This window comes from Fimbriimonadia bacterium (genome assembly GCA_039961735.1).
Classification (GTDB): Bacteria; Armatimonadota; Fimbriimonadia; order Fimbriimonadales; family JABRVX01; genus JABRVX01.
The window spans coordinates 1-57671 of sequence record JABRVX010000010.1 but is presented as its reverse complement, the minus strand read 5'-3'; the positions used below and the strand labels follow the sequence as shown (position 1 = coordinate 57671).

The window sequence follows — 57671 nt, the reverse complement described above, 5'->3', positions numbered from 1 at the left end:
CCGAATCGAACTTGCCGTTTATGATTCGCTCCGGCATGCGTACGGTGATGCCGATCGGCTGTGCGGCCTTCACCATCGTGGGCCGCTTCGCGAGGCCGCTGAGGAACCACGCGCCTGCCACTGCGTGGATGCCGCAATCCAGCAGCGCGCCCCCGCCGCCGATACCGCTCTGCCAGAAGTTGGGGTTGCCTTCCGGCCCGCCGTGCGCGGTAGCCAGGTACATCGCAACCGGTTCGCCGATCCAGCCCGCATCAATCAGCTTCTTGGCGGTGTAGTAGAAGGGCTCCCACAGCCAGTTCTCGTTGTGCTGGTACAGCTTGCCCGAGCGCTGCACGGCCTCCATGATGCGCAGGCAGTCGTAGTACGACCGTGCCATCGGCTTCTCGCACATCACGTGGACGCCAGCATTGAGAGCCTCGATGGCCAAGGGGGCGTGATCCTTGGGTTGAGTACAGATGTCCACTGCGTCGAGCTTCTCGTCGGCAAGCAAGGCAGATAGGCTGCTGTAGGTCTTGACCGAGGCCACGTCATTTCGAAGGAGGTCGGCTGTGCGCGCATCACCGGCAGCCTCGGCCTGCTGGGCCTTTTCCTCGTAGAGCTGCCACATGCTGAGCTGCGTGCGACCGATGTTGTCCTCGTTGGGGTCCACGAGGGCGCAAAGCTGGAACTGAGGGATTTCGGGGTAGGCGCGCAGGTGCGCTCCGAAGATGCCGCCCGTGCCAACGCCTGCAATGCGAATGCGATTCATGTCCAATCCTCCGGGGGTACTCTAGGGCCAGAGCTACTCCCAGTGCGCTCTCACTTCCTGCCCCCGGGCGCCTCGGATGCGGCCTTTCGACGTATAGGTAAGTGATGCGCACTAGGATTGTCCTCTGGCTCCTGCTCGCGACCAACTTCTTGGCGACGACCGTAGTCGGCCAAGAGGGTCAGGCGGCGACGCCACCTTCCGACCCGGCACTCTCCGATCAGGACAAGCAGGAAGTGGAGATGGGCAAGAAGGGCCTAGCCGAAGTGCAAGCCTCGGGAAAGCTGGGGAAAGACGAGGCGATCCTCGCCCGCATCCGCACCATTGGCAATGCTCTGGCCGAGATCGCGAAGCGCAAGGAGCTGCAGCCCACTTACGGCTATGGCCGCCGAGCACCCTTCGACTACCAGTTCTTCTACATTGAAGACAAAGACGTGAATGCGTTCGCAATGCCTGGCGGCTTTATCTTCGTGCACTCGGGACTGCTGGACTTCGTGGAGTCGGACGACGAGCTGGCAGCGGTCCTGGCGCACGAGATCATCCACGCTGCCCATCATCACCTGCGCAAAGTCGGCGAGGACCAAGCGAAGGTGAACCGCGACTCGATGCTTGCGGCCCTGGCGGCTGCGCTGGCGACAGGCGGTGGCAGCGAGAACACCTACAACATCATTACGGGCACCATGCTGTATCAGGTGGCACGCACCAACCGCTACATCCTGAAGGCCGAGCTCGACGCCGACATCGGGGCGTACGCGCTGCTCCGCGAGTCACCCTATAACCCCGTGGGCATGCTCACGATGATGGAGCGGCTTTACTGGAAGAACGCTATGCAGCCTGCGCTGGACTGGGGCATCTTCCAAACTCACCCGCCGACTGCCGAACGGGCATCGAATGTCCTCCACATGCTCGCGCAGGACCGCGTGCCCGTCCGTCGCAGCGCCGTATCCAGCAGCAACCGAGCCGTGGCCAAGCTGGTTACCGAGGGGGATACGAAGTTCCAAGAGGTCACACTGGGTGACCTTCGCATTGTTCGCCTCGTGGCCGATCCCGAACCCGCCGACCCCCTCTCACGGGCCAACGGCATGCTGCCGGCTCTCAACTTGCTGCTCGATTCGGAGCTGGAGCTGTACGAGGTGTCCGCGCCTGCTCCAGGTCGTATCGCGGCTCGCGGCGTGACACTCGTGGAGTTCGGGGAGGACGACGCCCGGGCAAACGGCCAAACCATGGCAGAGATGACGAAGCAGGTGCGCGAACAGGTGCGCCGAGTTGTGAATCTACTTACGAGGATACGCTCACTTTCGTCCCAGCCCTTCCGCCTAGACTGAGGCGCTTCGCCTGATCCGATCCCTGGGACGTGCCGACAATCACCATGAGGCAATGAGCACGAACACCTCCGCCCTCGACAAACTCAAACCGGGGCTGCCGGTGGACCTGGTAGCAGGCGCCGGCGGCACGGAACGCCGCATCTCGCGCTTCATTCTTGTCGAGCCCGGTGAAGCTCAGCTTCGGATCAAGCCCGCCAACGACGAGCGGATTCGCAGTCTTCCGAAAGTCGGAAGTCACGTCGGCCTTCTGGTTCACTGTGGCCGCAGCGCGCTCAAGGCGCAGGCCATCATCACCGGCACCGAAGGCAGCCGAATCGATCCGCTGGTGACCGTGACGATCGGGACTGACTGGACCGAACTCGTCCACCGTTCGAGCGAGCGACTCCCCGCTGACTTCCCTGCGGACGTTCACATACCAGACCCGCATCGCACGGGGCAGGTAAGTATCATGCGAGGCCGAGTCATCGATCTGAGCATCAGCGGATGCCGTGTGCGACTGGCGAAGTGTCTCGCGAAAGGGACGATGCTAGCCCTTTCGTTCACGCTCCCCGGCTCGACGCGGAAGGTAGCCCTGATGGGACAGGTGGTTCGTTCGACTTCCTGCCCCGACCAGGCCACCTTCTCGGATGTCGGCATGCGCTTCGTACATATCGGGCAGGACGAGCGGGACGTTCTGAACGAGTGGATTTCGGAGTCGCTGATGGCTCAAGTGGCATAGAGCGGTCAAGCGGCGCACGAGAGTAGAACTGCAGGAACAAGCGGTTGCCTACAGCGATGGGAGAGCTTCTTCGGAGCGGCCTAATCTTTGGCCCGATGCAGGGATAGCGCGACCCGCGTCAAACCCATCCACCGAATCCGCAACGAATCGCGGAGACGGAGGCGACTGCTGTGAGCAAGGCAGACGGCATTTCTCGAAGGAACTTTCTGAAGGCGATGGCGGTTGGCGCCGGAGCCGTTGCGGCGGGCCGACCGGTTTGGTCCAAGAACGTCTCGCCCAATGACCGAATTCGCATGGGTGTAATCGGCTGTGGCGGCATGGGAACCGGGCACCTTCGTCGCTTGGTGGACATGTCTAAGAACCCCGAGGAAGGCGTCGAGGTCGTCGGGGTATGCGACATCTACGAACCCCGTAAGCAAAGGGCGAAGGAGATCAGTCAGGCCCGTCTCCACCACGAGTACGAGGAGATGCTTGCGAGGTCCGACGTGGATGCCGTGGTGATCGCAACTCCCGATCACTGGCATGCCAAGATGGCGATGGACGCCATGCACGCCGGAAAGGACGTGTACCTAGAGAAGCCCATGACTCGTACCTGGCAAGAGGGCTTCCAGGTGTACGACACGGTGAAAGCCACCGGAAGGGTACTGCAGGTCGGCGCGCAGAGCACGTCCGAGGATAGGTGGTGGCGTGCAAGGGATTGGATCCGCACGGGCGAGATCGGCAAGGTTCTGTGGACGAAGAGTAGCTTCTGTCGCAACTCGCGCGAGGGTGAGTGGAATTGGCACATCGACCCCGACGCCGGCCCTCACAACGTGGACTGGAAACGGTGGCTCGGCTCTGCACCGAAGCGTCCCTGGGACCCGGACCGCTACTTCCGCTTCCGGAAGTACTGGGACTACTCTGGTGGCATCGCCACGGACCTCTTCTACCACATTCTCTCTCACCTGCTGGTAGCGCTCGGTCCCGAGATGCCGAAGTACGTCAGTGCGCACGGCGGCATCTACGTGCAACACGACCGTGAGGTACCTGATACGTTCCACATGCTCATCGACTACCCCTCCGAACATACGGTCGTCCTCTGCTCCTCCATGGCCAATCGCCAATCGCTGGACGAGACCATCTACGGCCACGAAGCCACCCTGCACTTCGTGGGAGAAGGCTTCCTCAGGGCGCCAGAGGAGGAGTTCAAGGATCAACGGCCGGAGATTCGCGTTCGTGAGCGTTCGCGGCCGGACCACATGCACAACTTCCTGGAGTGTGTGCGCACGCGGCAGCGACCACATTGTGACGCCGATCTCGGGCTCGCTACCATGGTAGCAATCGGCCTGGGTGTGGATGCGTATCGCAAGCGGCAGACCATCGAGTTCGATGCGGAGAAGCGCCGCGTGCAGGGTCGTTCTGCACAGCCATCCCTCCCGCGCCACGACACATTGCCTCGCTGAGAACTCACTGCTCGGCCACGGCAGACAAGATGCAGCGGGGTCGCCCGCTTCGGGCGACCCCGCTTCGGCTGAGTCAGGATGCGGGACCTTGCATCCGGTAGCAAGAAGTGCTAGTTGTCTCCGGGCTGCCCGAAGTTCACGAGACACGCGCCGAGGTCGCTCAGACCCACTTCCCCGTCCTTGTCCAGGTCTACGAACCCGACCCCAGGCGAGGATGCGAACTGGCTCAGAATGGCGTTCAAGTCCAGCAGGTCAACGAAGTTGTCCAGAGTGGGATCGCCGTTGAGCAGCGTGGGGTTCACAGTGCTCGGGCGTCCGGGGCTAAGTAGCGGCATGGTTCGTCGCAGCCAGTTCTGGTAGCGAATCGACAGGTCCCAGTCTCCGGGCGGCACTTGCATCGTGATTGCGCCGGTCGCGTTGACAGACATGTTCACGACGAGTATCACATTCTGCGTGCCGGCCTCGCGGATGTCTACAGGGATGACAGTGGGATACGGCCCGGCCAACGCCTGCATCGTGAGCTGTCCGGTGAAGTCGGTGGTATGAGTGTACATCAACACCACCACGTCTTCGTTGGACGTACTGATATACCACGTCCCTGCTACGAACACGCGTCCCATCGAGGCCACACCACAGGCGGCACCCCGATCGAGAACGCTGTGCGAGGGGCGCATTACGCCAACCACCGTGCCGGTCGGGCTGTACTTGATACAGGTAAGCGCCAGCGAGCTGCCGGTGCTATACACGTTGTCGAACTGGTCTACTGTGACGTGCCGAGTCTCCTCGAGCTCGGTACCACCTGACGAGGAGTAGGTCTTCAGCCAGAGCTGATTGCCCAACGAGTCGTATTTGATGGTGGCCATATCGCTGCGGCTCCCTGTATAGAGCCTACCACCGACGATGACGTTGTCCTGGGAGTCGACTACCACGGAGTTGCCGGAGTCACCGCCACCCACTCCGCCGTCCAGTCGAACGTCCCAAAGCGCACTACCATTCACCTGACGCTTGATAGTCCAGATGTCGGAGTCGGTACCCACGCCCGAGCTACTACCGGTGATGATGGGGCGGCCAGCCGAGTCTACTGCAACGGCATTCGCGATATCGCTGCCTCCCGCGGGCCCGTCGAAGAACTGCACCCAGTTCGTGATACCCGAGGTGGTGTAGGAGATGAGTACCATGTCCTCCTGCGAACCGAGGCGTCGGCTATAGCCGCACGTGAACACGTCGCCCTGAGGCGATACTACGATGTCTCGAGCCTCGTCGCGAATTCCCGCGGCACTGTGCAACCGGGTCCAGTCAACGTTGCCGTTCGGGAGGTATTTCAGCATCACTATCGCGCCCGGGGAGCCCTCGTAGTCCCCTGCAACATAGATGTTATTGTTCGTGTCGAGCGCGATGGCGCGCGCGGTGTCCTGACCACCATTGTAATGCTTGGCCCATAACTGCGTGCCGGCCGAGTTGTACTTTACGATGGTGATGTCGCGATTGAACGTGGCGTCTTTGGTGGTACCCGTGACGATTACGTTCCCCTCGCTATCTACCACGATGCCGATCCCCACGTCGTCCGACCCAGCTCGGTCATAACGCTTCGTCCACACGCGGGTACCCTGGTCGTTGTACTTGGCGACCCAGATGTCCGTGTTGAAGTTCAGTTCGCTGGTGCCGACGACATACGCGAAACCATCGGCGGTTACGACCATGTCGGCGGTGCTGTCCAGACCGCTTCCGGCGTCATAGAACTTTCGCCAGGTCTCGGTGATCGCCCCGAACACGGAAGCCGCAAGGCCCACCGTAGCCAGGGCAACACCCACCAGGCGTGCGAGTCTGCTCATAGCAAAGTCCACTTCCTTTCTCAACGTCAACGCAGAGTGCCCGAATCGGGCGCAATCTGGTCCCTGCGCCGGGCGGACACCTGACGGCATTCTACCAAAGGACCTGCAGACCAGCAAGAGCAACCGACCACTTAGCCGGTACAAGCAAGTGCTTATGGCGACAAACCCAGTAGCCGTAAGGACCGCTCGGCTGCGGGGATACTGCCGAGAATACCGGAGCCGGTTCGCCAGTGTCACACGGGCAGGGCGATCCTGGCGGCCTTTGCTGCCGACGCGAACATCCCCTCGACCTCTTTGGCCTTACGGTCGTAGTCGCGCTGATCCGGCCACGCGTCTCCGGGCATGAGCATCTTGGGCGGAACGTCCGGAATGTGCTTGGGCACCATCAGCCCGAACACGGGGTCCTTGTGGAACTCGCCTTCGTCCAGTTCGCCCGAGATCGCCGCGTTGACCATCTGGCGGGTGTATTGAATGCTGATGCGGTTGCCGATGCCGTAGGGGCCACCGGTCCAGCCGGTGTTGACCAGCCAGACCTGCGATTTGTGCTTGGCGATCCGCTCGCCGAGCATCTGCGCGTACTCGTTGGGGGGCAGCGGCAAGAAGGGCGCACCGAAGCAGGCGCTGAACACCGGCTGCGGCTCCTTGACCCCAGCCTCGGTACCCGCCACGCGTGCGGTGTAACCCAATAGGAAGTGGAACATCGCCTGCTCCTTCGTCAGCTTCGAGATGGGCGGCAACACCCCGAATGCATCGCAAGTGAGAAAGAGTATCGTGCTCGGGTGCGGCCCATGGCTCGGTATCACTGCACCCTCGATGAACTCGATGGGATATGCGGCGCGTGTGTTCTCGGTCAGCGTATCGTCTGCGTATTCAGGGGCCCGCGTAGCAAGGTTCAGCACGACGTTTTCCAGCACCGAGCCGTATCGGATCGCATCCCAGATCTGCGGCTCGTTGTCGCGCGAGAGGTTGATGCACTTCGCGTAGCACCCGCCCTCGAAGTTGAACACGCCATCGTCCGCCCAGCCGTGCTCGTCGTCGCCAATTAGTTTGCGTGACGGGTCGGCCGAGAGCGAGGTCTTGCCGGTGCCCGACAGGCCGAAGAACAGCGCGACATCCCCCTTGGGTCCGATGTTGGCGCTACAGTGCATCGGCAAGATGCCGCGTTTTGGTAGTAGGTAGTTCAGCACGGTGAACACACTCTTCTTCATCTCGCCGGCGTAGCGCGTCCCGCCGATGAGGATGAGCCTGCGAGCGAAGTTGATGATCACGAAGGCCTCGGATCGCGTACCATCCACCTCGGGGAAAGCACGGAAGTTGCAGGCGTTGATAATCGTGAACTCCGGCACGTGCTGCTCTAGGTCCCGAGCAGACGGGCGCAGTAGGAGCTGCTTCACGAATAGCGCGTGCCAGGCCAGCTCGGTCACGAACCGGACCGGCATTCGGTAGCGAGGGTTCGCACCCGCGTAGCAGTCGGTCACGTACACCTCGCGGTTCTGAAGATACGCAATGACGCGCTTGTACGCCTCGTCGAACAGGTTCGGCGGGAAGGGCACGTTGACAGCGCCCCAATCTATGTCCTCCTGAGTCGTCGGCTCCTCGACGACGTAACGGTCCTTCGGCGAACGCCCGGTGTACGGAACAGTCTCGCACACGAGCGCTCCGGTCGAGGCCAGCCTCCCCTCACCCTTGCGAATGGCGTGCTCGATCAGTTCCGCTGGGCTAAGGTTGTAGTGAACATCCCCCGTGTAGGCGATCTCAAGCTTCTGCATAGCTTGGCAAGATACCCGTTCTCGCGGGCTAAGGGTGCTGGCTCTGCGCCTCGAATCGGCCAATCATGCCGAGCAAAGCCCGGCGCCCCCTGCCATGCCTCCCACTTTCGGCGGAGGCATGGAAGCCGGGGATGTCGGCTGCGGCCGCATGCGCCGACATCAGAGCTTCCGCCGATCGCCTCCAAGCGAAATCAGCAGGATTTCCCGCACTGCCTCGGCGATGCCGGGTGCCTGGCTCTCCCGAGAGCCGGCGACGTTCAGCACACGCACATCGTTCTGCGCTACCCACACTGCTAGCTGTGCGGCTGCAGAACTGATGCCATGTTCCTCCAGATCCAAGTGGAGAAGCGGTTTGTCGTGGACCGAGGCCAGCTCGGCGGTCAAAGCGCTCCCGCCGACAGGCTCGCCGTAGGTGAACAACACCGTGCCGTCCGAGTCGATCACGTTGCGTTCGGTGCGCACAGCGAAGTCCGCCGACTCTGTCTCCGTCAACTTATAACGCTCCGGAATCGTCCCATCTTCGGCGAGGCGACCCGCGGGGCACCACCCACCGTGTGGGATGCCCAGATCGATCGCCGCATCCAGCCCTCCCCTGTCGGCTCCCGTTTGTCCGCCCGAAACGATGCGCTCCACGACCATACCTTCGAGTTCCTCGCTGGGTCCCTACGGCCTGCCGGGGGTATCATTCTGACTTCCCCGAGGAGTGCCGACCGATGCCCGATCCAATTATTCGGATTGCCCTTCCGAAAGGCCGCATGGAGGCTGGCGTGCTCGCTCTGCTTCAAGATGCGGGCATGCCCGTGCGCTCGGGTGCACGTGAGTATCGGCCCAGTATCGGGATGCCCGGCTTCGAGGCAAAGATCCTTAAGCCGCAGAACATCATCGAGATGGTGCATCTCGGGTCGCGCGACATCGGCTTCGCGGGGGCAGATTGGGTGGCTGAGATGAACGCCGACGTTGTGGAGATCCTGGACACCGGGCTCGACCCCGTCCGACTGGTGGCAGCCGCTCCAGAGGATGTGCTGGAGAACGGCAAGCTGCCGGCGCGTCCACTCGTGGTTGCATCGGAATACGAGAAGCTCGCGACCGATTGGATTCTGCGCGAGGGTCTGGACGCCAAGGTAGTCCGGTCCTACGGAGCGACAGAGGTGTTCCCACCCGAAGACGCCGACTGCATCGTGGACAACACGGCATCGGGAGCGACGCTGGAGGCGAACAATCTGCGAGTGGTCAGTGAGATCATGCATTCGTCCACTCGGCTCTATGGCAATCCCGCCGCGATGCGAGAGCCGACCAAGCGTGCAGCGGTGGATCGCTTCGTGTTGCTGCTTCGCTCAGTGCTGGATGCTCGGCGCAGGGTGATGCTGGAAGTGAACGTGCCAGCCGACAAGTTGGAGCGAGTGATCGAGGTGCTTCCCTGCATGAGAGAACCTACCATCGCCCAATTGCACGGTGAGGCGGGCTATGCTGTGAAGGCCGCGGTCCCGCGCGAAGACCTCTCTCGCGTGATACTGGACGTAAAGGCCCGCGGCGGCACCGACGTGGTTGTCACCCAGATCGCGCAGATCGTACCATGAGCGTTCTGAAACCCGCCCCCGCACTCGCCCACGTAACGGCCTATGCGGTCCCCATGCACCCCGCTCCGATCGACCTTCGGCTGGACGGCAACGAGGGCATGCGCCCGCCTGCAGAGCTGCTATCGGCACTAACAGAAGCGGGTCCCGAGGTGATGAAGCGTTACCCGGATGCGAGCGAACTGCAAGGTCTGCTTGCCGAGCGGTTGGGTGTGGAGCCCACTCGTGTGCTAGTGACCGCAGGAGCCGACGATGCCTTGGACCGCGCGTGCCGGGCGATGCTGGCTCCCGGCCGCCAGATGCTACTGCCTTCTCCCACCTTCGAGATGCTGCCGAGGTACGCGAGCTTGGCCGGGGCGAAGGTGGTAACCGTTGCCTGGCCTCCCGGCAAGTCCTTTCCTATCGAGGCGGCTCTCCTGGCACTTACGCAAGCCACCTCGCTGGTGTGCTTCGTGTCACCTAACAACCCGACGGGAGCCGCTGCGCGCGCCGAGGACCTTCGGAGGCTGTCGGAGGCCGCGCCCCATGCACTGATCCTAGCCGACTTCGCTTATGCGGAGTTCGCCGACCGCGACGACACGCAGTTCGCTCTATCTCTACCCAACGTGGTAGTGGCACGAACGCTCTCGAAGGCATGGGGACTGGCAGGGCTGAGGGTGGGATACGCAGTTGGACCACCCGAGGTGATCGCATGGATGCGAGCCGCCGGTAGCCCCTACTCCGTGTCGCGTGCGTCGCTCCTGCTTGCGTCCGAGGCACTGCGACGAGGCGACGAGGGTATGCGTGCCTTCGTCGAACGTGTTAGGTTCGAACGAGGCGAGTTGCAACGTTTGTTGGTATCTCACGGCGTGGAGAGCTTCCCGTCGCAAGCCAACTTCGTGCTCGCTCGGCACACCGATGCGCTGTGGTTGCGCGATGCAATGGCTGGTATGGGAATCGCTATCCGCGCCTTTCCGGGAAGGGAATCTCTCGCCGATTGCGTGCGCATCACCTGCCCCGGCGACGAGGAGCAGTTCGACCGCGTCTGCAAGTCGCTCTCGGTAGTGTTCGCCCCACAAGCGCTCCTGTTGGACCTGGACGGCGTGTTAGCCGACATCTCCGGCTCCTACCGTCGCGCCGTGTTCGAGACGGCAAAATCCTTTGGCGTAACGCTCGACCCGCAAGAGGTAGTGCGTGCCAAGGCGGCGGGTCAAGCTAACAACGACTACGAACTCACCCATCGCCTGCTATCGGATCGGGATGTTAGCGTCAGTCTGACGGAAGTAATCGAGAGGTACGAGGCTCTGTACGCAGGCGAGCAAGGACTGTGGCGGAACGAGCGCCTACTGGTGGACGCGGACTGGCTCCGTAGCCTCGCAGCCAGAATCCCGTTAGGGATCGTTACCGGGAGGTTGCGCAGACATGCCGAGAGGTTCTTGTCAGGGGTGGGCCTGCTGGGCTGCCTCGGTGCGCTGGTGTGCATGGAGGACGCCCCTGAGAAGCCTAGCCCCGAGCCGCTGCTGCTTGCCATGAACAGACTAGGTGTGCAGCGCGCATGGATGGTGGGAGACCTGGTGGACGATGTTAGCGCTGCGCGTGCCGCAGGTGTGCTGCCACTCGCAGTGGTTTCACCTGCAGATACGCCAGAGGTGATGGCACCTGCGCTCCTGAGAGCGGGTGCCGCGCGCGTGCTTACACGGCTGGAAGAGGTCGAGAGGTTGCTGCCATGAAAGAACGTAGATCGGAGATCGTGCGTGAGACGCGTGAGACACGCGTCGAGCTTACGCTCTGCATTGACGGAGTGGGCGATGCAGATGTCGCCACGGGTATCGGGTTTCTCGATCACCTGCTCACGACTCTGACATGCCATGCTCGATTCGACTTGCATCTCGTGTGCCGCGGTGACACGGACGTAGACGATCATCACACCGCCGAGGATTGCGCGCTGGCCCTGGGAGCGGCGTTGGATCAGTGTCTCGGAGATCGATCGGGAATAGCCCGTTTCGGGCACGCCTATGCGCCGCTGGACGAAGCGCTCGCGCGCGCGGTAGTGGACCTTTCCGGTCGGCCCTTCCCTCGCATAGACCTGAGGCTGCGACGAGAACGGTTAGGTGATCTATCGTGTGAGAACATCAGCCACGTGTTAGCATCGCTGGCCGTCGCCGGGCGCATGGCACTGCACGTGGACGTGATCGACGGCCTGAATGACCACCACAAGGCGGAGGCCGCATTCAAGGCCACCGCTCTGGCCCTGCGTCAGTCAGTCTCGCGGCTCGGCGAGGGAGTGCCCAGCACCAAGGGATTGCTGTGACCGCGAGTCCGTTCATCGTTCGCACGGGGGTGGCGAATCTAGCCTCGGTTGTAGCTGCGTTTCGTCGGCTCGGTGTCGAGCCAGCATTCTCGTCGCGCCCCGAGGAAGTGGCATCCGCGGAGGCCGTCGTGCTGCCAGGAGTGGGTGCTTTCGAGGCTGCGATGCATGCACTACGTGCGGCCGGCTTAGATGCAGCGATTCGCGATCGCGTCCTTGCCGGGCGACCCACTCTCTGCGTGTGCCTAGGGCTGCAACTATTGTGCGAAGGCAGCGAGGAGGCACCCAGAATGTCCGGCCTCGGGGTAATACCACACATGGTAACGAGGTATCCAGACAGCGTCAGAGTGCCTCAACTCGGCTGGAATCGGGTGGAGCCGGAGCAGGGGTGCCGGATGTTGGTGTCTGGTTACGGCTACTTCGCGAACTCCTACCGTCTTGCAGACGCTCCCACGGGCTGGGAGGTGGCATGGTCCGACCATGGGGGACGCTTCGTTGCCGCTATGGAACGTGACGGCGTGCTGGCATGCCAGTTTCATCTCGAGCTTTCCGGCCCGTGGGGCCTATCGCTCCTTGGCCGCTGGCTCGATGCCCGCACACTCCGATGACTGCGCGTTCGCACCGTCATCGTTGCATAGGAGGCCCGAAGTGCCGAGGCCTACCGCAGAACACACCAGGCCTCTGTCATCTCGAAGGAGCGTGTGCCCGTCCCTTCGCATGCCCCTGGGCTACCGCACGCGACTGAGGGACCTCTTTCTAATCCCCGTTCGGCTACCGCAGAGTGTACATCTGACCCGGCGCGACGGACAACACGATTCGCCTACCCTCCTGCTTCCATCCCTTGGATGCCCCCGCAACGGACGTGATACGCACGTCCGACGGCAATTCGATGACGATGTCGCCCTCCGCCCACACGCTCGTGAGCGCCGCTTCGGTCAGCCGACCATCCTTCCACTTCATCGCGACTTCCACACCACCACGTGCGCGCAGGCCCGACACGCTTCCGGTCGGCCAAGCCTTGGGTAGACACGGTAGTAGACGGATGACATCCGTGTGGCTCTGCAACAACATTTCCGCCACTCCCGCCGTGTAGCCGAAGTTGCCATCAATCTGGAACGGTGGGTGGTTGTCGAAAAGGTTGGGCAGAGTGGACTTCGCTAACAGCGCATGCACGTTCTCGTGTGCCCGCTCCGCATCGAGCAACCGGGCCCAGAAGTTGATGATCCAAGCGCGACTCCAGCCAGTGTGCCCACCTCCATGCTTCAGCCGACCCTCGATGGACTTGCGCACCGCCTCCGCCAGATCGGGTGTGCGCTCCGGTGTGATGCGGCATCCTGGATGCAAGCCGAAGATATGGGACATGTGCCTGTGTCCCGGCTCTACCTCCAACAGATCCTCGGGCCATTCCATGAGCCGTCCGTCCGCTCCGATGCGCGGGAGCTGCAATCGCTTGCGTGCGATGGCTGCTCGCCGCGTCGTTTCGTCGCTGATACCTAACACCTCCGCGGCCTCAATGTAGTTGGATAGCGTCTCCCAGGCAATCTCCTGATCCATGGACGGCCCCATGGTGAGCGACGCACGCTTGCCATCCCCGTATTGGAAGGTGTTCTCTGGCGATGTGGTGGGACCTGACACCAGCTTGCCGGACCCAGGGTCCTCACACAGCCAGTCCAACAGGAACTCGACCGCGCCCCGAAGAACCGGCAGTGCGCGCTCGCGTAGGAACGCTTTGTCGCCCGTGTAGCGATAGTGTTCGATGTAGTGCTGTGTACACCACGCCCCACCGAGAGGGAACATCCCCCACAGCGGCGCACCCACAAGCGCCGTGTAGAACCACGCATCGGTCTGATGGTTAGCCACCCAGCCGCGCATGCCGTAGCTGTCTCTCGCGGTGATCGATCCGTGCTTTGCCAACTCATCTATGTAGTCGAAGAACGGCGCGTGCAACTCGGATAGGTTGGTGGGCTCCGACGGCCAGTAGTTCATCTGCAGGTTGATGTTGATATGGTAGTCTCCCTGCCACGGGGTCTCGATGTCCTTGCTCCAGATGCCTTGCAGGTTGGCGGGCAGGTAGCCGGGACGCGAGGAGGCGATGAGTAGGTATCGCCCGTACTGGAACATGAGCGCCTCCAGCCCTGCGTCCACGCCGCCTTGCTGTACAGCCCGCAACCGCTCGTCGGTCGGTGTGCCGCCACGGTCCTCCCCTAGGCTCAGCTCGACGCGACCGAAGTAGGCGGAATGGTCCTTCACCGCCTGATCCAGCAACCGCCGATAGCCTCGCTTCCTCCCGGCATCGAGTCGCTCCTGACAAGCGGCTAACAGGTCATGCGGCTTCGGATGGACAATATCCCGCATGTTGTAATCCGTCTCGGCGGTGAAGAGGATGGTGACAGCTCGCGCGCCGCTCACGCTCAGGCCTTTCTCTCCCGGTCCACACCTACCTCGCTCCACCTGCACCCGTAGAGCTGCCGCATAGTGAACCCCCGGCTTCTTGCCACCCTGAGTCACCTGGCCGGTCATCACCAAGTCATCGTTGCCAAGAGTGTTGGTGAGGAAGTCGGCGGGCCGATCCAGTGCGATGTCGAACGACAGCCCGTCGCGGTGCTCGGTCTCGATACGTATCACTAACACGTTAGCAGGATAATTGGCGAAAACCTCTTCCTTACAGCGAGCTTCGTCAGCTGTGTAGCGAACCGTAACGACTCCGCGTCGAAGATCCAGTTCACGCGTGTAGTCCGACACGTCGTCTCGTCCCACGAACGAGAGATGAAGGTCCCCCAACGTTTGGTAGCTGCGTGGCCAATCCATGTCCACCAAGAAGTGCTTGCGCGCCAACTCCTCGGCTTCCACATACTTCCCCTGGAAAGCCAGCCGACGCATCTCCGGCAGCGCCTCGTGTGCATCCTTCGGCGCCTCCGGACGCGGCGGACCGGCCCACATGGACTTCTCATTGAGCTGGATGCGCTCATTCTGGGGATGTCCGAATACCATCGCGCCCAGCGCACCGTTCCCCACGGGCAACGCCTCGTTCCAGTCGTTCGCGGGCTGCCGGTACCACAAGCGGGGGTTGGCGGAAGACACAGTGTTCAAGGCGACCACCAGCGGTAGGATGATACCGATCATAGTGGCCGCAGTGTACCTCTCTCCTGCCGACGCAGCGATGGACGTCTTGGAGCCCTGCTATCGCGGACTATGCCCTCCTGCGAGCCTGTCGGTCTCCTCCAACCGGAAACGCACGCTGACGATGTAGGGCTGCTCGTCCTTCGTCCAGTGTCCGTAGGTGGTGCAGACGAAGGTTCCGTCGGGTAGTACTTCCACACCGGGGTACGCGCAATCGGCGCCGACCAGATTATCCATCAGCCGGATGCGGTACTGCCCTTGACGGCCCTTCAGAATGTCCTCGAACGTGCCTACCCACGCCACCCAATCACCATAGGTGGCCGACCCTTTCGCCATGTCACGAAAAGATACTACCAGCCTGCCGTCCGGTGCATACTCGGCAGTGTGCCTGTCACCGGTGAGCGAGGCCGGCAGCTCTTTGGGAGTGCTCCAGTTCGCTCCTTCGTCAGTGGAGAACATCACGTGGGAGTTTTTCACACGCCTGTTCTCGCGCAACAGAGCCGCCAATACGCGCCCGTCTGGGGAGCGGACGACTCCCGGCTCGCATAGGTGGATGTCACTGCCCGACCACACAGATTTTGGTTCGATCCACGTGAGGCCGCCGTCTGCGGACAGGGTCTGGTATAGGGTGAACGTGCCGGTCACCTTGCCGCCCTTGCGGAAAAAACGTCCGTCGTCGTGAAACATGGCGAGGTAGCGGCCGTCGCGCAACTGCTCCACCGATCCCATCACCACGATGCCACCCCAGTCACCGACGGGTGTTAGTGGAGACCAGATCTTTCCATCGTCCTCGGATACGGAGAGGCGTGCCGGGTACAGGCCAGACCAAAGTATCAGCCGCTTCTTGCCCGTGATGGGCTCGATCACTCTATGGATGGTTGGCACTTCTTGGCTGGTAGCCCAGTTCTCCGGCACCGGGAGCCTCTCCGACCACGTCAGCCCGCCGTCTTCACTCCACTTCATTACGATGGAACCCTTGCCATGCCCCTTCGGGTACACGCACAGGATGGTTTTGCCGTCTTCCAGCAGCACGGTGGTGACGTGACCGAGGTACTGCCCCTCTTCTCGGTCCACGATCACTTGCCGCGATGTGTCCCCGGCCAGGTCAACGAGTGGAATCCAGCCATCTGCGTTGCGGTCTTGAGCCAGAAGCATCATTATCAGTGGCAACATGCCGGCAGCATACCACGATTCCTGATGCACCTTGCCACCTCGCCAACTCTCGTACCGACGTCCACCCTTGGTGGCGACTGCGCCATACTGTTACTTCGAAGGCATCACACATACCGTCATGCTGAGCCTGTCGAAGCATGGACTCTGCAGCCACTAGGCTATCATCGTGATACCGTTTCAAGCGGCTCTCGGTGTCATGCTTCGACAGGCTCAGCATGACGGAGTCAGGAACCTATGCGTATGACCATCTTATCATTCCATCCGCCATAAAGGGTGGAGCATCGAGAACTCCCTCGCCTTGGGGTGAAGGTGGAAAGAGAGAGTTGGGGTAGCGGTCTGGTTCAGTTCCTGACCCGTGGGTGCGGAATCGATGCATCAAAAGGCGCTGGCCATGTTACCGGTCCAGGCTCTCTCTCGGATGGAGTGTAGACGACGGCCGCGAACGAATGGCCGAAGCGCGAGCGGGCTCGCACACTCGCATATGTGTGCAACCGGAAGTCCTTGAAGACGCCCTACCTACATCCGTCAACAGGATCGGGTGCGAGTTCTTTGCGCGTCGGAAGATACTGGCAGAAGAGTGGGCCGCGGTTATTCCATGTTCCCACTGCCATGAGAGGGTATCGCTTCGCGTGGCCGTCGGTGTGAAGCAGGTTCGACCCATCGGTATGCTGATCGCCGTGGTTGTCGTTGTAGTCCGGCCAGAACCCTCCATCGTTGATGGTCTTCGCGCTTTCGTCATAGAGCAGGAAGGTGTTGGACGGAAAGGTGATGCGCGATTGGTTGATGGTGGGTCCCTGCCAGTTGGACTGTGGGTACTGCAGCATGTACATGTTCATCGAGTAAGTGGTCCACGCCTTCCCTGGATCCCACAACCCACCCATGTAGGGATTGCTCACAGGCTTCGTCTGCGAGGGACAGCGGTAGATACCGGCTCCTTTTGCATAGGGCCACAGTTGCCCGAGCTTGGGGTCGCCGATGTAGCTGCACATCCACGAGATGCCCGGCACCCACCACTCGCTGCTGCAGCTCTCGCAGCCGCGGTGGTTGCACACCCACGCGTGCACCCCGTCGAAACCATAGGGCGACGGGAAGCGGTTGCCGTTATCGTCGCAGTACATGATGAAGGAACGGCCGAGCTGCCCCATGTTGCTCAGGCAGGTGGTTGCGTTCGCCTTCTCCCGCGCCCGGGCGAAGACGGGGAACAGGATTGCCGCGAGGATCGCGATAATCCCGATGACCACGAGCAACTCGATCAGAGTGAAGGCCCGGCCTTCTCCACGGGGTCGCATTCTAACGTCATTGTATCACAAACCTAGAGCGAATGCGTCTTGCCCCTACACCTGGTACTGGGGACAGAAGTAGCACGCACCGCCGAGATAGGAAGTCTTCTCGATGGGTGTACCGCACTTGCCGCAGGGCTTGCCTATGAGGCCCGCGTGCAGCGCTCGCCGAAAGCCGGCCGGAAATTGTTCGAACCGGTCCGCAATCATGACTGCTTCCGGCAGCTCGATCATTCCTTCCCGTCTCCCGAACCATGCCGGTGTTACGTGCCTCCGTGCTAGCGGCTGCTCAGCACAGAGGCTCGAGCAGAGCGATGGCGCGGCGGATGTCGGCCACTTGCTGCTCGCCGCTGATCTCCCTCTCGATGGTAAGTGCCCCACGGTACCCGAGCCGCTTGAGACCGCCTATCAGCCTCGGAAAGTCCACCTTGCCTTCGCCCAGCACCGTCTCGCGCCCTAACCGCATTGGGTCGGTAGGGTACTCACCGTCCTTGGCATGCACACCTCGTACATGCGAGCCGATCACATCCAGTGCGTCCACCGGGTTGCCCTTGCCATACAAGATCAGGTTTGCCGGGTCGAGGTTCACACCCAAGTTGTCAGTGCCTATGTCGGTGATGAGTCGCAAGAGCGTTACCGGAGTCTCCTGGCCCGTTTCAAACCACAACTCCACACCCAGTTCCTTGCACCGCTGCGCGACTTGCCGAAGCGCATCCACGGTTCCGGAATAGAGCGGGTCGGCCGGGTTTTCTGGCACGAAGCCGGCATGCGTGGAAATGCTGGGTACACCGATGCGCGCTGCAAACTCCGCACCCTGGATCAGCGCAGCCACTCGCTGCTCGCGATACTCGGGTGGCACGAGGCCGATGGTGCTAGGGCCCTCGGTGAAGTTCCACTTCGCTGGGCCAGGGTACCCGGCCCACACGGACGTCACTTCCACTCCCAAATCGCGGCTCGCCGCGGTCAGCGAGGTAGCGTTTTCGTCACTATACTGTGACATGTCCCAGCAGTTCAGTTGGCAGTTGTCCAGACCCAAGTCTCGGACTTTCTGCAGCTCCTCGCGCACGTTCGGGCGGAGGGTCATCATGACCCCGATTCGAAGCTTGTCGCTCATGGCGGGGCTCCCTTGCAGGTGAGATATGGGGCACGGCATGCGCCGTGCCCCACCCGATTCCCCGTACCAACCCCCCTACCTGCCGCGGCCCGACAGATTGGGCCATGCGACTTAGGCGCTTACTCCAGCACGTGGATGTTGCGCTTCGCGCACATCTCTTTCAGCACCTTCGGCCAGACGGTCACGCTCACTTCGCCCAGGTGTGCGCGCCGAAGAAGCAACATCAACGTGCGCGACTGCCCGATCCCACCGCCGATGGAGAGCGGGATTTCGTCGTTGAGAATGGCCTGGTGATAGGGCAGCTTCAGGAAGTCGAGTTGCCCCGTCATTTCGAGCTGCTGGCGCAGCGTCTCCTTGTTCACGCGAATGCCCATCGAGGATAGCTCGTGTCGACGGCGGGTAACAGGGTTCCATACCAGAATATCGCCGTTCAGCCCGTGCATCTGCTTGCCGTTCTTCACGATCGTCGGTGTCACCCAGTCGTCGTAGTCGGCGGCGCGCATCTCGTGCGGGTAGCCGTCCTCGAGCGTCCACCCTATGCCATAGATAAAGATGGCAGGGTAGTCCTGCAGGATAGCCGTCTCGCGCTGTTTTCGCGGCATGTCCGGGAAGCGCTCTAGGATCTCCTCCGCATGCAGGAATGTCAGTTCATCCGGCAGGTTGGGATATTTGTCGGTCTTGAGCGCTGGGAACAGTTCTTGTGCATATTGCTCGGCGCCCTTTATCACCTTCCATATGCGCTTTACGGTGTCTGTTAGGTAGTCGAGGTTCCTATCTTCCGCAGTGATCACCTTTTCCCAGTCCCACTGATCCACGTAGGCACTGTGATCGTGATCGAGGAAGTAGTCTTTCCGCACTGCCCGCATGTCTGTCACGAGTCCTTCGCCTACGCTCAAGCCGAACTGTTTGAGCGCAACTCGCTTCCACTTGGTGGCAGCTTGCACTACCTGCGCGTGGATGGGGTTCTTACCGTGATCGTTGTGAATGTAGAACTCGATCGGAGTGCGCGAGCCGTCACGGTCTAGGTAGTCGTTGACGCCACTATCTCGATCCACGATGAGAGGTACCTCCACGCGGATCAGGTTCAGCTCCTTGCACAGCCCGTCCTCGATGTACCGCTTTACAGCGGTGATGGCCATCTGAGTCTCCTTCGGGTCGAGCAGGGGGAAGTAATCGTTCGGCAGGACCTTCTCGATCTCTTCGTAGGTACCAATGCCAGGGCCGGCCAAATCTGCTACTTTGTCAGACATCTTTTTCCTTCGCCTCGTTGCGTAGATGGTGTCGCACGCCGCCGGGGGCCGCCTTCGCGACGATGGCCTGGTGCGCAGAGGGCATCCTCGCCCGGGCACCGCGGCTCCTGCGCTGCAGGGCATCGCTACAAATGGGAGACCAGCGTGCGCAGTTTCTGTTGTACCTGTCTGCGCCTGCCCCCCGCTACGGAAGGTGATACGTCCCGGGCGGCGAAGCACACCACGTGCTCGAAATGGAAGTCCGGTTGGAGCCCCCCATCAAGTGGGCCGGAGGGAAGCGCTGGCTGACGCCGGTCCTGATGGAGCTTTACAGCCGCCACCGGCACCGCAGGCTGGTGGAGCCCTTCGTCGGCGGCATGGCCGTCGCCCTCGCGTTGCGGCCGGAGCGGGCGCTGCTCGCCGACCGCAACGAGCACCTGATCAACTTCTGGCGCGAGGTGCAGAAGGGGCTCGTCGTCGAGATCCCGATGGAGTACGACCACGACCTCTACTATCGGCACCGCGAACGGTTCAACGAGCTGATATCTCGAGACGAGGCGCACGGGCCCGAGGCGGCGTCGCTCTTCTACTACCTCAACCGCACCGGCTACAACGGTCTGTGCCGGTTCAACTCGACGGGCCTGTTCAACGTGCCGTTCGGCAGGTACAAGAATGTCACCTATCGTCGGGACTTCCGCGAATACGTGCCGGTGCTCCGCTCTTGGGAGCTGAGGGTCGGTGACTTCGAGAACCTCGCTGTGGAAGCCGACGACTTCATCTATGCCGATCCGCCCTACGACGTGGAGTTCACACGGTATGCGAAGGACGACTTCGGCTGGGAAGATCAAGAGCGTCTGGCGAAGTGGCTTGCCGCACACGCCGGTCCCGTGGTAGCGTCCAACCAGGCGACGCCGCGGGTCCTCGCCCTCTACCGCGACCTAGGCTTCACCGTGAGCACCAAGTCCGCCCCGCGCCGCATCTCCTGCACCGGCGAGCGCTCACCCGCAGACGAGATGGTGGCACAGCGCAACGGCGACCTTCGCGCAGCGGGCATCGCTGAGGGCGAACACGGGCTACGTGCCCTGTAAGGCGGGTGGGCGACATCTCTTCCGGAACACACCGAGCGGTACCCCAGGCGGATGCCCGGCGCCCGGAGTTGTCGTTGCTCGTGTAGTCGAGCCACTGGTGTGTCACGACAGATGCAGGCTCGGCCTTTGGTTCCATCTCAGCTCAAGATTGGGGCTAAAGCCCCAGAAACCTTCCGAGTGGTGGCAGGCCGGCAGGGATCTCAGTGTTATTCAGTAGCAGCTTAGTCCAAAAGGGGGCTCTCAGTATGGTGCAAAAGACTAGTCTGCCCTGTTTCGCGCCCTTGGTTGTCCTCGCATTCCTCGTGATTGGCGGACACTGCGCAGCCCAGGAGCCACCGCCTTCAGGTGACCCGTTTCCGCTCGAGGGTCCAGCACCGGAGCAGGTATAAGGCGTTCGTGCTGCCTCCGTCTTGCGACAAGCGTGAATACGTGGGGCGGCTCAGAGTCGGTGGCTTGGAGCACGAGGTCTACCGCGAACGCAGCGGTTGGACCCGTCACATGCAATTGTGGGACTGCTACGAGTGTCGGAACGGCCAGTGGGTTTTGTGCGGCAACAAGCTTGCCACGTGGTTCACGTACCACCAGTCGTACGACCCGAGTCTCATCTGCACTCTCCCTGGCTACAACTGCGGGCCCCAGCAATCCCAGAAGCAGGTCTTCCGAACCCCTGGCGGGTGTTGTTCCTTAACCGATCCCACGGGAGGAGGCCGACGGTGAGCAGAAACACACTCTACTACGCTGTAGCTTTGGCCTTCGGAGCGGCGGTGGTAGCAACACTCGTGCTTGTACTCAGAGGCGGCCTGAGCGGTGCAGGCCACGTGGGCGATGTTCAAGGCATCCTCGTTAATCCGGGGACTGAGATCCTGTTCGAGCTGAGCCGGCCCGTAGACCCCAGGCTCGTAGCGGAACGCCATAAGCTCCAGGGGCTGGCGGAAGCGGAGATGATACCCCCCGCGCCTCCTGCCGACGGAAAGTACCCGGGTGGGGGCGGCAGGTGGCAGGGCTTTGGGGTGGTGTGGGCCAGCAAGACCCACCTTCTCTACGTCGCACCAGACGTAGCAGGCCCCATGTTTGATGAGGTCAGACTCGAGCCCTCACTGTTCCCCAAGAACGACGCGGAGCAGATGTCGTTGGTGGTTCAACCTCGCGGGGGGGGGACGACGAACACTGGTTGAGGCGCTTGGGCTTTCGCGAGCTCGCCGAGGTGCGAGGTGCGTGGTTAGGGAAAGGCGATATTCGACTGAAGGTCGTAAGGATCAGAAGTCGCGAAGAGGCCGGACGGGATCGGCCTCTGCCGCCCAAGGCCTTCGATTTGGCGACGCCGGACGAGTACGAGAACGGAAAGCTCGTAAAGAGGGGCGGCCGTCCGCTGTACATCCACCCGGGCAAGCCGGTCGAAGCGCCGAATGAGGGGTGCCGCTCCCTTCCCTCTCCGAGGGGAGCCTCGAAAAGCGGAGATTGAGGCGACGTAATCGGACCGGGGGCAATCCGATCAACACTCGCCCCATGGCGCGATCGCCCGGTACGATTCCTCCGTCCGCCGTCGGGCGGGTGGTGGTGCATCCATGGGTCGAGAGGGAGTGCTTTTCGTCGGCACGAGCGGATGGTCGTACGCCCACTGGGCGAAGGGCGTCTTCTACCCGAAGGGACTGAAGCAGGGCGAGTGGCTCGGCTACTTCGCACAGCACTTCCGCACCGCGGAGGTAAACATGTCCTTCTACCGCCTGCCGCCCGAAGCGATGGTGGACCGCTGGCGCGATGCCGTGCCCGAAGGCTTCGTGTTCGCCATGAAGATGTGGCGGCGGGTGACGCACGAGCGAAGACTGAAGGGCGCCGAGAGGGAGATGGCCGACTTCATGCGTTCCGTGTCGCGGCTGGGCCCGAAGCTGGGGCCGATCTTGGTGCAGCTTCCGCCCGGGCTGCCGGTGGACATGGGGCTGCTGGATGACGCGCTGGGTGCGCTGCGCCAAGTCACGGAAGGCGCAGCCCGCATCGCCGTGGAGTTTCGGAACGAAGCGTGGCTCACCTCTGAGGCGCGTGCCCTGCTCGAGAGGCACGGCGCAGCCCTCTGCGTCCAAGACCACGGGCTTTGCACGAATACGCATCCGAACGATGCGGCATTTGTTTACGTGCGGCGGCACGGGCCTTCCGGGCGATATGCGGGCTGCTACAGCGAGGAGCATCTGCAGGAGGATGCTTCTTGCATCCGAGGCTGGCTCGTCGAGGGCCGGGACGTGTACGCGTATTTCAACAACGACATCGAAGGCCACGCGGTGCGCAACGCCCTCCGCCTTCTGGAACTCGCCGAGCAGCCCTGACCGGGCAGCAGCAGGGGTAGAATCCCGGAGCTTCAGGTGCTCGGAAGTCGTGGTTTCGCCGTCCCGGCGATAGCACTGGAACCGGCGAGGACGCCGGAACCACGAAAAGGAAGGGGATCGGATCGATGAAGGAACTCGCGCAGCTCGCACTCGACACCGCCAAGTCGTACGGCGCGGACTATGTGGACGTCCGCGTCAATCGCTATCGCAGGCAGAACATCTACTGCGAGAACGAACGCGTCGGCCGCCTGGTGGATGCCGAAGACATCGGCCTCGGCGTGCGCGTGCTGGCCAACGGTGCATGGGGCTTCGCAGGCACCAGCCGGCTCACCAGGGACGAAGCGATGCGAGTGGCGAAAGAAGCCGTCCTCATTGCCAAAGCGGGCGCGAGCACCCTTCGCAAGCCGGTGGTCCTCACCCCCGAGCCCGCACACTCGCTGCACTTCAAGACGCCCTACCAGATCGACCCCCTCGCCGTCCCGGTCGCCGACAAGATCGGACTGCTCCTCGAGGTGAACGAACGACTGCTCGCGTACCCCGGCATCGCCAAGGCCGAGGGCTTTATGACACTGCGCAAGGAAGAGCGCGTCTACCTGAACTCCGACGGGTCGGACATGTCGTCCGAAGTGGTCACCACGGGCCATTGGTACACGGCCACCGCGGTGGGCAACGGTGACGCGCGCAGCCGCTCCTACTCCCCGCCACAAATGTCCATCGGCTACGAGCACGTGAACCGCGAGGAGATGCTGGCCGAAACCGAGCGCATCGCAACGGAAGCGGTCGAGCACCTCCATGCTCCCGACTGTCCAGAAGGCGTGATGGACCTCATCCTCGATCCACTCAATCTATCGCTGACGATCCACGAGTCGGTAGGACACGCCACCGAGTTGGATCGCGCCTTAGGGTACGAGGAGTCCCTCGCCGGCCGCAGCTTCGCCACCCCCGACAAGCTGCACAACCTGCAGTACGGTTCCGAACATGTCAACCTGTTAGCGGACAACACGCTGCCGCATGGCCTTGCTACTAACGGATTCGACGATGATGGGGTGCCGAACCAGACGTGGCACATCGTTAAGGATGGCTTGTTCAGCGGGTACTCCACTAGCCGCGAGGTGGCATCGGAGGTGGGGCTGGAACGCAGCGTCGGCGGGTGCCGCGCGGATAGTTGGAGCAGCATACCCATCGTTCGCATACCTAACTTAAGTCTGATGCCAGGTAAGAAGCCTCTAACCCTGGACGAGCTGATCTCAGACACCAAAGACGGCATCTATATCGAAGGACGTGGTAGTTTCAGCATTGATCAGATGCGGTGTAACTTCCAGTTCGGAGGCGATGCGTTCTGGCGGATCAAGGACGGCAAGAAGGTGGGGATGCTGAAGAACGTCACCTACCAAAGCAACACGGTAGAGTTCTGGAACTCCTGCGACGCCGTATGCGACGAGCGGTTTTGGGTGCAGAACGGTGTGTTGAACTGCGGCAAGGGCGACCCGATGCAGATCAGCCAGATGTCGCACGGCGCCTCTCCCGCCCGCTTCCGCAACATCCACGTCCGCCCGGCGAGGTAGGGGCTCGCTGTAGGTCCTCGATCCGTCATGCCGGGACCGCCCAACACCCGTCATGCTTCGACAGGCTCAGCATGACAGAAGGTCAGCATGACGGAGCGTGTGACGGTGAGACACCGGACGGCGACTCAAAGCCTATCCAGCACGCGTCCCAGCAGCCTACTCACCTCTGCCGCCACCTCGACCAGAGCGGGGTTGCCCCCCACCGCACCTAGCATCGCGTTCGCGTCCACGGCGGCAACCACCGACCCCTTACCATCCTCGGACTCGTACACGATTACGTTGCACGGCAGCAGCAATCCCAGCTCCAGCTCGTTCTCCAGCGCCCTGTGTGCCAAAGCGGGATTACATGCGCCTAGTATCACATACCGACGGAAGTCTACGCCTAGCTTCTCCTGCAGCTTCTCTCTCACGTCAATCTCGCATAACACCCCGAAGCCCTCGTTAGCCAGCGCTGCACGCGCACGCTCGACCGCTTCCTCATATGGCACCGTGAGGCTCCTGCTGACGCCGTAGCCCGACCTTCTCACCTGCTCCAAACTCATCACCTTTCCCCCATCTCGTACACGATGGTGCATTGTAGCCTAGGCCCATCATTCGGATGCCGGCATGCAATAGCTCCGAATGTAGGATAGAATGGAGGCCGGAGGCACGCCATGCGGAGACCCGGCTTCACGCTGATAGAACTTCTCGTCGTTATCGCCATCATCGCGATTCTCGCGGCGATCTTGTTTCCCGTCTTCGCCCGGGCGCGCGAAAGTGCCAAGCAGACCGAGTGCATGAGCAACCAGAAGCAACTCGGCCTCGGCGTTACGATGTACCTAGAAGACTTCCGTGCATTCCCGCCTCTCCTCGGATACATTACCTACGACGCGGCGAGGTTTCCCAACCAGCCCGGCTGGTTCTGCTCCTATTGGCGTTACGCAAAGTCTAAGGAGATCGCCCGCTGCCACAAGTCCAAGCCACTCAGCTCTGTGCGCGCGGGGCAGTTCACCATAGACTACATACACAATAGCTGGCTATTAGGTTATGGTACCCGCCGCGTCACGATGGCCACCGTTCGCAGCCCAGCAAAGCTAATCGTACTCTACTGCTTCGGCTACAAGATTGACGACATGGACCCCTCCGAGGAGTGGGGTGACAACTCCATGCCCGATGGTGGCAAAGGTAGCATGTGGTGGCCCGGGCCTTCCTACGCGCAGCCTAACGGTATCCACAGCGGCGGTTACAACGCAGTGTTCACCGACGGACACGCGAAGTTCATCGGGTCTTGGAACCCCAGTTCGATGACGCGGGGCTATTGGGTGGAGTGACTGACCTACCGGCGCAGAGCCCTCACGGCTTCTGTCACCTTCTCTGCCGCCAGCTGCGCCTCCTCTATCGTCGTGGTACGTCCGAAGCTGAACCGCACTCCCGTCGCGGCTTGCTGCGGGGAGAACCCCATGGCAAGTAGCACGTGTGAGGCCTCGATGGCTCCACTGCTACACGCAGCACCACTCGACGCTGCTAACCCTACTTGATCCAACCGAATCAGTAAGCTCTCCGCAGATACTCCTTCGATGGTGAGATGGCAGATGCCAGGGTGACGGGGCACCGCGGCCGAAGACACCTGCACGCCGTCCATTCGCTCCAGCACCTCCGTCTCGAAAGCATCACGAACACGGGTTAGGTGTTCGGCAGCATTCAGTGGAAGCGCCATGGCTGCGGCGGCCATTCCGACGATGCCTAGCAGGTTCTCGGTTCCCGCTCGCCGCTCGCGCTCTTGCCCTCCACCTACCAACATCGGTTGCACACGGGTGCCAGGTCGGATACGAAGCGTCCCCACACCCTTCGGCCCGTACGCTTTGTGTGCGGATACGGCGAGCAAGTCGGCTTCCGGCAGCGGCAGCACCCCCCAGGTCTGCACGGCATCGCAGAAGAAGGCGGTCTCTCTCTCAGCACAGATACGTGCTATGTCGGCTACGGGCTGAAGGGTGCCGGTCTCGTTATTCGCATGCATCACAGAAACCACGGCGGTGGGCTCGGCCAGGGCGTCCCGCACATCGTCCGGGTTGACAAGTCCCTGCGAGTCGACGGCCAGCACGTGCACCGACCCTCCGAGTGATCCGGCGAGATCGGCGGCGCGAAGAACGCAATGGTGCTCGGTGGCACCTACGACCACACGGCCACCACGCATCTGCACGGCACGACCGAGCACGGCGAGGTTGGCAGCCTCGGTGCCGCCGGATGTGAAGCAGACCTCGGCGGCCTGGGCATCCAGTGACTGGGCGATAGTGTCTCGAGCATCATCCAGCAGCCGTACAGCCTCGCGCCCTGCCCAGTGCTGGCTGCTGGGGTTGCCGTACGGGCCGTCCAGCGCCCGCGCCATGGCCTCTCTTACCACCGGGTCCAGGGGTGTGGTCGCCGCGTGGTCCAGATAGATACGCCTCACACCCGGCATTCTACACCACCGAATCCCTCCACTTGGACACACCTACACGCGTTACCCTTCCGCGCTCTCTGGGGCCTCGGTGCGCTCGGCGTGAAAGCCCGAAGCTGGCGCTTGTTGCAGCTTGGACGTGGCAGGGTAGCGGCACGACAGCGCTCGAAGTGTCACGCGGAGTCCGCAAAAGGTTCGCGGAGATCGCTGTCCAAAGCCCCTCACCATAACCCTCTCTCCGGAGTGTACACGCAGGAGCAGCACGGGGAGGGACGAAACCAGAGGTGAGACCCAAAGCCCAAGGTGAGCAGATGAGAGCACGAACCATGTTGACTGCGCTTGCCGTCCTCACGACGCTTGCGGGATGCAGCGACAAGCAAGCCACCAAGAACGGCGACGCCACGGACGGCCCCAAGCTGCGCATCGCCGTCGTACCGAAAGGCACCACGCACGACTTTTGGAAGAGCATCCACGCGGGCGCCGTGAAGGCCGAGAAGGAGTTGGGAGACGTCGAGGTGACCTTTACCGGCCCCGAGCGCGAGGACGACCGCCAGCAGCAGGTCTCGCTGGTGGAGAACCTGATCAGCGGCGGATACGATGCCATCGTGCTCGCACCGCTGGACGACAAGGCCCTGCTCGCGCCCGTTCAACAGGCCGGTCGCGCCGGCATCCCCGTGGTCATCATCGACTCGGGGCTTGCGGGCGAGGTGGGGAAGGACTTCGCTAGCTACGTCGCAACCGACAATTACAAGGGCGGTGTGCTCGCAGCCGAAGCGATGACGAAGGCACTGGGCGGCAATGGCAATGTGCTGCTTCTGCGCTACCAAGAAGGATCCGAAAGCACCATCCAGCGCGAAAAGGGCTTCACCGATACCATTGCCAAGTCTCCAGGCATCAAGCTGATAGACCCCAAACGGTACGCGGGGGCGACGCGCGCGACCGCACAGGATGCCGCCGAGAGCTTGCTCGCCACCTACACCGATCTGCAGGGCATCTTCACGCCGAACGAGAGTTCTACCTTCGGCATGTTGCTCGCGCTGCGCTCTCGCGGTTTGGCAGGCAAGGTCCGTTTCGTGGGCTTCGATTCCAGCCCCGGCCTGGTGGAAGCGCTTTCGAAGGGCGAGATCGAAGGCCTCGTGGTGCAAAACCCCGTGCGCATGGGCTATTTGGGCGTGAAGACCGCCTACGACGTGCTGAAGAAGAAGCCCGTCGAGCCGCGCATAGACACTGGCGTCACTCTGGTCACGCCCGAGAACATGTCTCAGCCCGATGTGAAGGAGCTGCTGAACCCCGACCTTTCCGTTCTCGAGGGGAAGTGAACTCGCCGCCCCGCCTGGAGGTGTCCGGCGTTTGCAAGGCGTTCGGGCCCACGGTAGCGCTAGACAACGTAGCCATCACCGTGCTACCCGGCGAGGTGCACGCGCTGATCGGCGAGAACGGTGCGGGCAAGTCCACTCTGCTCAAAGTGCTCTCCGGCGCCGTGCGTCCGGATGCGGGCGCCATCCGCATTGACGGCGAGCCCTTCGCCCCCGCCGACCCCATGGCATCGCGCAGAGCGGGCGTGGCGATGATCTATCAGGAGCTCAACCTCGCGCCACATCTCACGGTCGAGGAGAACATGGCGCTCGGGATCGAATCGCGCGTCTTGGGCATCATCCGCCGATCGGCGCATCGTCGGTCCATCCGCGAGGCACTGACTCGCCTGCGACAGGGGGACATGGACATCCATCGGCAGGTGCTTCGCCTCTCGCCCGCGGAGCGTCAGCTGGTGGAGATCGCACGCGCACTACTGACAGGTTCTCGCATCCTAATCATGGACGAGCCTACCAGCAGCCTCGGGCTAATGGAGATCGAACAACTATTCGAGGTGATCCGCGGTCTGAAGCAGGAGGGTGTCTCTGTCATCTACGTGTCACACTTTTTGGAGGAAGTTAAGCGTGTGGCCGACCGCTTCACCGTGCTCCGCGATGGCAAGGTGGTGGCGACGGGCGTGGTGGCCGACACGAGCGTGGAGCAGATGGTGGAGCACATGATTGGCGGTCGAGTGGAAGAGATGTTCCCGCGTGTGCCGCACGAGGTGGGTGAGCCGGTATTCACCGTGCGTGCGCTCAGCGGCTCGCGGCTACCACTCCAAGCCGACATAACACTGCATCGGGGCGAAATCCTTGGCCTCGCTGGGCTGGTGGGAGCGGGACGAACAGAACTACTGCGTGCCGTCTTCGGGCTAGACCCGATCCGCGATGGCGCTGTTACCGTTCTGGGCATCACTTTGCAGCGCACGACTCCCTGGCGGATGTTGGCGAAAGGGGTCGGGTTGCTCAGCGAAGATCGAAAGACCGAGGGACTGGCACTCGCCCGCACGCTGACCGAAAACCTAACGCTCAGCCATCTGCATGCGTATGCGCGCTACGGATGGGTGAGAGGTGGGATGGAGAAGCGAAGTGCCCTACGCCTACTCGATAGCCTGTCCATACGTGCACGGGGCCCCGATCAGCTCGCAGGTGACCTTTCGGGTGGCAACCAGCAGAAACTGGCACTAGCCAGACTCTTGGAGACCGACTGTGACATCCTGCTTCTCGACGAGCCGACGAGGGGTGTGGACGTTGCGAGCAAGGCGCAGATCTACCGTCTGATCGGAGACCTGGCAGCCCAAGGCAAAGCGGTGCTGATGGTCAGCAGCTACATGCCCGAGCTGTTAGGTATCTGTGACCGCATCGCCGTCATGCACCGGGGGCGGCTCGGTGAGCCTCGCCCAGCGTCCGAGTGGTCGGAGGCGTCGTTGGTGCTCAAAGCGACCGGGGGAGGCGGCACGGCTTGAACACAGACACGGCGCGTCGTGCGATGCGGGCTCTCGCGCCCCTCGCCGTGCTACTCATCGTAGTCGCTGTGTTCTATGCTATCCCTCCGCATCCCGCCGTCAGGCTGCTCGACCTTCGCACCATCCTCGTGCAGACGGTGATCGTGTCCATCGCAGCGATGGGCATGACGTTCGTAATCGTGAGCGCGGGGATCGACCTATCCGTCGGCTCGGCCATCGCGCTGGCAAGCGTCACCGCGGCGCTAGCGATGGATCGCGGGCTGCCTCTATCAGTTACCATCCTAGTCACGCTCTGCGCTGGAGCGCTGTGTGGGTTGTACAATGGCTTGCTGATCACGGTGTTGCGGTTGCCGCCCTTCATCGCCACGCTCGGCACGCTGGGCTTCTTTCGCGGGGTGGCGAAGTGGATATCGAACAGCCGTCCCATCACGGCACCCACCGAGGGATTGGACCAGTGGGTGCAGCCGATACCTTCGCAGTCGTGGTTGGTGTTCGCGCCCGCAGTCTGGCTGATGTTAGGTCTAGCGGTGATCATGGCTCTCGCACTGCGTCACTCGGTGTTAGGGAGGTATGCGTTCGCTATCGGCTCTAACGAAGCGACCGCGCGGCTATGTGGCGTGCGAGTGGAGCGAACGAAGGTGTACATTTATGTGCTGATGGGCTTGATGACCGGCCTCGCCGGGTTGTTCCAGTTCGCGCGACTCACCCAGGGGGATCCGACGGTTGCAGTGGGTTTGGAACTGGACGTGATCGCCGCGGTCGTGATCGGGGGTGCGTCGCTGGCCGGAGGGCAGGGCTCCATCGTCGGCACGTTGGTCGGTGCGTTCCTGATGTCTTACCTACGGAACCGCTGCATCGCGCTCGGCTGGCCGAACTTCGTGCAGGAAATGATCATCGGGCACGTGATCATCATCGCGGTGGCGGCCGACCAATGGCGCCTCCGCCGCATGTTCCGGTAAGGGCCTACCGCACCAGTGCGAAGTAGAGCCACACGGCGACGAGGATGCGGTAAATCGTAAATGCTAGCACCGAGTGCCTTTGTAGGTAGCGAAGCAAGAACGCAATACTCGCCATGCCGAATGCGAGCGACGCCAGGAATCCGGCAACCAACAGCGGAACAGCGCCCTCCACCATCTGCATCTTGCCCACGCCCTTCAGGGTCCAGAGCGCCGCACCGACGATGGCGGGGGCCGAGAGCAGGAAGCTGAACCGCGCGGCATCCTCGCGCCTCAAGCCCAGTGCCAGACCCGTCGTGATGGTCGCGCCCGAACGAGATACACCCGGCATGAGGGCGGTGGCCTGTGCCACACCCATCAGCAGCGCGTCCCACACTCTCACTTGCCCCATGTCACGACGCTTCTTGCCGAGTCGGTCGGCAATCCACATCAGTACGCCGACACCTGCCAGCAGGCTGATGATCACGTCCACGCGTTGCCTGAAAAACTGCTCGATAGGGTCCTCGAACAGCACTCCCGCAAGCGCGGCAGGAACGGTGCCCAAGAGGATGTACCACCCCAGCCTGCGTTCCACCCGTCGCTCCTCGGAGCGGGTGAGCAGGGCCCCGAAGATGCGCAAGAGGTCCTTTCGGAAGAAGATCACCACCGCCAGCATCGTGCCGACGTGAAGCACTACGTCGAAGAGGAGATTTGCGCGCTCGTCACCGAAGCTCCAGCCGAACACGTCGCGCGCGAGAATCAGATGCGCTGAGCTGGAGATAGGCAAGAACTCCGCGACGCCTTGCATCGCGCCCAAGCCGAGCGCGATCAGCAGGGCAATCCAGCCACCAACGATTTCAGACCCCGGCAAAGCCCACCGCCTGAACCCCCTTCGTTCCGGCCCGTCTGCGTGCCTGCGAGGTGAGCCACACGTTCCTGGCTATCGCCGCAACCGGCGGGCCGAAAAACATACCCACGATTCCGAAGAACTCGAACGACACTAACAACACCACGATCACCAGCACAGGGTGCATCGCCATTCTGCTGCCTACGATGGCGGGGTATAGGAACTTGCTCTCCGCCAGGTGCATGGTGGAGAACAACACCGCCACCCACACAGCATCCGTGATGCTACCTTGCGACAGCCCGGCGAGTAGGATGACCGGAATACCGCCGATGATGGAGCCTACTACGGGTATGACCCGCGTCACACCTGCATAGATGCCGGCAATGGTGGCATACGCGTGCGCCCTCGGCAGGCCTATGGCGAAGATTAGATAGGTCACCACTCCTGCGATCAGACACAAGATGAACTGACTGAGGATGTACTGGCGCATCACCAGGTCTGTCTCGCGCGCCACCCGAAGCACCGGCCGGACCGTGTGAGGTGGCAACAACTGCAGCACCTCCCGCTTGAGTGCGCGTCCATCCACGATCACGAAGAAGGCGATGAATGGTACCAGGATCAGCTCGACCAGATAGGTCAGCCAGAGCCACGGGGAACCACCTTGGCTGCGTCGGCCCTGTCCCGCCGCCGCAGCACCCCATCCCTCGAACACATGCCCCAAGCTGGTAGAGATATACTCGCGCACCTGCTCCGGCACGTTCTTATGGTAGAACCGCTGAACCTCCTCCGTCTGATCGGAGAGGATCTTCATGTAGTTACTCCAGTTATGTGTCAGGGTGGTGATCCCTTCGCGGATCGGAAGAGACATCTGCACCGACGCCCCCCATGCGAATGCACCCAGCACCGCGTAGCATAGCAGACAGGCGGTGGCGCGCTTGAAACGCATCCAGGTCTTCGGCACCCCCCACCACTCATGACGGACCAGGAACTCCACGCCGAACCACACGAAGTAACCCAACGTCGCGGAGAGTAGCAGCGTAATGATGATACTGCGTGTGTGCCACAGGAACCACAGCAGCAGCACGATGAGGGCGATGCGCCAGATCGCCCTCCAGACCGGCGCGAACCAGCCCATCCCGTCTAGACGCTCTACTGCCACTCTTCCACCTCGGGCGCGCTCGCGGAGATGCCATAGTGGCGGAACATCGCAGTACGTATCCTCTCCGCTGCTCTGCCATCGCCGTAGGGGTTCACCGACTGCGCCATCTTTCGGTAGGCATCTGTTGAAGTCAGCAGCCGTGCCGCCTCTTCGACGATCCGCTCGGTGTCCGTGCCGATCAGCCGGGCGACACCCGCCTCGACACCCTCCGGTCGCTCCGTAGTATTTCGCAGCACGAGTACTGGCTTACCCAACCCCGGCGCTTCTTCCTGCATGCCACCCGAATCGGTCAGGATCAGATGACTCGCTTTCATCAGCGCAACGAACTCGGGGTAAGCGGGGGGATCGATCAGGCGGACGCGCGGCTCGCTGCCGAGTTCCGCCTGCCATATCGCCCGAACGTCCGGGTTGCTGTGCATCGAAACGATAGCTTCGGTATCGGCGAAGCGCTCGAGGATGATCTTCAGCGCCTGCGCGATGTGCCGAATGCCGTCTCCCCAGTTCTCCCGTCTGTGCGCGGTCACCAACAGTGTGCGCGTGGGCAGTGCTGGCGCCTGCACCCGCTCGGCACAGATGCGCACGGCATCAATCCCCGTGTTGCCCGTGATCCAGATGCGGTCGGGTTGGACACCTTCAGCGAGAAGGTTGCTTTTCGCCAGCTTCGTCGGAGCGAAGTGCAGATCGGTGATTGCTCCCGTCAGGCGGCGGTTGATCTCCTCGGGAAAGGGCTGGTACTTGTCACCGGTTCGCAGGCCGGCCTCTACGTGAGCGAACTCTGCTTTGCCATAGAAGGCAGCGAGGGCAGCCGCGAAGGTCGTACTGGTATCTCCCTGCGCCATGACCAGGTCCGGCCCCACTTGACGGATTGACTTCTCCAGCCCGGTAAGCGCGCGACATAGTAGTTCGGCAAGTGTCTGTCCATGAACCATGATGTCGAGGTCCACATCGGGCTGAATATCGAAGGTATCCAGCACCGGTCTCAACATCTCGCGATGCTGACCACTCGATACGATGCTAAGGCGTACCTGATCGGGGAAGCGACGCAACTCGCGGATAACCGGAGCCATCTTGATAGCATCGGGCCGAGTACCGAATACTGCCATCACTGATAGCCGAGACGTCCGCGGTTGTCTGCTTGCCATGGTGGGTCCTTCCGAATATCCAGAGTGCGGTCGCGCAGAGAACGAGGGCTAGAGCGTACATCACGAGCACCGTCTGGCGGTGAGTCAGGCCCTGTTCGAGCAAACGGTGGTGCAAGTGCCGCTTGTCCGCCACATATATCGGTTGTTTGTGGCGAATGCGTCGAGTCACCACGAAGATTGCATCGAAGAGCGGAAGCCCGAAGATGAGCACCGGCACGCCGACTGTCACCGCGGCGGCCACCTTGAATGCACCGATCACACTGAGTCCTGCGAGAACGAACCCGAGGAACTGGGCACCACCGGTTCCCATGAAGATGCGCGCCGGGTTGAAGTTGTGTCGCAGGAAACCGAGTGAAGCACCGCACACGGCGGCTCCCACGGCGACGATGGGTAGCTGCTGCGGCTGACCGACCAGAGCCATCGCCGACAGCGTAGCAGCCGAGATCGCCGCTATCCCCGCAGCGAGCCCGTCCAGCCCATCGATCGTATCCATCGTCTTCGTCACCACGAACATCCAGACAGCGGTCACGGGCCAAGCCAGCCAACCGAGGGGCAGCCATGGGCTCTCCCCTGGTGCAATGGACCATGGCTTAGTGATCCCAGCGATCTGGACGCCCAGGAACTGCACTCCAATACCGCATGCCAGCAGAAACGCGGCCTGCTTGGATGCGGAGAACTGCAGCTTGTCATCCAGCGCGCCGACGACCAACACGAGAAGCCCTATGACGTAAAGGCCGACGTACTGCAGCCATTCGTCACGCCCGGGCGCCATGCCGAGCACCCAAAAGCCAACGGCGACGGCGATAACCGAAGACACGAAGATGGCAATCCCGCCCCACCTCGGAGTCGGTTCCGTATGCACCCGCCGCGGGTCGTCCGGCATGTCCACCACGTCGAATCGCAGTGCCAGGCGGCGCACTGCCGGCGTAATCAGCAGCGCCGAGAGCATGGCGATGGCGGCAACGAACAGAGCGTGCGTCATTGGGGCATGAGAACGGGCGTCGGGCGACCTTCGACGACGCGGACCAACTCCACGCCGGCCGCTCCGAAGAGTTCCAGGGCGAACGGGTCTGGATAGTCGCCTTCGAACACGACCTTACGTATGCCCGCGTTGATGATCATCTTTGCACAGTTGTTACACGGCTGGCAGGTCACGTACAGCGAGCTGCCTTGGCACGAGACGCCGAAGAGAGCGGCCTGCACGATCGCATTCTGCTCGGCGTGCAGAGTGCGGATGCAATGGCCGTTCTCCATCTTGCAGCCCACTTCCGTGCAGTGCGGCAACCCTTGCGGCGCCCCGTTGTAGCCGGTGGTGAGAATGCGCTTCTCCGCGACGATGACGGCCCCGACCTTGCGTCGCTCGCAGGTCGCACGCGAAGCCACATCGTGCGCGATCCGCATGAAGTACTCGTCCCAGTCGGGCCTTCCCATCGCCCCGGATTATACACGTCCGCAACTGCCCGCCCGGGCATCACGTACGAACTTCTTTCGGGGAAGCCGGAACATATCGCGCCACTCTGCAGGTACAAACGGAGATAGCCCAACGAGGTGCTGAAACCGAATGTCCGTCCTAGTCCTTGCCGAAGTCGAGGTGTACCCAGAATACGTTGACGCCGAGCTGATGCTGTTCGAGCGGCTGCGAACGCTGTACGTTTCCCAGCCGGGTTGTCGGAGCGTACGGCTGCTGAAACACTTCGACGACCCCACCCGCTTTGCGCTCGTGACGGAGTGGGACGCTCTGGAAGCACCGGTGGCAGCCTCCCGTGCGTGGGCCGAGTCGGACCTGATGGCCGAAGCCCTCCAGGTGGTGGTGGGGACGCCGAACCTGCACACCCACCACATCGTCGATCGGCTTGGGAACACGCTCGGCAGCCTCGAACCGGGGACCGTGGTCGTGATGATCGTTGCGATGGCGCAGCCGGGCATGAAAGTGGAGACGATGCAGAGGCTCGAGGGCATCACGGACTCGATGGTGGTGGCCCCTGGCTTCCTCGGGGCGATGACTCTGGATGACGCCGTCATCGAGGAGCGTGTGGCGGTAGTGCACCTGTGGCAGAACTACCGCAGTTGCCGCCAGTACGCGGCCCACTTCGAGTCCTACAAGCACTGCGTGTACGAACTGATCATGTAACGGGGCTCCCGGCGTGTTACTTACGACGCTGCAGGGACTGGTTTCTTGCCTTCGCGGGAATGACAATGTGTTGTGGAAGTGGGCTAGCGCGTCCTATGCCCGCGAAGGCGCGAGCTCGATGTCATTTCCATGCCCTGGCCGCGATCGCCGCAACCCCTCAAGCGTTGTGAATCTCCGACCAAATTCGCCGCAACTCCTCGCCCATCCGACGCATCGTCATAGCGTCCCCGGAGTGCACCTCGATGACCCAGGGTGCCGAAGCGGGAAACGGCGACAGCTCGGCACGAAAGTCTATGTCGCCTTCACCCATCGGCCGATGGTCGGCACCCTGCTTTACGTCGTGCACGTGCACGGCGATGGCACGGTCCGCCCAACGCGCTGCGAAGGACCTCTCGGGAACGACGCCCAAAAACTCCAGTATCTCCGCATGTCCGATGTCGTGCCAGTAGCCGATGACAGCGGGGTCCAGGGCGAGGAACTCGCCGACCTCCTCCAGCGAAGGTATCTCGTGGAAATAGTTTCGACATTCGACACCCAGGCGAACGCCGTGTTCCCGCGCCGTGGGCAACAGCTGGCTGAACGTGTCTAGCGCCCGCTCCACATACGGCCTGGCCATCGCCTGGCGCCGCTCCACCGCCTCTCGGACCATCTCGGGCACGCCCGGTTCGCCGCGGCGTAGGCGCTCCAGCGCTGCGTGCTGCACCTCTTTGCCGTCCTCCACGGGCACTATCCCCCAGTGACCAACCAAGAAGCGTGCTCCGAGCCGAGCTGCGGTCTCGATCGATCGCAGTGTCCACTTCAGCGCCTGCCCACGCACCTCGGCCTCTTCCGCGGAGAAGTGAAAAAGGTCACCCCCACTGCGCGTCCTTTCGATGCCAGGCGGCACGGGGCAGTAGTTGTGCACGCTAACGATCTCGATCTCCCCCGCCCGCACCATGCGCTCGGTTTCTTCCACCATCTCTTCCGAGAAGTGCACGTTCACCTCGAACTGCTCGTACCCGAGCGCTTTTAGCTCCTCGAAAACCTCTCGGGCCGAGCCCCGATGCCGTGCATTGAGAGCAGTGGATATGGCAACCATGCGCTCTATGATACTCGGCCGCCTCTCGCTGTCCCAGACGGGGTTCCAGGCAAGGCCAGGCTGCTCGGTATAATCCCGTCGAGAGGTGAACCGAGATGGCTGCGGCCGATTCCGATAGGCAAAAGTCAACTTGGCGGACCAAGGTCGGGCTCGCCATGATGCTGCGAGGCGGAGTGATCATGGACGTCACCACCGCCGAACAAGCCCGCATCGCCGAAGACGCGGGCGCGGTCGCCGTAATGGCCCTGGAGCGGGTGCCGGCCGACATTCGAGCTCAGGGCGGGGTCGCGCGCATGTCCGACCCCAAGATCATCCGCGAGATTCAGGAAGCGGTCTCCATCCCCGTGATGGCCAAGTGCCGTATTGGGCACTTCGTGGAAGCCGAGATCCTGCAGGCCCTGAAGGTGGACTTCATTGACGAGAGCGAGGTGCTCACCCCTGCCGACGAAGAGCACCACGTAGACAAGCACGCCTTCGACGTGCCTTTCGTCTGCGGCGCACGAAACCTGGGCGAGTTCCTGCGAAGGGCTGCGGAAGGCGCGGCCATGGTGCGCACGAAGGGTGAAGCGGGAACCGGAGACGTGGTGGAAGCCGTGCGCCACATGAACTCCATCATGCGCGACTTCCGCCGCATCCTGAATGCTCCCGATTTCGAGCTGAGCGCCATCGCGAAGGAGCTCCAGGCACCGTACGAGTTCGTCGTGGACGTGAAGCGCGAGGGCAAGCTGCCAGTGCCGAACTTCTCGGCGGGCGGCATCGCCACTCCCGCGGACGCGGCGCTCATGATGAAACTCGGTGCCGAGTCGGTGTTCGTGGGCAGCGGCATCTTCAAGTCCGAGGACCCGCCGCGCAGGGCGAAAGCCATCGTTCAAGCCGTGACTCACTATAACGATCCCGCCAAGCTGGCGGAGATCTCCGAAGGCCTCGGCACGCCGATGTCTGGCATTCAGGCGAGCTCGCTGCGGGAAGAGGAGCTGTTAGCGCCTCGTGGGTGGTAACCCGCCCGTCGGCGTCCTCGCTCTGCAGGGCGACTTCGCCATGCACGTGCAGGCGCTGGAACGCATCGGCGCTCGGACCGTCGAGGTGCGAACGGTTCGCGACCTCGAACGGGCCGAGCGCCTCATCATGCCGGGAGGGGAAAGTACCACGGTCTCGCGCCTGCTGGCCTTCGAGGGACTGGATGTAGCGATCCTGCGACGCGCGGAGAGAGGCATGCGCATTTGGGGCACCTGCATGGGGCTCATCCTGCTGGCCAAGCGTGTTACGAACCGTCCGGTCTCGCCACTCGGCCTACTGGACGTGACCGTCGAGCGGAACGCGTATGGAAGGCAACTGGACAGCTTCGAGGCGAACTTCGAGTTCCGCCCGACAGGCGAGATCATTCGGGGCGTGTTCATCCGAGCACCGGTCATTCGAGAGGCCGGCCCCGGCGTCGAAGTGCTCGCAGTGCACGAGGATACGCCGGTCGCAGTACGCACGAAGACGTTGCTCGGCACCACTTTCCACCCCGAACTCACCTCCGACCCCACCATCCACGCGTACTTTTTGGGGATGTAGGGTCGAGACATCATGGCAGTGATGCCTCCGCCGCTTCCGGAGAGGCATCTACGGTTCCAAGACTCAGCACCAGGATTGACACGACTCTGGGTTCCCGCCTGCGCGGGAACGATACACACGGCGAGAGTGTGTTATCCCCTGTCGTTCCCGCGCAGATGCCCGTTGCAAAAGGGGTGTTTCGGGGTTGAAGGGGATGGTCGTGGGCGTGGCAGCCGAGCGGGCAGGTGGAAGCTCAGATGAAAGGGACTGCGACTCTATCTATAGCCGTTTTTCCATCTCTCCGAGCCACCCGAGAAGTCAAGATAGGAGCCTCTGAGCGAGTTCCGCGACACAAGAGGCCCCTACGAGCACTCACTGGGGCATGGATTCGGTAACTAACCCCGCTACCCATACCCTATCACATAGAAGCCACGAGATGCGCCTGCGCGCGGTAGTCCGCCGATCATGCCGACCCCTCATAGGTGTGACCCTGCGAGCTCTGGTCCATACAGCAGCATGCACAAAAGAGGAAATCAGGTGGAATACATCGCATGGGGCAGAACCGATGTACTGGTGAGCAAGCTGGCCTGGGGTGCACGAACTTCGGATGGGCACCGAGAACTTGGGCAACTATGCTCGTGAGCGCGGAGTGCCACCCGGTCAACTGGCACTGGCATGGTGCGCGTCGCAGCCTAGCATCACTTCGCCTATCATCGGGCCGCGGACGATGGATCTGCTCGAGGATAACCTGTTATCGCTGAGCATCTAGATCGCGGATCATGTCCGGTCCGCAGACTCCGCCTCGTGTGCTGCAAAATCGAAGTGCTGAAGTCGATCGGAACGTGGCGTAGAGAACCTCCTCGCGCCATCGTGCGTGGTGCCCATCATCTTACCCTGGCGCGACTCGCCGGGGCTCGGCAGCCGCAACCTGGGTCTTACGGCTTGTGACACCCACTCCACCGTTGACTGCTAGCGAGGTTCGTTTACCAGACTAACTCTCGAAGATTTCCCCGATGTGACGTGCAGCAAGTTTGAAAAGGTCAGCGGGCATCTCGATCGTTATGACCTTCAGGGGGACGCTGTTGTCACCATGCATCGCTCGAACGAAGACTGCCTTCTTCTCATAGTCGGACCTCACCAAACCCTTCTTTGGTGACGTTGGCACGTTCTCGTGCGGATACTCGTATCGTTCCACGAAGTCGCAATCGTCTAGACTTAGCAACTTGGTGCTATGAGGTTGCCAGTGGTGCATCTCACTCTTGGAAAGTCGATTCTTGTTGCTGGACCCAGCCTGACCCGAGACCTCACCCGCTGCGCCGCGATAGAGTTCCCAGAGGAGCATGCCGGCAGCGTTGAGTTGCATGAGACCATCGGCCTCGTCAACCAAAAAGCGGAGTTGCGGAGTACCCTGCAGCCAGCCTCCGTGATTGATTTCGTCGGCTCTGGTTACATCATCCTGTAACTTGGCAAAGAAGTCCTCGTTGTCACGTACCAGAGACATGTCCAGCTTCACCGGTAGCGCCGGAAGCCACACCAACTCCTTATACAACTCGTGTACGTAGCACACGCGGCAGCCAAGGAGCGTAGCAGCAAGATACATGTATGCTGTCTCCGCCTTGAACCCACCTGTCGCGCAGAAGATGGTTCCTGAGCCGACCTTCTGTGCTTTGCGATGTAGGTCGAACATGAGATGCACCAGAGCGCGCAGTCCTCGATCCGTTACGTCACCAGTCTTGTAGTTAAGGCCGCTGATCTCGTGAGCTTGCGTGCGGAAACCCCGTCCTTCGTAATACTTGGTTAGCACCTCGGCGCACCAGCGCCCCTCGTCAGTGGCCGTGTGCAGAAATGCGATCGCGTCACCTGTCTCGAGTCCTACCTTGTTTAGGGTGTTGGTCTCGGCAGAAGCGGTGACAGGATCGGCACCTCGGAGCCAATGAGTGGCTTCGGCCGAGTTTGGGAGCGAATTATCTCTGTCGCGACCCTCCCACGGTCGGCCTTTGTTGGTGAGCAGCGATGTGCCCACAGTGACGATAAAGGTCTTCATTCTCGAATCCTCACATTAACTCTTGGATAGCGATAGACGAGTCGGGATCTGGGGAGCGCCGATCGGCGGGTCTTGCTTCGTCGCGCCCGCTATCACGCGCTCCATCAGCGATACGAGATCCGCATAGACATGTTGATACTGCTCCTCGGCTATGGGTCGTAAGCCATGGGCCATCGAGCTGTTGTTACGCACATCCAGTGCGTCCAGAATCCGTTCCTTTTTCTCACGCCAGACATCGGCAACGACTTCGTCTCCAAGGTCGGTAAGCAGCTCATACGCCTGCACGAGGCTCACCTGGATCTTCCCATTCGCAGAGCGCCTACCTTCATACTTCGGCTGAAGCTCGGCCGGCAAGCGCTCTATTGGGACGTCGGCGCTGTCAATGCCAAACGCCGTGCGCAAGCGTACCTGCGCTGTTAGCTCGACCGCTCGGTAGAGCCGGGCCACCGCGTCGTCATATCGCTCTGTAGCCGCACGGCGCTCCGCATTGCGTACTAGGTCCTCGGCAAGCTCATATCCGGTGCTCTTCCCGAAGCTCGCATCGTCGGCAGCAGCATCCATACCACGGCGCGCGGAGATAAGCTTCTGCAAGAAGACCCCCAGAGGGCGGATCTGATCGCTCTCCATGTGCGGCTCCAACAGGTACATCGCGCCCTCGTAGTCCAATCGGTCCCACGCCTCGAAGGCCCGACAGAGCGATGCGAGGTCGCGGATCCGGGACTGCAATCCCGGCGAGAGTTGCGTCGAACGTAGCAATCCGTCGAGCTGTGTAACTGCCCCAGTGTAGTCGTACTTCTCCAGCTGGCTAGGAACCCACTGGTTCACGACCCGCGCCACACGAAGGCTAGACGTTCCGACCAAAATCGGCGCCTCGCCGCCGTGCACGCGCTCGATATCCCTGCGCGGGCCAGCTTCGATGTACAGCATGACACCGAGGTCAAACGCGGCCATCGCCAGCGCAACGGACATGGTCTTCGTACCCCCGGTATAGTCCGCAAGCACTTCGCCCCCGGGGTCCTGCGACTGTACCGCTCGGATCGCGTCAGCGATAGCATCGTAACTGTCCTCTAGCGCATCCTCGTGCTCCAGGACCAGTACATCCTTCTCTGCGTCAAAGCGCTCCTCGATGCCTGCCTGCTTGACGATATTGGGTAACCGACGGACCTCGCAGCCCTCACGAACCTCGCAAGGAGTGCCTTCGCCAACCACCTGGTTCCGGCTCTTCTGTGAACAGACGAAGAGAACTCGCGTAGGCCGAAGTTTCTTAATGGCCGTTACGACGGGCTGGAACGATCCACCGACTGTGACGATGAGAGTTTTTGACATGGGTACCTCCTATCTCCGAACCTTGAATGCCGAGTAGGTGCTACGTACAGTAGGAGCACTGCCCCAGAGCGAGATGACGGTTTGAGTCCCCTTGTTAGCGGGGCGGTTGCTGCGACTGCAGCCCTCCGGGCCCACTCCAGAGGACCTCATCACCATTTCGCTTTTCCCCAATCTATGTTTCAGTCCCCTTGTTAGCGGGGCGGTTGCTGCGACCAATAAATGCGAACCGGGTTCACGTCGAGCCAGCGTAGTTGCATCGCTGCGGAAGTTCCAGGAGCAAGCGCAACTCCGGCCGACCCCCTCGCTTCGCAGCCCGAGGGAGGCCTCGGCACCGTGTCGAATCGAGAGGGGACACCGAGTCGGGTTTCGGAGAACCCCATGACGCCCAGCACTTTACCTATCGTGACAGACGACGGGCCGGTTGCCGGCATCGTACTTTCTGCCAACGCCTCGCGCCTGGAGCGACGCGCAGCCGAGGAGCTAAGCGAGTACGTTCATGCTATCACCGGCCATTGCCTGCCGATTTGCGACCGGTTCGACCAGGATATAACGAACATCCTGTTAGGAATGCCATACACTCATCCGATCATCGCCGAGCTGCATGGCGCCGGATCGATTACTTTGCCCGATGGGCTCGACAGGACAGACGGCTTTACACTGGTCAGCACACGACATCGGGGTGCGCCATGCCTGTTACTGGCGTGCGGACGGGAGCCTGCATGTCTGTACGCGGTCTATCATCTGCTAGCCCAATACTGCCATGTCGGCTTCTTCGGGGATCACGAACGGGTGCCAGTTCGAAACACTCTCACGCTGCCCCAGATCGACCAAGTTAGGCTACCTCGGTTCGATGGTCGTCAGAACTTGCAGGGTTGTTCGGCATTCTATACCTCATGCTTCTGGGGCTGGGCCGATTGGCGACGTGAGATCGAGTGGAGCGTCAAGCGAGGTTTCAATGTTCTGCATATATCGCTTGGAGCCAAGGTTCTCGACCATGAGGCTCTCCGAGCGATGAGTGTTCCGGCGGATTCACCCAATCGAATGGAGCGTGTGCATGCGGATTTGGGCTGGCAGTGTGCGCAGTATGCACGCGACCTAGGACTCCGGGTCGTGACACCAGCGGGTACGACCGGACTCGTACCACCGGCGTTTCGAAAAGTTCACCCACAGGCGACCTACTTCGAGATGCAGTGGTTCGACTATGCGCCGCAGCTCTTCTTGCATCCATCCGATCCCCTATTCGAGCAACTACTATCCACGAGGCTGAGTCTTGCGGATCAGTTATACGGCCCATCCGACCTGTACTCGTTGGACGTATATGCGGAGATGGAGCCGCCCGGCACGCCGAAGGAGCGCGAAGAGGCCAAGAGGGCATTCTCGCGGGCCGCAGTCTCCGCCCTGCGGGGGCACAACCCCGATGCGAAGTGGATCGTGAGCGGGTGGGGGTTCGTGGAGCGCAAGTACTGGCCGCTGGAGCACATCGAGGCTGTGCTGGAACCGTTTCCGGACGATATGCTGGTGCTGAACGACCTCACTGCTAACTACACTACCAGCGACGGGCTCACGAAGCTATATCGCGAGACCGATGGGTTTTTCGGCAAGACTTGGGGTTGGACGGTCTTTCACTGCTTCGGTGGGAACACGCACTTGCACGGCGACGTGCGGGGCCTGATAGAAGGCGCGCGGGAAGCCACCGGGTACCCATCCGCAAAGTGGTCGTATCATGCGCCCGAGGCGATACGTCACAATGCGCTCTACTACGATCTCGCATGTCAGTTGGCCTGGAACCCCGAGGGTGTTTCGTTGGCGGATTTCCTGAGGGACTATACCGTTCGACGATATGGCGAGGAGGGAGCGGATGCGATGCTTCTCGCTCTCGAGCGACTTATCGAGACCGTCTACTCCTGGTACGACACGAACGATTGGCATGGACCTGTGTATCAGTTCACGCCCGTCGAACCGGACAAGCCTTGGTGGCGTAAGCGAGCCGGCTTCGTGCCTGCCTTGCGTGAGGCCACGGAGGCTGCTCTGGCCGCAGCGTACCTACTAGAGTCGGAGGCCTGCTATCGACGAGACTTGGTCGACATTTCAAAGGAGTATGCCGGCAATTTCGTGACGGCTACTATCGTTCGGCTATGGTCCGTGCAGCATGAGGAGGAGTTCGAGACGACAGCAAGGCAGGTTTTGCAAGGTCTGGACGCCGTTCAGCAGATTGCTGCACTGCTGCCCGAGTATCGGATTCAGGAGGAGATCGAACGAGCGGTCGCACCGCCTTTCGAGATAGCGCGCGACGAGGCGAAGCGCGAGATACGCACACGTTATACGGTATTGATAGACTTCGAGCACTACGATACGCTACTAGACTACGCCAGGCGTGATATGTACGAGCTCGTGAAGCACTACTATCGGCCACGAATACAGATCCTGATCGAGCACCTGAGAGAGTGCCGCAGGGCAGGCATGCAACCTTCGGCAAAGTGGCTGCACGATGCGTGCCGTGACATCGCTAGGCGCTTCATCGAGGAGTCTCCCGAAGAGCCCACGACCTCCTATCCGGAAGTCGTCGCCTCCGTTCGCAAGGCAATCAGTCCCTTACTCCAGCAGGATACACGGAGCCCTCGACGAACACGAGCCCAGCGCTTTGGGAGGCGATGATGCATATCTTTGCGGCATTCGTTAGCTATGCTTTGTTTCTCGCCGCTAGTTCGGCCCCAGCAGCACCCCAGGACGCGGGCTGGACGACCATTTTCTCGGACGACTTCTCGGCCGGTGACGAGGCTTTCGCTAGGAACTGGTCTGCTTTCGCAGGCCATTGGTATGTGCAGGACGGAGTATTGAACCAGGATCACAGCGGATACGATCTCGGTGCCGTGGTACGCGACATGTACCTGCGTTGTGACCACCGTATCGAGGCTCGCGTGCGTCTGGTAGGCGGAGGCGCAGGCAGCGGGCTCTACTGGAACGTGGCAGATCAGCGCACCGGCGAAAACGGTAACATGCTTCGTTTCGATGGCAGTGTGCCTATCATGTACGGTTGGATGAAGGGGCGCTACTTCCTCGGATCGGGAGGTGCGTCCGGGTCCTTGTATGCTGACGGTACATGGCACGAGATGCGCATGGACGTGTGGAATTCGCGTGGCACCTTCGACGTGTACTGGGACGGGCGAAAGATCGTAGACGCGGCGCCTATGTACCATCGAGCGGGCTATGTGGGCCTGCAATCCTCGATGGGTCACAGCCAGTTCGATGACGTTCGCGTGTCGGTCCCAGAGGGCGTGGATTGGCGGGCGAAGCCGCGTGGCAAGGTGATGCCCGAGTGGGTGGAGTCGGTAACGGTGTTACCGGATGGCAACATCGCGTATCCGGTGCGCACACTTGGAGTGGTGCAGGTGGTAACTCCCGATGGGGTGTTGGTGAAGGAGTTGGGCGACCGAGTGCTGCACTCCCCCGTCGCTGTGGCTTGTGATGCTCAGGGTACTATCTACGTGGTAGATGCCGGCGACAACCGGCTCAAGCAGTTCCGAGCAGATGGTAGTTCTTCTGGCGAGTGGGATGTGCCCGGGTCGAGTGCCCTTTATGGCATCGCGGTTACCCCCAACGGCGATATTTGGCTCTCCGATCCGCCTGGTCGCGCTCTCTATCGCCTAACTAGCTCAGGGGTGGTGGCGTCCAGAAAGGGAGAGGAAGTCGGGCTCGGCTACCCTAGGCACTTGAGCATCGTCGGCTCCAAGTTGTACGTTGCAGACGGCTCTCGGTGTCACATCGTCGACCTGGCAAGTGGCATGGCGGATGCCATCGATCTGAAAGTGCCCGTCCGGGCAGTCACCGCTGATCGAAGAGGCAATCTCGTCGTCTCGACGGGTGAGCGGGTCGAGACGTTTGGTACCGACGGGAAGCGAATCGCGAGTTACGAGGGCTCGATGGCAGGAGGTGTCTTCGCCGAGCAGATTGCCATTGACTCTTCCGGGCAGTTCGTCGTGGCCGATGGGTGGCAAAAGCGAATCGTAATCCTATCGCCCAAGCTCACGGAGACGAAGCCGGTGGTAAGCAGAATAGGAACTGACTCTGCAACCGTTAGCTGGCGTACCGACCTGCCCACTCCCACGAAGCTGCACCTCTTGGACATCCATGTGGGTGCAACGCTACCTCCCTCTGCGGACTACTCATACGCAAAGGTTTTCGGTGACGGCAAGTCACGAACAGACCACAAGGTAGAGATCAAGGGGCTGAGCCCGGCCACTCGATACACCTATGCCGTGTCTTCCCCGGTGCGTGCCATCCCTGCCGAGGGTCTCTCCACTAACTACCGATTCACTACGTTGCCACCCAAGGGGATGATGGCATACTCCGAGGTCCCGGTCGCGGTGATCGCGTATGCTAACGTCACCTTCGAGAGTCAGCGTGATCCCTCTGGCACGGTCCCGCCGCCCACCGTACGTGACGACGCCTGGTTCGATCAGGTGGTCCGGACCCACGAGGGTATGCGCATGTTCTACTGGACCAACTCGATGTTCCGCCTGGACCCCAAGTGCATGTACTTGAAGGTGGAGCGTCCGGTGGACTTCACCCACCTCGGCTCCAGCAGCGAAGAGGTGTTCCGCGACGTTCTTACGCTGGCAACACGGGAGGGTTTGCAGCCTACGGACTTCGGGGCCGTGATAGTAATCGGCGGGAACTGCTGCTATGCGTATCCGTGGCCTACTCCGTGGTGGGGAGGCAAGCTCACTCATACCACGGGATGTTGCTTTGCCGGTGGCGGTGACATGTGGCTGAGCACCCACGAGTTTCACCACTTGACCGAGGGATGGATGGGTGCTTCCGGCACGCGAGGCTACCAGAGTGCTGACATGCCGTGGGGCTTGGCCGGCCGCTTTGGCGAGAACTACGACTTCCTGGCATACACCCTCCGCGTGATGCCGCGTGATAGCTTTCTCAACCTAGCGTTCGGGAAGTTGGTCGTGACAGCCGACAGAGATGCCGACGGCGTGCCGGACGACGAGCCGCGAGCGATATGGGACGAAAAGCGGGCCGGTACGAACCAGAACGATCCGAACTCGTACCGCAATGGTTTGAACGACCTGCAGAATCTAACGGCGTCTACGATGCACCCAGCGGTTCGCGGCCACGAGCATCCGATGCTGGTGAAGCAATTCGACTTGAAATACCCCTTTGCCGTGTTCGATTATGCCTACGATCGGCCGAAGAGGTCCCCCGAGATCGATGGCAAGTTGGATTCGGGAGAGTGGGACGTTTTCGCCACGACACCTAACGCGGTAACCCCATTTCCTAGGGGGTCGATCTATCGTACTGCCATGCCGCCGCCGCCCGGGGCCGATTACCGGATGCAGACGTATCTCAACTGGGACGATGAGCACCTATACATCGCGGCACGTGCGCCTTTCCGCTTCCTGTTGTCCCCACAGCTCGACTGCAACGCGGATGGATACTTCCACGGAGCGGACAACTTGCGCCTGCATGTTCAGATACCGCGAGACGAAACCTCTGCACCTGCCAACGAAGTGCGCCGGGCCGAAGGCATCATGGTGTGGAACAACGTGGAGCCGGTTCAGCAGAGGGGTGTGCCCGATTGGACGAATGCACTCTATGACAAAGCAGGTGACACCAAATGGGCATGGGGGCGCGATGCCGAAGGGTGGTACTGCATGGAGATTGCGATCCCACGGTGTGACGCAGTTGGGCTGACGCCGAAGCCCGGTAAGGAGATGGGTATTCGGCTGTGGGTGCGTGCAAGCCTACCGGCCACGGAGCGAGACGCCGATCCGGGTTACGCGTTCGAGATGTTCGGAAGCTGCGAGTATGGCTACTTCCGGCTGTCCAGGTAGGTGGGTGAGATGCATTTCGTAACTATTCTTCTGGCGACGGTCGGAGTCGCCTTACAAGGCACCCAAGATGCAAGCGTGTGGAGCGAGACGGTGCAGGCCGGGCAGGAACTTCGTGGATGGCGTCCCGTCGGCAATGGGTTGGTGTTCGGCTATATGGGACCCAACGTTTGGGCCGCCGCTCTCCACCAGATCACGGGGCCGCACATCATGCTCGCCGGCGTGATGAACAACACGTCCGCTTTCGGGCCGAGTACCGTCGCGCTGTCAGTGGGCGGCGAAAACGTAACATTCGAATCTGCTACCATGTCACGCATCCGCGGTACGGGGATCGTGGTGGTAGACCTGACAGCCGAGAACGTCGCCATGCGCGTGTTCACTTATGCGCCCTTCGGCACCAAGGCACTGCTGCGAACGGTGTCGGTGCGAAACCTCGGCGACACGCCGATCGGTCCCATCCGAATTACTGCCTCGGTGCACCGCACGGAGGTGAAGGATGGCAGGCTGTTCGACAGTTTCAAGGGCTCGACGGATGGTCACGCAATGGGGCTTACCAGGCAGCTGTTCTCCGGGTTCTTAGAGCCATTCGAGGCCAGCTCCACGCCGGACCGAGTGGGTGTGATCTCCACCGAAATCGGCACCATTGCGCCGGGTGCCGAGGCCGTTCGCACGCAGTACCTGGTCTTTAGCATGGCGGAGGATGACGACCACGAGCATACACTCGCTGATCTCCGACAGCCGGCCTCCACACTCATGGCCCGATGTGCCGATGGGTGGAGGCAGTGGCTGGCCACGACAGTTCGACTAGACTGCCCCGACAAGCGGCTGACTGACCTGCTGGAGGAGACGGCCGTATCGGTCCGCGTACAGACTGCGGACCCGCAGAAAGCGGCGGGCCCCATGGAGTTCTTTGCCGGGGTATGGGTGCGCGATTCGGTCGGACCTTTCAAGTACTACCTTCGAATAGGTGACTTCGAGACGGCACGCAAGATGCTGGAGTTCTACTATCGAGCCTCGGCATACAACAAGGTCATCCCCAACTGGTTCCCGATGGACATAGACGTCGCTCGACCGGTGGACCCCGAACTCGACTGGTCAGCAGTACGCACAGATCGAGTGGAGACGCCTTCGTGGTTGATCATGCAACATGCGTGGTACTACCGCTTCACGGGTGACCTGGCACCGATACGCGAGCACTGGGAGTACCTGAAGCGCTGCCTGATGGGCCAGTTGATAGACGAGAAGGGCGTACCTTACACTACGATCAACTATGCATACATCGAGCCGATCCCGAACACGCTTTATCGCTTCCCCCACCACGGTGACGAGACCTGGATCTACCCCGGATTCGAGGTGCTCAACTCCCCCGTCTTCCCAGAGCCAAACGACCACGTGCACTGGGATCAGTACAGCGCGGATAGCACGTGGGAGTTCGTAGTTTCTGCCGAAATCCTGACCGAGTTCGCCAAGCTGTTAGGCAAACAATCAGAAGCCGAGCAGTTCCGCAAGATCGCTCGGGACAGTCGGGCCGCATGCGAACGAGACTACTGGATGCCGGAGCGAGGGTTCTACTCCCCTGCAATGGGCATGGTCTCGCTCGATCGACACCAGCCTCCGTTTACCGCAGTCAATCTGAACCCGTTGTGGATAGGGTATCTGAGGCCGGAAGAACCGAAGGCGATCTCCAATCTTACAGAGACCATCAAGTACACATACAACCCCAACGGACTGCTCGACGCCACAGAGACACTCAAGGTGTACGTCGGTATGCTGCCAGGCATGTTCCTGTACAACCTCGCAGCGGTGCATCATCCTCTCGCGGAGAAGACGCTGAGCGCCATGGTAGCCGTAGCTTCTCCGAGCGGGGAGTACACGGAAAAGCACCTAACCGAGCCGACCGGATACCGCACGGACTTCCTCGGTCATCGCATACGCCCTTGGGAGGGTGGTATCAACGCAGACGCCGCACTCTACTACCTAACGGGCCTCGACCCCGACGTCGGTCGTGACAGCATCTCGCTCTGCCCACGATTGCCTGGTGGGTGGAAAGAGATGAGCGTGACCAACCAACGAGTCGGCAAGGGCCGCCTCGGGATCCGAGTCACCGACGATGGCTCGGCTCGTAAGTACGTCCTAACTTGGGCTGGGGGGCAGCCACCAGAGATCGCCTTCACCACCGAGATACCGCATGCCACGATTCTGTCGGTCCGAGTGAGCGGCAAGGAGGTGTGGGTGGCACCGCGCAACCGATGGGATGTCTCGACGGCGACCTTCGCTATCGCTCTCGGTTCTCGTCCCACTCAGATCGAGGTCCGGTACGAGCCTGGCGAAGTGAAACCAGTCGAACCAGTGCGAGAGAGGTACCGTTACGTCGTACCCGACAAGGTGCCGTTCCACGACGTCGTGCTGTGGTTGCAGGAGCCGCGCAAGACGAGCCCGCAAGACGCTAGGACCTACGATCTGCTGAAGGACAAGCTACGTACACGAATCATTACACCCTTCATGCCGGCTAGTCCCGATTGGTTGCGCCCGTTTCTGTTGCGTCCGGACGGCAGTCCGAATGCCAAGGTGTTCCTGATGGGCCCACGTTCCGTAACGGACTCGCTCAAGTATGCGAAGTGGTGGGGCGATCCAGAGCTTTCACGACTACTGAGCGAGTACATGTTCGCTGGTGGCGTGGTGGCGCTCGTGAAACCGGGTGAGACGTCGTCCGAGTGGTTCGGGAACCTGCTATCGGAGGCGCGATATGCTGTGCTACCCTCGCCTCAGACACCGAGCGTGCCGGCTACGGGAGCAGAGGGTGTACTAGCATCTCTGGGACTGCTCGAGACGAAGGCGTCGGGCATGTACGTGTTCAGCGGACTCGGCGCGCTGGCCCACCCCTCGACCGAGCCTGGCGCTGCTACGATAGTAGGCAAGCCGATCGGCAAGGGGTTCTTCCTGGCTACACTCGCAGACCTCGACGCCCAGTCGCTCGCGGACCTCGCATCGCGATTGACCCAGCCCCATGTGACATCCACAGTGCGAGACGCGCTCGTCAGGCGAGCAGCCGGATCTGCAAGCAATGCATTCGAGGACCAGGGCCGAAACGGTACCTACGAGGACGACTTCAGTCGCTATCCCAATGGAAGTATGGGCCTGCCGGCTTGGCTGCCTATCTCCGGCTCCTGGCAGGTACAAGGCGGCGAGTACCACGAGCTGTCGTCCAACGGATACGACTTCTGTAGCACGCTCAACGTCAAGCTGACGGGAGACTACCGCGTGGAGGCCGTATCGCATCTGGTCGAGGGCATCTACGAGACCGGTTTCGTATTTAACTCGGCGTCGCGTTATGCCATCACCCAGAGTCAGATGGTACGGTTCTCCGGTCCAGAGCAAGTGTGGTGTGGACCGCTGCAGGGCGGTTTCAGCTTGAAGCATGTGCTGAACACCGACATCACCGTACGCGACTCCACACCTCACACCCTCGCGATAGACGTGTACAACAGCAGAGGCAGTTACGACGTTTGGGTGAACGGCAAGAAGATCGGCACGGACCTCCCTCTCGCTGTGAGATTGGAGGAAGGGCAGACAGGGTACGTCGGACTGCTGAGTTGCCGAGGTCACGTCGCCTATTCCTCTGTCAGCGTTCGACCGATCCGTCGCTAATTGCACCGTGGTTTGACTCGTATCCCAGTGTTACCTGTATACTGCGAGCATGTTGTTGGAGATAGCTTGCATGATCTGTCTAGCCGCCGATCAGCCTCTGCCGACTATGCAGGACTGGCTCGTTCGAGACACCGGATTCATAGCTCGAGTAACCACTGATGGCAGCAATCTCGTCTTGCAGAATGGGTTGGTTCGTCGCATCTGGCGACTGAAGCCGGGGCTCGGATGCTACAGCATGGTCGAACTGCGAAGTGGTATGGAGTTCCTTCGTTCGATTCGTCCTGAGGCAATCGTCACGCTGGACGGCCAGCCGTACCAGGTCGGCGGGCTCGTAGGTCTTCGTGACCACGGCTACCTCGACGCAGCATGGCTGAGTGATCTGAAACCCGATGTCACTGGTTTCCAATACGTGCGGCACCGGGTCGAGCGACCATCCGCATCCCTTCCGTGGGCGCCAAAGTACGGCGCACCCGACACACCCTGGCCTCCGAAGGGCATCAGACTACTGCTCGACTTCGAGGCTCCCAAATCGATGGAGGCCGACATCCGCATCACCGTCGCTTATGAGCTCTACGATGGCCTGCCCTGTTTCGATAAACGCGTAACGATCGCGAACTACTCCGATCATCCCGTGACAGTGGGTGCTCTGACCTGCGAGCAGCTAGCCGTGACACCCGACCAGGCTCCGAGATTGCTGGTAGAGAGCGACTACAGCTTTCACAACACGGTCACCACGCGCTGGGAGAACGACCCCCAGTATGTGACCGCGGCGTTCGGATCTCAACAGGAGTACTACCATCGTGATGCGCTACGTCACATCGCCACGAAAGGCCTCGACGACCTTTGGCACCACGAGGACAATGGTCATCAGACCGGCATGGGCGATCACCGGACTCTAATGAGCAGTCGCTATCCACTGGGCCCTGCAAAGACGCTAGCCCCGGGCGAGAAGTGGTCGTCTTTTCGCACGCTGGAGTTGCTCCACGACAGCGATGATCGTGAACGCCAAGGACTCGCACGCAGAAGGATGTATCGCAAGTTGGCGCCTTGGGTGCAGGAGAATCCAGTTTTCATGCATCTCCGGGCCTCCGACTCCGACTCCATCCGCCGTGCTGTGGACCAGTGTGCAGCGGTTGGGTTCGAGATGATCATACTGACCTTCTGGAGCGGATTCGACATGCTGACTGAGGATCCGAAAGAGGTGGCTCGATACAAGGCCGACTTCGCGTATGCCCACCAGCGAGGTATCAAGATAGGTGGCTACATACTCTTCTGCTCCACAGCCAGCTATGGCAGCGAGCACGACGCCGTGCAGCAAGTCTATCCACCCAGCCTATGTCTCGGCTCGGCACACAGCGACGCGTACTTCGAGCGGCTCTGGCGGTTCATGACTGAAACGGAAATGGATGTGATCGAGACGGACGGACCGTACCACGGATATCCGTGCCACTCGACCGAGCACAAGTATCACACTGGATACGAGGATTCCATTCGGGTGAACTGGGAGCGTCAGCGTGAGTTCTTTCAAGAGTGCCGTAGGCGTGGGATCTACGTCAATGCACCAGACTGGTACTTCCTTTCCGGCAGTAACAAAACCGGCATGGGGTACAGGGAGGAGAACTGGTCTCTCCCACGAGAGCTTCAGGTCGTGATCGCCAGACAGAACATATACGATGGTACCTGGGAGAAGACCCCGAGCATGGGCTGGATGATGCTACCCCTCGTCGAGTATCATGGAGGTGGGCCGGCTGCGACGTTGGAGCCCCTGGAAGAACACCTCGACGCTTATGAGGCCCACCTCGCGCAGAACTTCGGCTCCGGAGTCGTCGCTTGCTATCGTGGACCACGCCTCTACGACACTGATGTTACGAAGTTGGTCGTGCACCGCTGGGTCGCATTCTATAAACGCTATCGTGACATTCTGAACTCCGACATCATCCACGTTCGAAGACCGGACGGCCGTGACTACGACTGCATGATGCATGTCAACCCAGACCTCGAGACGAAGGCGCTCGCGATGGTCTATAACCCTCTGAGTGAGGTCATTACGCGTTCCGTCCGATTGCCACTCTACTACACGGGCCTATCGGACAAGGCCATCGTGCGAATCGAGGACGGCGATGCTGCGTGCTACGCACTCGATAGGGATAGGTGCATCGAAGTCATCGTGCAGATCCCCGCGCGCGGATGGACGTGGCTGACGGTGGAGTGATCGATTGGGCGAACACCGGGTTTCGATGCAGGGCATCCAGCGATTCCCTGCCCACTATCGCTCCACACCGCAAGACCTAACGGCCGGCCGTAGTAGTGTCGCTCTTCGCCCTTCAGTGATCGCCTCGTTCGGTGGGGTGTAGGGCAGCATCGCAGACCCGAAGCGCACTCCGTCTATCAGGATGCTGTGCGCCGCGCCACCCGACCCACCGCCAACGAACGCCAACTCGATAAAGTCCACTCGCCGCAGTGAACCACCTAACCAGATAACACGTTCCCACTCCGGCGACTCGGCGAGTGGAACACGAACGGTCTGCCAGCCCTTACCCGCAGCATCGACGGGCAGAGATCGCCTGTCCGAAGGGCGAATACGGACGAAGCTACCATCGTTGCTGCGCAGGTACAGCGTGGGATTGGGGCCACGCCACTGCGTCTCGGCCGGCAGCTTGACCTGGAATTCCACGTATTCGGTGGTACGCAGGTCCCAGCCCGCATCCCGCCACTCGGGGAAGACCGCATAGTGCTCGTACCCGTAGTTGTAGTTGAGCGCGAGCGCGTACTTACCGACTTGGGCGTCGTCGGGAACCGGATAGAGCCGGGCTTCGTTGGAGCCCAGTCCTACGCGCCGCAGCTCCACAGGTCGGGGGTCTCGGTGTAATCTTCGGGTGGCTGGGTGGAGAGCGTCGAGGCGATCAGGAATGTGCAGAGAAGCAACATGGGGGCGCCTCCTATCGTTTCAGGAGTCTACCCGCCCCGTGCAGCAGCTGCGTCTAGTCTTCGGCGGGTGGCAGGGAAGCAAGAACGTCTCGTGCGTCAATCGGGGCCTCCACGCGCTCGTCCCCCACGATGCGCCCGTCGCGGAAGCGAATGATGCGCTCGCAGTGCTGCGCGATGTCGTGCTCGTGCGTGACGATGATGACGGTCTTGCCTTGGCGGTGCAGGTCCTGAAAGATAGCCATGATCTCTGCGCCGGTTCGCGTGTCCAAGTTGCCGGTCGGCTCGTCTCCCAGAATGATTTTGGGGTCGTTCACGATGGCACGTGCAATCGCCACACGCTGCTGCTGCCCACCCGAAAGCTCGTTGGGCCGGTGATGCATGCGATCAGCCAGACCGACCCGGTGCAGCGCTTGCGTGGCAATCGCTGCTCGACCACGTGCACCCGAGTACACTAGTGGTAGTTCGACGTTGCGCAGTGCCGTTGTGCGCGCTAGAAGGTTGAAGGTCTGGAACACGAACCCGATCATTCGGTTACGCACTTCGGCCAGGCGGTTGTCGCTTAGGTCCGACACCTTCTCGCCCGCAAGGATGTATTCTCCGGAGGTCGGTCGGTCGAGACAGCCGATGATGTTCATGAACGTGGACTTTCCCGAACCGGACGGGCCCATGATCGCCACGAACTCGCCGTCCCCGATCGTGACATCCACTCCTCGCAGTGCGTGCACCGTGCTGGAGCCCATGCGATAGTCTTTGTAGATGCTACGGGTTTCGATTAGCACACTCACGGCGTCTCCCCTATCATCGCCTGCCCGCTGATTAGTGCCAACCTGCTATCGGCCACATAGTAGTCATACACCGCTTGCACGGAGTTCGTTTCCGCAGTCACCAGTGCAAGTTGGGCGTTGATCACTTCGGACAGGCTCGCCGCACCGAGTCGCCGTGCCTCCTCCGCAGCCTCGTAGTTCACCCGTGCCGCCCGCAGCGCGACCTCTGCGGCACGAAGCGCGCTCGCTCGAAGTGTCAGCTCCAGGTAGCCGGACTCGACCTCTGCCCGCACGGTCCGCTGCTGCTGCACGTAGCGAAGACGTGCGGACTCCTCGGATGCCACCGATGCGCGTACGTTCTCGCGCCGCAGCCCGGCGTCGAAGATGGGAATGCTCGCCATCAGCGTAAGCCTACGGTTGTCGCCCGCTTGCGTCTCCCAGCGCCGGGAGTATCCCGCCGAAAGCTCGAAGGTGATGCGTTGATCCAACTGGGCCTGCTGCACTGCGAGGCGTAGAGAGCGGAGGTTCTGCTCTTGGGCAAGCAGGTCCGGCCGCTGCGAGAGGGCCGACTGCTCATAAGTATCCAGAGGCGGTAGCTGCGCCGGCACGCTCGGGGCCGGCGGCGCCTCTAGGGGCGGAAGCGTCCGGTCCTCCGGGATCCCCATTACCGCCTTCAGCGAGGACTCGCTAGTGCCTGCACGGATGCGAGCCTGAATCAGGCTGACCTCGGCGTTGGCCAGGTCGGCCTCCGCTTGCAGGATCTCTTTGGCTGCGGTGTCGCCCTCCTCGACTCGGGCCCTGGTTATCTCCAGAATGGTCTTTGCCCGCTGCACTTGCGCTTCGGCGACACGAACGAGCTCTTGTCCGCGCAGCGCCTCGTAGAAGCCCGAAGTCGTCTCGTAGATGATGTTCCGGCGCTGCTGCCTCTCTTCTAGCCGCGCGGCCGCATACGCTGTGTTGGCTCTGTCGAACGAGGTCTTGCGCTGGCCCGAATCGAGCAGGGTCCACGAGACGTTCAGGCTCAGGTTCGTCTGACGGTAACTTCGGCTCGCGAAGGTGCCCTCCAAGCCGTAGTCGTTCGCCACGTTGTCCGTGTAGTCATAGCTCTGCACGATGGACGGGAAGTAGGAAGCCCGAGCCTGAATCACCCTGGCGCGCGCCGCATCGCTGTCGAACCGACTCGCCCCGACCAGGCCGTTGCGCTCCAGGGCGATGCGCACCGCAGACTGCAGGTCGAGGCTTGGGGGCAGATCCTGAGCAGGCGCGGCTGTGGCGACGAGCAGGGCGACGACACAAACGGTTGGCGGAACGAACGCAGGCATGGGCATTCTCGGTCTCCAGACACGGCCGCGTGTCACTCGCGGCGCTTTGCGGTTCTGACGCAGATTACCGGTCTGGGTTCGGCGGCGTTGCGTCCGCCCCTGCCGAAGCTGGGCCCAGCGTCCTGGCCCGTGGGAGTGCCTCGACCGCTTCCTTCGAGCCCGCTCGCGCCTTGGTAGTGTGCCTCCCCACCCAGGGGTCGACTCCAGAGTGGCAGGACGAAAGTGCGAGCAGGCTCGTGCAATACCACAAGGCTCCCGATTGACCCTCCGACCGTCCAAGAGGTAAGCTCACTATCCCGAAACAAGGTGCCCGGGTCGTCTAGCGGTCAGGACATCGGCCTCTCACGCCGAAGGTCGCGGGTTCGAATCCCGTCCCGGGTACCAGCACGAAAACTCGGAGCCCCCGTGCTATCTGCCACCCCGGCGACCGCCCACCCAATCCGTGTCCACGCCCGCCGCCATTAGCAGCTCCGAGAGCTGGCCGACGTGGCCCTGGAGATGGCGGATGTTCATGATTTGGTGGTCCAGCTTCGGCATGTCGTACCAGTGAAAGCCGGTTGTCGGCGAGTCCAGGTCCAGCTTGTCCACCACCGGGTCCACCATGGCATCTACCTGGCTCCAGTACTGCAGCAACTCTTGCTCGGTGTAGGGCACCGGCCGCTTTTCGTCCGGCCACTCGTCGGGCCATATGTCTTCGTACTCGCCGCGGTGCAGCTCCCACGGCACGAAGTCCGCCTCGCTCGGCTGCAGGTAGAGATGGGTGAAGAACAGAGCATGATAGGCGGTGCGCCAGAACGAGCGCGGACGGTCCCCCGCAGCCCACAGGTCGTCCGGACACCGCTCGATGCACTGCTTGAGCATCGCCAACGCCGCGTGATACTGGCTTTTCAGCGCCTGACAGATGTCCATCGAAGACCTCCAAGGCCGCAGACTTCGCCGATTATGACTCGGCTGCACGCGGGACTCGGAGGTGGCGTCAAGGAAATGCGCCCGACAAGCCCACTCTTTCGTACTCCCTTTCCGTCTTCCGGTGTCACAATGCAGGTTGGAACGCCTCCGAGATGAGGAGTCGGGAGGTGAGACCGATGTCCGAAGGAGAAGAGAAGGAGCGCGGCGACTCGGGGGCTCTGAACCGGCGCGAGTTTTTGAAGTGGGCCG

The 57671-nt window shown here is 61.6% G+C and carries 46 protein-coding genes and 1 tRNA gene (1 of these 47 running past the window's edge); 24 read left to right on the top strand and 23 right to left on the bottom strand.

Features of this window, described 5'->3' with window-relative positions; translation table 11 throughout:
• On the bottom strand, positions 1–748 hold the 5' portion of the coding sequence (locus HRF45_04580) for a Gfo/Idh/MocA family oxidoreductase (GenBank protein ID MEP0765802.1). It extends 500 nt beyond the left edge of the window; the window shows 748 of its 1248 coding nt (coding positions 1–748); its start codon is at positions 746–748; its stop codon lies off the left edge, out of view.
• A 104-nt stretch (positions 749–852) separates the two neighbouring features.
• Here HRF45_04580 and HRF45_04575 point away from each other — a divergent pair, with 104 nt between their 5' ends.
• The 3 genes from HRF45_04575 to HRF45_04565 all read left to right on the top strand — a co-directional run bounded on the left by HRF45_04575 (position 853) and on the right by HRF45_04565 (position 4230).
• Positions 853–2070: a M48 family metalloprotease gene (locus tag HRF45_04575; protein ID MEP0765801.1), complete on the top strand. Its 1218-nt coding sequence runs from the start codon at positions 853–855 to the stop codon at positions 2068–2070.
• A 52-nt stretch (positions 2071–2122) separates the two neighbouring features.
• Entirely contained in the window at positions 2123–2788 is a 666-nt protein-coding gene (locus HRF45_04570; GenBank protein MEP0765800.1) for a PilZ domain-containing protein, read from the top strand.
• A gap of 170 nt (positions 2789–2958) precedes the next feature.
• Entirely contained in the window at positions 2959–4230 is a 1272-nt protein-coding gene (locus tag HRF45_04565) for a Gfo/Idh/MocA family oxidoreductase (GenBank protein ID MEP0765799.1), read from the top strand.
• A 110-nt stretch (positions 4231–4340) separates the two neighbouring features.
• Here the strand turns inward: HRF45_04565 and HRF45_04560 are convergent, their stop codons facing one another.
• The 3 genes from HRF45_04560 to HRF45_04550 all read right to left on the bottom strand — a co-directional run bounded on the left by HRF45_04560 (position 4341) and on the right by HRF45_04550 (position 8470).
• Positions 4341–6062, bottom strand: a complete 1722-nt coding sequence (locus HRF45_04560) for an SBBP repeat-containing protein (GenBank protein ID MEP0765798.1) — start codon at positions 6060–6062, stop codon at positions 4341–4343.
• A gap of 233 nt (positions 6063–6295) precedes the next feature.
• The gene (pckA, locus tag HRF45_04555; protein MEP0765797.1) at positions 6296–7831 is read right to left on the bottom strand and encodes a phosphoenolpyruvate carboxykinase (ATP); all 1536 of its coding nucleotides are present in this window, start codon (positions 7829–7831) and stop codon (positions 6296–6298) included.
• A 159-nt stretch (positions 7832–7990) separates the two neighbouring features.
• Positions 7991–8470 (bottom strand): hypothetical protein, encoded by a 480-nt coding sequence (locus HRF45_04550; GenBank protein MEP0765796.1) that lies wholly within the window; start codon positions 8468–8470, stop codon positions 7991–7993.
• A 74-nt stretch (positions 8471–8544) separates the two neighbouring features.
• Between HRF45_04550 and hisG the strand changes: the two genes are divergently transcribed.
• Genes hisG through hisH form a run of 4 tightly spaced genes read left to right on the top strand, consistent with a single transcriptional unit; the run spans position 8545 to position 12300 of the window.
• A complete protein-coding gene (gene hisG / locus HRF45_04545) occupies positions 8545–9408 on the top strand; it encodes an ATP phosphoribosyltransferase (protein ID MEP0765795.1) in 864 nt (287 codons plus the stop codon).
• On the top strand, positions 9405–11114 hold the full coding sequence (locus tag HRF45_04540; GenBank protein MEP0765794.1) for an aminotransferase class I/II-fold pyridoxal phosphate-dependent enzyme: 1710 nt from the start codon (positions 9405–9407) through the stop codon (positions 11112–11114). Before hisG ends, HRF45_04540 begins: the two co-directional genes overlap by 4 nt.
• Positions 11111–11695, top strand: a complete 585-nt coding sequence (gene hisB / locus HRF45_04535; protein MEP0765793.1) for an imidazoleglycerol-phosphate dehydratase HisB — start codon at positions 11111–11113, stop codon at positions 11693–11695. The genes HRF45_04540 and hisB overlap by 4 nt, the downstream gene beginning before the upstream one ends.
• On the top strand, positions 11692–12300 hold the full coding sequence (gene hisH, locus HRF45_04530) for an imidazole glycerol phosphate synthase subunit HisH (GenBank protein ID MEP0765792.1): 609 nt from the start codon (positions 11692–11694) through the stop codon (positions 12298–12300). The genes hisB and hisH overlap by 4 nt, the downstream gene beginning before the upstream one ends.
• 163 nt (positions 12301–12463) lie before the next feature.
• Here hisH and HRF45_04525 read toward each other — a convergent pair whose 3' ends face one another.
• The 6 genes from HRF45_04525 to HRF45_04500 all read right to left on the bottom strand — a co-directional run bounded on the left by HRF45_04525 (position 12464) and on the right by HRF45_04500 (position 19629).
• Positions 12464–14815 (bottom strand): glycoside hydrolase family 95 protein, encoded by a 2352-nt coding sequence (locus HRF45_04525; protein ID MEP0765791.1) that lies wholly within the window; start codon positions 14813–14815, stop codon positions 12464–12466.
• Positions 14816–14872: 57 nt separating this feature from the next.
• Positions 14873–15985, bottom strand: coding sequence for an exo-alpha-sialidase (locus HRF45_04520; protein ID MEP0765790.1), 1113 nt, complete (start codon positions 15983–15985; stop codon positions 14873–14875).
• Between the two features lie 512 nt (positions 15986–16497).
• Positions 16498–17274 carry a prepilin-type N-terminal cleavage/methylation domain-containing protein gene (locus HRF45_04515; GenBank protein MEP0765789.1) on the bottom strand — a complete coding sequence of 259 codons (777 nt, stop codon included), beginning with the start codon at positions 17272–17274 and terminating at the stop codon, positions 16498–16500.
• 45 nt (positions 17275–17319) lie between these two features.
• Positions 17320–17499 carry a hypothetical protein gene (locus HRF45_04510; protein ID MEP0765788.1) on the bottom strand — a complete coding sequence of 60 codons (180 nt, stop codon included), beginning with the start codon at positions 17497–17499 and terminating at the stop codon, positions 17320–17322.
• Positions 17500–17554: 55 nt separating this feature from the next.
• Entirely contained in the window at positions 17555–18379 is an 825-nt protein-coding gene (locus HRF45_04505) for a sugar phosphate isomerase/epimerase (GenBank protein MEP0765787.1), read from the bottom strand.
• A gap of 119 nt (positions 18380–18498) precedes the next feature.
• Positions 18499–19629 (bottom strand): aspartate--ammonia ligase, encoded by a 1131-nt coding sequence (locus HRF45_04500; GenBank protein ID MEP0765786.1) that lies wholly within the window; start codon positions 19627–19629, stop codon positions 18499–18501.
• A 233-nt stretch (positions 19630–19862) separates the two neighbouring features.
• Here HRF45_04500 and HRF45_04495 point away from each other — a divergent pair, with 233 nt between their 5' ends.
• The 4 genes from HRF45_04495 (at position 19863) to HRF45_04480 (ending at position 24579) form a co-directional block, all read left to right on the top strand.
• On the top strand, positions 19863–20696 hold the full coding sequence (locus HRF45_04495) for a Dam family site-specific DNA-(adenine-N6)-methyltransferase (protein MEP0765785.1): 834 nt from the start codon (positions 19863–19865) through the stop codon (positions 20694–20696).
• Between the two features lie 713 nt (positions 20697–21409).
• Positions 21410–21871: a hypothetical protein gene (locus HRF45_04490; protein MEP0765784.1), complete on the top strand. Its 462-nt coding sequence runs from the start codon at positions 21410–21412 to the stop codon at positions 21869–21871.
• A gap of 390 nt (positions 21872–22261) precedes the next feature.
• Positions 22262–23014 (top strand): DUF72 domain-containing protein, encoded by a 753-nt coding sequence (locus HRF45_04485; GenBank protein MEP0765783.1) that lies wholly within the window; start codon positions 22262–22264, stop codon positions 23012–23014.
• A 125-nt stretch (positions 23015–23139) separates the two neighbouring features.
• The gene (locus tag HRF45_04480; protein MEP0765782.1) at positions 23140–24579 is read left to right on the top strand and encodes a TldD/PmbA family protein; all 1440 of its coding nucleotides are present in this window, start codon (positions 23140–23142) and stop codon (positions 24577–24579) included.
• Between the two features lie 125 nt (positions 24580–24704).
• Here HRF45_04480 and HRF45_04475 read toward each other — a convergent pair whose 3' ends face one another.
• On the bottom strand, positions 24705–25121 hold the full coding sequence (locus HRF45_04475; protein MEP0765781.1) for a DUF302 domain-containing protein: 417 nt from the start codon (positions 25119–25121) through the stop codon (positions 24705–24707).
• A gap of 111 nt (positions 25122–25232) precedes the next feature.
• Here HRF45_04475 and HRF45_04470 point away from each other — a divergent pair, with 111 nt between their 5' ends.
• Positions 25233–25889: a DUF1559 domain-containing protein gene (locus HRF45_04470; GenBank protein ID MEP0765780.1), complete on the top strand. Its 657-nt coding sequence runs from the start codon at positions 25233–25235 to the stop codon at positions 25887–25889.
• Between the two features lie 5 nt (positions 25890–25894).
• On the opposite strand, the gene HRF45_04465 is transcribed toward HRF45_04470, so the two are convergent.
• The gene (locus tag HRF45_04465; protein ID MEP0765779.1) at positions 25895–27016 is read right to left on the bottom strand and encodes a cysteine desulfurase; all 1122 of its coding nucleotides are present in this window, start codon (positions 27014–27016) and stop codon (positions 25895–25897) included.
• Between the two features lie 305 nt (positions 27017–27321).
• On the opposite strand from HRF45_04465, the gene HRF45_04460 reads away from it, so the two are divergent.
• From HRF45_04460 to HRF45_04450, 3 genes are read left to right on the top strand one after another with little or no spacing between them, the layout of a single operon-like run.
• Complete coding sequence (locus HRF45_04460) at positions 27322–28314, top strand: substrate-binding domain-containing protein (protein MEP0765778.1); 993 nt, start codon at positions 27322–27324, stop codon at positions 28312–28314.
• Positions 28311–29813 carry a sugar ABC transporter ATP-binding protein gene (locus HRF45_04455; protein ID MEP0765777.1) on the top strand — a complete coding sequence of 501 codons (1503 nt, stop codon included), beginning with the start codon at positions 28311–28313 and terminating at the stop codon, positions 29811–29813. The genes HRF45_04460 and HRF45_04455 overlap by 4 nt, the downstream gene beginning before the upstream one ends.
• Complete coding sequence (locus tag HRF45_04450) at positions 29810–30772, top strand: ABC transporter permease (protein MEP0765776.1); 963 nt, start codon at positions 29810–29812, stop codon at positions 30770–30772. Before HRF45_04455 ends, HRF45_04450 begins: the two co-directional genes overlap by 4 nt.
• Before the next feature lie 4 nt (positions 30773–30776).
• On the opposite strand, the gene uppP is transcribed toward HRF45_04450, so the two are convergent.
• The 4 genes from uppP to HRF45_04430 form a co-directional block, all read right to left on the bottom strand.
• Complete coding sequence (gene uppP, locus HRF45_04445) at positions 30777–31556, bottom strand: undecaprenyl-diphosphatase UppP (GenBank protein MEP0765775.1); 780 nt, start codon at positions 31554–31556, stop codon at positions 30777–30779.
• Between the two features lie 49 nt (positions 31557–31605).
• Complete coding sequence (locus HRF45_04440; protein ID MEP0765774.1) at positions 31606–32754, bottom strand: AI-2E family transporter; 1149 nt, start codon at positions 32752–32754, stop codon at positions 31606–31608.
• Positions 32745–33896, bottom strand: a complete 1152-nt coding sequence (wecB, locus tag HRF45_04435) for a UDP-N-acetylglucosamine 2-epimerase (non-hydrolyzing) (protein MEP0765773.1) — start codon at positions 33894–33896, stop codon at positions 32745–32747. Before wecB ends, HRF45_04440 begins: the two co-directional genes overlap by 10 nt.
• A 978-nt stretch (positions 33897–34874) precedes the next feature.
• On the bottom strand, positions 34875–35327 hold the full coding sequence (locus tag HRF45_04430; GenBank protein MEP0765772.1) for a hypothetical protein: 453 nt from the start codon (positions 35325–35327) through the stop codon (positions 34875–34877).
• A gap of 130 nt (positions 35328–35457) precedes the next feature.
• Between HRF45_04430 and HRF45_04425 the strand changes: the two genes are divergently transcribed.
• A complete protein-coding gene (locus HRF45_04425; protein ID MEP0765771.1) occupies positions 35458–36027 on the top strand; it encodes an antibiotic biosynthesis monooxygenase in 570 nt (189 codons plus the stop codon).
• Between the two features lie 157 nt (positions 36028–36184).
• Here HRF45_04425 and HRF45_04420 read toward each other — a convergent pair whose 3' ends face one another.
• Positions 36185–37105: a sugar phosphate isomerase/epimerase gene (locus tag HRF45_04420; protein MEP0765770.1), complete on the bottom strand. Its 921-nt coding sequence runs from the start codon at positions 37103–37105 to the stop codon at positions 36185–36187.
• A gap of 95 nt (positions 37106–37200) precedes the next feature.
• On the opposite strand from HRF45_04420, the gene pdxS reads away from it, so the two are divergent.
• From pdxS to HRF45_04405, 3 genes are all read left to right on the top strand, one after another.
• Positions 37201–38103 carry a pyridoxal 5'-phosphate synthase lyase subunit PdxS gene (gene pdxS / locus HRF45_04415; GenBank protein ID MEP0765769.1) on the top strand — a complete coding sequence of 301 codons (903 nt, stop codon included), beginning with the start codon at positions 37201–37203 and terminating at the stop codon, positions 38101–38103.
• Entirely contained in the window at positions 38093–38662 is a 570-nt protein-coding gene (pdxT, locus tag HRF45_04410) for a pyridoxal 5'-phosphate synthase glutaminase subunit PdxT (GenBank protein ID MEP0765768.1), read from the top strand. The genes pdxS and pdxT overlap by 11 nt, the downstream gene beginning before the upstream one ends.
• 586 nt (positions 38663–39248) lie before the next feature.
• Positions 39249–39410 (top strand): aldo/keto reductase, encoded by a 162-nt coding sequence (locus HRF45_04405; GenBank protein ID MEP0765767.1) that lies wholly within the window; start codon positions 39249–39251, stop codon positions 39408–39410.
• Positions 39411–39632: 222 nt separating this feature from the next.
• Here the strand turns inward: HRF45_04405 and HRF45_04400 are convergent, their stop codons facing one another.
• Positions 39633–40685, bottom strand: a complete 1053-nt coding sequence (locus HRF45_04400) for a putative CRISPR-associated protein (protein MEP0765766.1) — start codon at positions 40683–40685, stop codon at positions 39633–39635.
• A gap of 15 nt (positions 40686–40700) precedes the next feature.
• Positions 40701–42011: a TIGR02710 family CRISPR-associated protein gene (locus tag HRF45_04395; protein MEP0765765.1), complete on the bottom strand. Its 1311-nt coding sequence runs from the start codon at positions 42009–42011 to the stop codon at positions 40701–40703.
• A gap of 378 nt (positions 42012–42389) precedes the next feature.
• Here HRF45_04395 and HRF45_04390 point away from each other — a divergent pair, with 378 nt between their 5' ends.
• From HRF45_04390 to HRF45_04375, 4 genes are all read left to right on the top strand, one after another.
• A complete protein-coding gene (locus HRF45_04390) occupies positions 42390–44666 on the top strand; it encodes an alpha-N-acetylglucosaminidase C-terminal domain-containing protein (protein MEP0765764.1) in 2277 nt (758 codons plus the stop codon).
• Entirely contained in the window at positions 44663–47854 is a 3192-nt protein-coding gene (locus HRF45_04385) for a hypothetical protein (GenBank protein MEP0765763.1), read from the top strand. The genes HRF45_04390 and HRF45_04385 overlap by 4 nt, the downstream gene beginning before the upstream one ends.
• Before the next feature lie 9 nt (positions 47855–47863).
• Positions 47864–51499 (top strand): hypothetical protein, encoded by a 3636-nt coding sequence (locus HRF45_04380; protein MEP0765762.1) that lies wholly within the window; start codon positions 47864–47866, stop codon positions 51497–51499.
• Positions 51500–51569: 70 nt separating this feature from the next.
• Positions 51570–53711 (top strand): alpha-galactosidase, encoded by a 2142-nt coding sequence (locus tag HRF45_04375; GenBank protein ID MEP0765761.1) that lies wholly within the window; start codon positions 51570–51572, stop codon positions 53709–53711.
• Between the two features lie 54 nt (positions 53712–53765).
• Here HRF45_04375 and HRF45_04370 read toward each other — a convergent pair whose 3' ends face one another.
• From HRF45_04370 to HRF45_04360, 3 genes are all read right to left on the bottom strand, one after another.
• On the bottom strand, positions 53766–54347 hold the full coding sequence (locus tag HRF45_04370; GenBank protein ID MEP0765760.1) for a hypothetical protein: 582 nt from the start codon (positions 54345–54347) through the stop codon (positions 53766–53768).
• Positions 54348–54480: 133 nt separating this feature from the next.
• Entirely contained in the window at positions 54481–55167 is a 687-nt protein-coding gene (locus tag HRF45_04365; GenBank protein ID MEP0765759.1) for an ABC transporter ATP-binding protein, read from the bottom strand.
• Positions 55168–55208: 41 nt separating this feature from the next.
• Positions 55209–56519, bottom strand: a complete 1311-nt coding sequence (locus HRF45_04360; protein MEP0765758.1) for a TolC family protein — start codon at positions 56517–56519, stop codon at positions 55209–55211.
• Positions 56520–56821: 302 nt separating this feature from the next.
• Here HRF45_04360 and HRF45_04355 point away from each other — a divergent pair.
• Positions 56822–56897 (top strand) — tRNA-Glu (locus HRF45_04355).
• A 24-nt stretch (positions 56898–56921) separates the two neighbouring features.
• Here HRF45_04355 and HRF45_04350 read toward each other — a convergent pair.
• A complete protein-coding gene (locus tag HRF45_04350; GenBank protein ID MEP0765757.1) occupies positions 56922–57422 on the bottom strand; it encodes a DinB family protein in 501 nt (166 codons plus the stop codon).
• Between the last annotated feature and the right edge of the window lie 249 nt (positions 57423–57671).

Bases quoted from the DNA above. Each gene is read 5' to 3' on its own strand.
- HRF45_04575 (MEP0765801.1), top strand. From the start codon at position 853: ATGCGCACTAGGATTGTCCTCTGGCTCCTGCTCGCGACCAACTTCTTG.
- HRF45_04570 (MEP0765800.1), top strand. From the start codon at position 2,123: ATGAGCACGAACACCTCCGCCCTCGACAAACTCAAACCGGGGCTGCCG.
- HRF45_04560 (MEP0765798.1), bottom strand. From the start codon at position 6,062: ATGAGCAGACTCGCACGCCTGGTGGGTGTTGCCCTGGCTACGGTGGGC.
- pckA (MEP0765797.1), bottom strand. From the start codon at position 7,831: ATGCAGAAGCTTGAGATCGCCTACACGGGGGATGTTCACTACAACCTT.
- HRF45_04550 (MEP0765796.1), bottom strand. From the start codon at position 8,470: ATGGTCGTGGAGCGCATCGTTTCGGGCGGACAAACGGGAGCCGACAGG.
- hisG (MEP0765795.1), top strand. From the start codon at position 8,545: ATGCCCGATCCAATTATTCGGATTGCCCTTCCGAAAGGCCGCATGGAG.
- HRF45_04540 (MEP0765794.1), top strand. From the start codon at position 9,405: ATGAGCGTTCTGAAACCCGCCCCCGCACTCGCCCACGTAACGGCCTAT.
- hisB (MEP0765793.1), top strand. From the start codon at position 11,111: ATGAAAGAACGTAGATCGGAGATCGTGCGTGAGACGCGTGAGACACGC.
- HRF45_04525 (MEP0765791.1), bottom strand. From the start codon at position 14,815: ATGATCGGTATCATCCTACCGCTGGTGGTCGCCTTGAACACTGTGTCT.
- HRF45_04520 (MEP0765790.1), bottom strand. From the start codon at position 15,985: ATGTTGCCACTGATAATGATGCTTCTGGCTCAAGACCGCAACGCAGAT.
- HRF45_04515 (MEP0765789.1), bottom strand. From the start codon at position 17,274: ATGCGACCCCGTGGAGAAGGCCGGGCCTTCACTCTGATCGAGTTGCTC.
- HRF45_04510 (MEP0765788.1), bottom strand. From the start codon at position 17,499: ATGATCGAGCTGCCGGAAGCAGTCATGATTGCGGACCGGTTCGAACAA.
- HRF45_04505 (MEP0765787.1), bottom strand. From the start codon at position 18,379: ATGAGCGACAAGCTTCGAATCGGGGTCATGATGACCCTCCGCCCGAAC.
- HRF45_04500 (MEP0765786.1), bottom strand. From the start codon at position 19,629: ATGTCTGACAAAGTAGCAGATTTGGCCGGCCCTGGCATTGGTACCTAC.
- HRF45_04495 (MEP0765785.1), top strand. From the start codon at position 19,863: ATGGAAGTCCGGTTGGAGCCCCCCATCAAGTGGGCCGGAGGGAAGCGC.
- HRF45_04485 (MEP0765783.1), top strand. From the start codon at position 22,262: ATGGGTCGAGAGGGAGTGCTTTTCGTCGGCACGAGCGGATGGTCGTAC.
- HRF45_04480 (MEP0765782.1), top strand. From the start codon at position 23,140: ATGAAGGAACTCGCGCAGCTCGCACTCGACACCGCCAAGTCGTACGGC.
- HRF45_04475 (MEP0765781.1), bottom strand. From the start codon at position 25,121: ATGAGTTTGGAGCAGGTGAGAAGGTCGGGCTACGGCGTCAGCAGGAGC.
- HRF45_04470 (MEP0765780.1), top strand. From the start codon at position 25,233: ATGCGGAGACCCGGCTTCACGCTGATAGAACTTCTCGTCGTTATCGCC.
- HRF45_04465 (MEP0765779.1), bottom strand. From the start codon at position 27,016: ATGCCGGGTGTGAGGCGTATCTATCTGGACCACGCGGCGACCACACCC.
- HRF45_04460 (MEP0765778.1), top strand. From the start codon at position 27,322: ATGTTGACTGCGCTTGCCGTCCTCACGACGCTTGCGGGATGCAGCGAC.
- uppP (MEP0765775.1), bottom strand. From the start codon at position 31,556: ATGCAAGGCGTCGCGGAGTTCTTGCCTATCTCCAGCTCAGCGCATCTG.
- wecB (MEP0765773.1), bottom strand. From the start codon at position 33,896: ATGGCAAGCAGACAACCGCGGACGTCTCGGCTATCAGTGATGGCAGTA.
- HRF45_04430 (MEP0765772.1), bottom strand. From the start codon at position 35,327: ATGGGAAGGCCCGACTGGGACGAGTACTTCATGCGGATCGCGCACGAT.
- HRF45_04425 (MEP0765771.1), top strand. From the start codon at position 35,458: ATGTCCGTCCTAGTCCTTGCCGAAGTCGAGGTGTACCCAGAATACGTT.
- HRF45_04420 (MEP0765770.1), bottom strand. From the start codon at position 37,105: ATGGTTGCCATATCCACTGCTCTCAATGCACGGCATCGGGGCTCGGCC.
- pdxS (MEP0765769.1), top strand. From the start codon at position 37,201: ATGGCTGCGGCCGATTCCGATAGGCAAAAGTCAACTTGGCGGACCAAG.
- HRF45_04405 (MEP0765767.1), top strand. From the start codon at position 39,249: ATGGGCACCGAGAACTTGGGCAACTATGCTCGTGAGCGCGGAGTGCCA.
- HRF45_04400 (MEP0765766.1), bottom strand. From the start codon at position 40,685: ATGAAGACCTTTATCGTCACTGTGGGCACATCGCTGCTCACCAACAAA.
- HRF45_04395 (MEP0765765.1), bottom strand. From the start codon at position 42,011: ATGTCAAAAACTCTCATCGTCACAGTCGGTGGATCGTTCCAGCCCGTC.
- HRF45_04390 (MEP0765764.1), top strand. From the start codon at position 42,390: ATGACGCCCAGCACTTTACCTATCGTGACAGACGACGGGCCGGTTGCC.
- HRF45_04385 (MEP0765763.1), top strand. From the start codon at position 44,663: ATGATGCATATCTTTGCGGCATTCGTTAGCTATGCTTTGTTTCTCGCC.
- HRF45_04380 (MEP0765762.1), top strand. From the start codon at position 47,864: ATGCATTTCGTAACTATTCTTCTGGCGACGGTCGGAGTCGCCTTACAA.
- HRF45_04375 (MEP0765761.1), top strand. From the start codon at position 51,570: ATGATCTGTCTAGCCGCCGATCAGCCTCTGCCGACTATGCAGGACTGG.
- HRF45_04365 (MEP0765759.1), bottom strand. From the start codon at position 55,167: ATGGGCTCCAGCACGGTGCACGCACTGCGAGGAGTGGATGTCACGATC.
- HRF45_04360 (MEP0765758.1), bottom strand. From the start codon at position 56,519: ATGCCCATGCCTGCGTTCGTTCCGCCAACCGTTTGTGTCGTCGCCCTG.
- HRF45_04350 (MEP0765757.1), bottom strand. From the start codon at position 57,422: ATGGACATCTGTCAGGCGCTGAAAAGCCAGTATCACGCGGCGTTGGCG.